Origin of the sequence: Kitasatospora sp. NPDC059146 (assembly GCF_042786665.1) — a bacterium.
Lineage (GTDB): Bacteria > Actinomycetota > Actinomycetes > Streptomycetales > Streptomycetaceae > Kitasatospora.
Genome location: NZ_JBHZCY010000016.1, coordinates 6666 through 63862, shown reverse-complemented (window position 1 = coordinate 63862; position 57197 = coordinate 6666). Strand labels below are relative to the sequence as shown.

The window sequence follows — 57197 nt, the reverse complement described above, 5'->3', positions numbered from 1 at the left end:
GCCAGGTCACCGCCTACAAGATCGGCAACACCGTCACGGTCAACGCGCCCGCCGGTGTTCAGGTCCAGGCCACCATGCCGACCGGAACTGCTCAGAAGATGGCCATCGGAACGGCCGCCTTCGGTTCGTCCTACGCCGGTACGCTCTCCGGTTGGGCGTCCCCGGGCGCCCTGCAGAGCGGCATCACCCTGCAGCTCCCGTTCGGCAGTGCGCCGGCCGCCCCGGCCGCCGTCGCCCCGAACGTGGCCGCCAAGTCCGTCCCGGCACCGGCGCCGACGGACAAGAAGGTCGTGCCGCAGGGCGTCGCCACCCCGGTCCCGGCCGGCCCGGGCGACGTCACCCGCAAGCCCGCCCAGTCCCTCGTCCCCGGCAGCGGCACCCCGGTGCCCGGCAAGGACGTCGTCCAGGGCGCGAAGACCCAGGGCAACGGTGCCCCGGCCGGTAACGGCCAGAACGGCTCCGGCAAGGCCTCTGGGGGGACGGCCTCGCACGGCACCACCACCACCGGACGCCCCGGCAACCGGTAATCCGTAGCACCCCGTGGCGGGGTCGGGCCGGTCGCCCGGCCCGGCCCCGCCACGGCTCCCGCTCCGGCCACCCAGGCCGGACAACCGACGCAAGAACAGGAGGGGGGACAGGAGATGCGCGTCACCCTGCTCACCGAGGGGACGTACCCGCACCAGCACGGCGGCGTGAGCGTCTGGTGCGACCAGCTCGTCCAGGGCATGCCGGACGTCGACTTCGACGTCATCGCCGTCACCGGAACCGGCCAGGAACCGCTGGCCTGGGAGCTGCCCGCCAACGTACGGTCGGTCACCACCGCACCGCTGTGGGGCCCGGCCTCCGAGGCCCGGGCGCCGCGCGGCAAGGAGATGCGCCGCTTCCTCAACGCGTACGAGCGCTTCCTGCACTCCATCCTCGACCCGGTCTACACCACCCACTTCGGCACCGAGCTGTACGGCTTCGCCGACCTCGCCCGGCGCGGGCTGCTCAGCCCGGCGCTGCGCAGCGAGCGCGCCCTGCGCACCCTCCAGCACGTGTGGACCCGCGACTACCTGCCCACCGCGGTCTCCCGGCCCACCCTGCACGACGCGTTGAACGCCACCGACCTCCTGGAGCACGCGCTGCGGCCGCTCTCGGTCGACCCGCCCACCGACGGCGTCGCCCACGCGGCCAGCGGCGGACTCGCCACCCTGCCCGGGCTGATCGCCGCCCAGCAGTACGGCGTACCGTTCCTGCTCACCGAGCACGGCATCTACCTGCGCGAGCGCTACCTCGGCTACCGCACCGGCCCGTACCGCTGGCCGGTCAAGGCCCTGCTGCTCGGCTTCTACCGGATGCTCGCCGAGGAGAGCTACCGGCAGGCCGCGCTGGTCACCCCCGGCAACCGGTACAACCGGCGCTGGGAGGAGCGCGGCGGCACCCCGTCCCACCACATCCGCACCGTCTACAACGGCGTGGACCCGGCCGCCTTCCCGCCCGCCGGACCGGAACCCGAGACGCCGACCCTCAGCTGGGCCGGCCGGGTCGACCCGATCAAGGACCTGGAGACGCTGATCCGGGCCTTCGCCATCGTCCACCAGGAGATCCCCGAGGCGCGGCTGCGGCTCTTCGGGGGCACCCCCAAGGGCGGCGAGGCGTACCGGGACGGCTGCATAGCCCTGGCCGCCGAGCTCGGCATCGCCGACTCGGTGGCCTTCGAGGGCCGCGTCGCCGACATCACCGACGCGTACGCGGCGGGCAACGTGGTGATGCTCTCCAGCATCAGCGAGGGCTTCCCGTTCACCCTGATCGAGGCCATGTCCTGCGGCCGCGCCACCGTCTCCACCGACGTCGGCGGCGTGCGCGAGGCGGTCGGCGACACCGGACTGGTCGTCCCGCCGCGCGAGCCCGAGCCGATGGCGGCCGCCGCGATCGAGCTGCTGCGCGACCCCGCGCGGCGCGCCCGGCTCGGCGAGGGCGCCCGACTGCGGGTCATCGAGCAGTTCACGCTCCGCCAGAACATCGACGGCTTCCGGGGCATCTACACCGAACTCCTGGGCACCGCCCGCTGGATGCCCGGCGGCATGGTCGCCGTCACCGACGCCGTCCCCAGCCCGGACTGGGACCAGCAGCTGGCCGCCGCCCGCCCCGAGCCCAGCGAGGTGGGCGCGTGAACGAGCGAACCGTCAGCAGGTGCGCGTTCCGCGAGGTGGGCGCATGAGCGGTCCCATTCGCCTGGTCCCCGACGAGGGCGGCGCGGAGCGGACGATGCAGCTGCGCACCCTGCCGTTGAAGCTCCGCCGCCCCGCCCCGTCGGCCGAGCCCGACCCCGCCGAGCAGCTCGGCCTCTCCGACGACCCGCTGGACGAACTGGCCGAGCGCCTGCGCGACGTCTGCGCCGACGCCGTCCACCCGTACGAGATCGCGGCCTTCCTGGAGTCCGACGGCCTCTCCGACGAGCAGGCCGCGCTGCTGTACGGCCGCCCCGACGCGTTCACCGTCGCCGAGGAGCTGTTCGAGAAGGTCGAGCGCCGCTACCCCGGCCCGAGCTCCGAGTTCGCCAACCCCTGGCGGGCCGATCCCTGGCGCTGCGTGGTGCGCGGCCTGGTGTTCGCCCTGCCCGGGCTCGGCTACCTGCTCGGTGCCAACCTGTTCGCGACCACCCGGATGCGCTTCGGCCTGCCCTCGGGCATGCTCGCGCTGTCCATCGCCACGCTGGTCAGCTGGGGCTTCAACCAGGCCCTGGCGCACCGCGCCTACCGCTGGCTGAGCCGGCTGCGCCGCCGGGACGCCGCGGTCTGCCTGGCCGTCGGCGCGCCGGTCGGCGCGCTGCTGGCCGCCGCGTCCGCGTACGTGGTCGGCGGTCCGCTCGGTGCCCTGTGGTTCGCCGCGGGCCAGTCCTGCTACCTGGCGGCCGCCACCGCGCTGCTGGTGCTCGGGCGGGAGAAGTTCCTGCTGCTCGCGCTCGCCCCGGCCTCGGTCGGCGCGGGCGTGGTGCTGGCGGTCGACGTCCCGGAGATGGTCCGGACGGTCGTGCTGCTCGCCTCGGTGGTGCTCGCGGTCGGCCTGGCCGTCCGGGAGCTGCTGGTCGCGGCCCGCGGCGGCGAACGGGACGGCGTGGAGCTGAGGCTGCCGATCCGCCAGGAGGTCCCGCACCTGCTGTTCGGCCTGGCCTGCGGTGCGCTGACGCTGATCGCCGGGCTCGGCGAGACCATCCACCAGGCCGTCCGGACCGCCGGCCCCGCGGTGCACGCCGCGGCCCAGGGCGCGCACGCCGTGCACGAGGTGCGGACCACCCCGACCGGCCCGGCCATGATCGCCCTGACGCTCAGCCTGGGCCTCGCCGAGTGGCTGCTGTTCCGCTACCGGGCGATGGCCGTGGCCGCGCTGCGCACCAGCCACACCACCGGGCAGTTCACCCGCCGCACCGGCGGGATCCTGCTCGGCTGCCTGTTCATCTACCTCACCACCGTGGCCGCGCTGGACGCCGCCGCGACCGTGCTGTGGCCGGGCGCCCCGTCGCTCGGCGTGCCGCAGCTCGGCGCGATGCTGCTCCTGGGCGGCTCGCTCTGGCTGGCGCTGCTGCTGAACGCCTTCGGGTTCAGCTGGAGCACCGCCCTCATCTGTCTGGCCGCCGCGATCGCCGAGAGCGTCGGGCTGCTGACCGGTGCGGACCCGATCGTCCTGCAGCTGATCGGCTGCGGGGCGGCCGCCCTCGTCCTCACCGCAACCGCCGGGCCCGCGCTCGGCCGCACCACCCAACACCGCTGATAATCCGCCTCTTCCGAGGCACCACCGGCCGGTCGTGCTCAGACGTCCGGCCGCTCCCGAAAACGAGAAAGCGAAAACGCATGAGCAGCGTCGCGGTTACCGGAGCCGAGGGCTTCATCGGCTCCCACCTCGTCGAGACCCTGGTCGCCGACGGGCACCACGTCCGCGCGATGGTCCAGTACAACTCCTTCTCCTCCTTCGGCTGGCTGGAGACCCTGGCGCCGGAGGTGCTGGACTCGGTCGAGATCGTCCTCGGCGACGTCCGGGACCCGGGCTCGGTCAACGGCCTGGTCAAGGGCACCGAGGCGGTCTACCACCTGGCCGCCCTGATCGCGATCCCGTACTCCTACAGCGCCCCCCACTCGTACGTGGACACCAACGTCACCGGCACCCTGAACGTCCTGGAGGCCGTGCGCCACCTGGAGATCCCGCGCCTGGTGCACACCTCCACCAGCGAGACCTACGGCACCGCGCAGACCGTGCCGATCACCGAGGACCACCCGATCAACACCCAGTCCCCGTACGCCGCCTCCAAGGCCGGCGGGGACCGGCTGGCCGACAGCTACCACGCCAGCTTCGAGACCCCGGTCGTCACCCTGCGCCCGTTCAACACCTTCGGCCCGCGGCAGTCGATGCGCGCCGTCATCCCGACCGTGATCGCCCAGGTCGCGGCCGGCCAGACCGAGATCACCCTCGGCGACCTGCGCCCGACCCGCGACTTCATGTTCGTCAAGGACACCGCCAACGCCTTCCGCACGGTGGGCACCGCGGCCGCCGAGACCGTGGTCGGCCGGACCTTCAACGCCGGTACCGGCGGCGAGATCTCGGTCGGCGACCTGGTCACCCTGGTCGGCAAGCTGATGGGCGTGGACCTGGTGGTGAAGGAGGACGAGCAGCGCATCCGTCCGACCAACTCCGAGGTCATGCGCCTGGTCGCGGACGCCACCCGGCTGCGCACGGCCACCGGCTGGGCGCCGCAGTTCACGCTGGAGCAGGGCCTGGAGCAGACCATCGAGTTCTTCCGCGACCCGGCCAACCTGGCCCGCTACAAGACCGACATCTACAACGTCTGACCGCCGTAACGATCATGCTCGTCCTGGTTACCAAGGTTCGTGGCCTGCACATCCTTTCCGTGGGGGAAACACCATGCACGCAGTGATCCTGGCCGGCGGTAAGGGCGTTCGACTCCGCCCCTACACCACCGCGCTTCCCAAGCCGCTCGTCCCGATCGGCGACCAGCACGCGATCCTGGAGATCGTGATGCGCCAGCTCGCCGCCTCGGGCTTCAAGACCGTCACCCTGGCCATCGGCCACCTCGGCCACATCATCCGCGCCTACGTCGGCAACGGGTCCCAGTGGGGCCTGCGGGTCGGCTACGCCGTCGAGGACAGCCCGCTCGGCACCATGGGCCCGCTGCTCACCATGCAGGACCGCCTGCCCGAGCACTTCCTGGTGATGAACGGCGACATCCTCACCGACCTGGACTTCGCCGGGGTGCTCAAGCACCACGAGACGTCCGGCGCCCCGCTGACCATCGCCACCTACGCCCGTCAGGTGAAGATCGACTTCGGTGTGCTGACCGCCGAGTCCGGCACCATCACCGGCTTCCAGGAGAAGCCCAGCATCGACTACCGGGTCTCGATGGGCGTGTACGGCGTCTCCCGCTCCGCACTCGCCAAGTACACCCCGGGCCTGCCGCTGGGCTTCGACGAGCTGGTGCTCGACCTGCTGGCCGCCGACACCCCGCCGGCCGCGTACGACTTCGGCGGCTACTGGCTGGACATCGGCCGCCCGGACGACTACGACCGGGCGAACGCCGAGTTCTCCTCGATCCGCCCGGTCCTGATGCCCTTCGAGTCGGCCGGCACCGTGCCGGGCGTCGCGGAACTGCCGGTCCCGGCCGCCCGCACCGCCCCGGACGACACGGCCGAGCAGCCCGCCGCCGCGGGCGCCGAGAGCGACGGACGGGCCGCGTGAGAATCCTGCTGCTCGGCGGCGACGGCTTCCTGGGCCGTCACGCCACCGACGTCCTGCGGTCACTGCCCGGTGCCACCGTGCTGACCGCGGGCCGGCGGCCCGCCCACGACCTCCGGCTGGACCTGGGCAGCGCCCAGGCCGGCCCGCTCGGCGAGGAACTGGCCGCGCTGGCCCCCGACGTGGTGGTCAACTTCGCCGGCGCGGTGGCCGGCAGCGCGGTCAAGCTCGCCGAGGTGAACGCCCGCGGACCGGCGGTGCTCTGCGAGGCGCTCGCCCTGGGCGCCCCGAAGGCCCGCCTGGTGCACGTCGGTTCGGCCGGCGAGTACGGCGTCTGCGCGGAGGGCGAGTCGCTCTCCGAGCAGGCCGACGCCCGTCCGGTGGGCGTGTACGGCGCGACCAAGCTGGCCGGCTCCCTCGCGGTGGCCGGCTCGCCGCTGGACGCGGTGGTGCTGCGGGTGTTCAACCCGGTCGGCCCGGGCGCCCCGGCGGGCTCGCTGCCCGGCCGGCTGGCGGCCGAACTGCGCCGGGCGGCGCCCGAGGGCGCCGACGCCGTGGTCACGGTCGGGGACCTCTCCGCCTACCGGGACTTCGTGGACGCCCGGGACATCGCCCGGGCGGTCGGCCTCGCCGTCACCGCCGAGGGCCCGCTGCCCCGGGTGCTCAACCTCGCCTCCGGCCGGGCCCAGCGGGTCCGGGCGATCGCCGAGGGCCTGGTCGCGGCGTCCGGCTTCACCGGCCGGATCGACGAGAGCGGGGCGGGTTCCGAGCGCTCGGCCGCGGTCTCCTGGCAGCAGGCCGACGTGTCGGCCGCCGCCCGGGAACTCGGCTGGCACCCGGAGACCGGGCTCGCCGACACCCTGCGCGACCTCTGGCTCAGCACCGCCGAGCCGACGCCGACCCCGGTGGTCGCATGACCTCCGGGACCACCCCCGACGGCCGCCTGCTGGTGCCGCTGTACGTCCACCCCGCGGTGGACCCGGCGGCCTGGCGGGCGGTCGCCGCCGCCGACCCCGCCCGGATCGCCGCCGTGGTGCTCAACCTCGCGGACGGTCCGGGCGAGGTCCCGGACCACGTCTTCGCCGATGCCGCCGAGGAACTCCGCGCCGCCGGGCTGCCGTTGGTCGGCTACGCCGACACCGACTACGGCCGCCGGCCGCACGCCGCCGTGGTCGCCGACATCCTGACGTACCGTCAGCGCCACGGCATCACCGGCGTGTACCTCGACCAGGTCGCCACCCACCCGGGCGCGCTGGCGCACTACCGCCGCCTCGCCACGGCGGCCCGGGCGGCCGGCTGCGGCACCGTGGTGTTCGGCCACGGCGAGCACCCGGACCCGGCGTACGCCGAGGTCGGCCTGGCCGACCTGCTGGTCACCTTCGAGGGCGACTGGGACGCGTACCGCGCCATGACCCTGCCGCTGTGGACCGGCCGCCACGCGGCCTCCCGCTTCTGCCACCTGGTCTACGACGTCCCCGCCGAGTCCGCCCGCGACGCCTCCGCACTGATCACCGCCCGGCGAGCCGGCGTCGGCTGCGCCGTACCGGGCGCCGGGGACAACCCCTGGCGTACCCTGCCGCACGGCCTGACCGCCGCTGAACTGACCTGACCCGATCCGGAGTTCGACTACCGTGAACCGCCGTACCCGGCTGCTGCCCGCCGCCATAGCCTTCGCCACCGTCACCGCGCTGCTGGTCAGTTCGTGCAGCAGCTCGGGCTCGGAGGACGACAACGACTCGGCCGACGGCACCCAGAGCGCCTCGCCCACGGCCACCGCGCCGAGCACCCCCGGCACCGCCGCACCCAGCACCCCCGGCACGCCCGGTGACCCCGGCACCACCTCGGCCCCGGGCACCCCGGGCGGCACCACCGCCCCGGGCACCCCGCCGGGCACCACCCCGCCCGGCACCACCACCCCGCCGGCGGCCGGCGCCCGCTGGCAGCCCACCCCGGGCCTGACCTGGCAGTGGCAGCTCGGCGGCGGCCCCGTGGACCAGTCGGTGGACGTGCCGGTCTACGACATCGACGGCTTCGAGAACGACGCCTCGGTGGTCGCCGCGCTGCACGCCAAGGGCCGCAAGGTGATCTGCTACATCAACGCCGGCTCCTGGGAGGACTTCCGCCCCGACTCCGCGGCCTTCGCCAAGGCCCTGCAGGGCTCGGACACCGGCTGGAAGGGCGAGAAGTGGTTCGACATCCGCAAGCTCGACCAGCTCCGGCCGCTGATGGCGGCCCGCTTCGACATGTGCAAGAGCAAGGGCTTCGACGCCATCGAGCCGGACACCATCGAGGCCTACAACCAGAACAGCGGCTTCCCGCTGACCCCGGACGACCAGATCAAGTACAACCGGATGCTGGCCCAGCTCGCCCACGAACGCGGCCTCGCCATCGGCCTCAAGAACGACCTGGACCAGATCTCCGCGCTGCTGCCGGACTTCGACTTCGCGGTCAACGAGGAGTGCTCGCAGTTCGACGAGTGCGACCGGGTCGCGCCCTTCGTCAAGGCGGGCAAGGCGGTCTTCCACGTCGAGTACAAGCTCGACACGGACCAGTTCTGCGCCAAGACCAAAGCCCTGGGGTTCAGTTCGATGCAGAAGAAGCTCGACCTCAACGCCTGGCGCAAGCCCTGCTGAGGCCGGAACTTCCCGTCGCGCGGGTGACCCTCACCGGGGCCACCCGCGCGAGGGTCACTTGACCGCCAGCCAGACGACGGCGCCCAGGACGACCAGGGCGACGACGGCGATCAGCGCGATCACGCCGGTGCGACTGCCGCCGGTCTTGCTGCTGCCGTAGGTGGAGACGGAGCCCGGTGCCGGACGCGCCGGGCTCTCGTCGACGAACGCCCGGAACATCTGGGTGTTACCGGCGGGGTCGTAGTCGTTGTCAGCCATGGCAGGGACTCTAACGAATCCGCCCACCTCAGGCACACCCCGGACCCCTCTCCAGGCGAACCCGCCACCCGCGCGTGCGACGGCGGTACGACCGGATCGTGAAATCCGTGTGACCGACGGAATGGCCCGCCGCACAGGCCTGGTTGACTGCGGGCATGACCGGAAACCAGAGCCGGGTCCGCCTCGGCACCTCCGACCTGTCCGTCCACCCGCTCTCCCTCGGCGGCAACGTCTTCGGCTGGACCGCCGACCAGCAGCAGTCCTTCGCCGTGCTCGACGCCTACGCCGCCGCGGGCGGCAACTTCGTCGACACCGCCGACGCCTACTCCGCCTGGGCACCCGGCAACACCGGCGGCGAGTCCGAGACGGTGATCGGCGACTGGCTGCGCAGCCGGGGCAACCGCGACGACATCGTGATCGCCACCAAGGTCGGCAGCCACCCCGAGGCGACCGGCCTGGCCGCGGCCACCATCAAGTCCTCCGTCGAGGGCTCGCTGCGCCGCCTGGGCGTCGACCACATCGACCTCTACTACACCCACCGGGACGACGACACCCCGGTCGAGGAGTTCGTGACGGCGCTGGACGAGCTGGTCCGCGCGGGCAAGGTCCGGGCGGTCGCCGCCTCCAACATCTCCGCCGAGCGGCTCGCCGAGGCGCTGTCCTTCGCCGAGCGCGAGGGCCTGGCCGGGTACGTCGCGGTCCAGCCCCACTACAACCTGGTGTCCCGGGGCACCTTCGAGGGCCCGCTGGCCGAGGTGGTCGCCGAGCACGGCCTCGCCACCGTGCCCTACTACGCGCTCGCCTCCGGCTTCCTCACCGGCAAGTACCGCCCGGGCGGCCCGGGCGTCGACAGCGCCCGCGCCGAGGGCGCCACCCGCTACCTCGCCGAGCCGCGCGGCCCCAAGGTCCTGGCGGCCCTCGACGAGGTCGCCGCCGACCACGGCGTCGAGCCCGCCACCGTCGCCCTCGCCTGGCTCGCCGCCCGCCCCACGGTCGCCGCCCCCATCGCCAGCGCCCGCACCGTCGACCAGCTCCCCCCGCTGCTCGCCGCCGCCGCCCTCACCCTCACCCCCGCCCAGACCGCCCTGCTCACCGACGCCTCCGCCTGAGCACGCGCCGGGCCCCCGACAGCGGCGTGCTGTCGGGGGCCCGGTGTGCTCCCCGGCTACGGCCGCCCGAAGTGGGTCGGGTAGTAGCCCGAGTTGAGCGTCGATATCCGAACGGTCTTGCCCGGCCGGGGTGCCTCGACGAACTTTCCGCCGCCCAGGTAGATCCCCACGTGGTGGATCCCCGAGGCCCGGCCGCTGTCCGACCAGAACACCAGGTCACCGCGGCGCAGTTGGCCCGCGCTGATCGGCGTGGTCGCCGCGTACTGGTCGTCGGCCACCCGGGGCAGGCCTATCCCGCTGCGCCGGAAGGCCTGCTGGACCAGCCCGGAGCAGTCGTAGCCGGACGGGCCGTCACCGCCCCAGACGTACGGCTTGCCCAGCTGGGCGAGCGCGTAGTCGACGGCCGCCTCGGTGGTCCCGGCGGTCGGGGTGGTGTCCGGGGACGGGCGGCTGCCCGACCCGCCGGAGCCCTGGTCCGATCCGCCGCCGGACTGGCCGGTGCGACTGGCGTAGACGTCGTAGTGGCTGGTCCAACGCCACTCGCCGCTGCCGTTCTTGAACCAGTACTTCGACCCGTCCCAGCCCTGGCGCGGGCCCCAGGAGGAGGCCGAGCCGTTCGAGACGGTCTTCGAGCCGGACGAACCGGAAGAGCCGGATGAACCGGATGAACCGGACTGGCCGGTGCGACTGGCGTAGACGTCGTAGTGGCTGGTCCAACGCCACTGACCGCTGCCGTTCTTGAACCAGTACTTCGACCCGTCCCAGCCCTGCTTGCCGGCCGCCGCCTGCGCGGAGCCCGCACCGGCCGTCAGGCCGACCACGCCGGCGCCCGCCAGCACGGTGGTGGCCAGGCAGGTACTTCGCACGGCCCGGTGTATTCGGCTGCCACCGCCGACCGCGGCGTCCCGGGCGGTGCGCGGCCGGGCCGCGCAGTTCGGGCAGCCGCAGCCCGTGATCGCGGGGATGCTGCCCAGGCGCTCCTCGAAGCCGATCAGACCGGGATCGGCGTCGGAGCCGGTGCCGGGTTCGGCGTACGCGCCGGTGGCTATCCTCATGCGGGTCGTCCTTCCTTCCGCCCGGCCCGGGCGGCCGGGGGCGGTACCGAGGCGGCCACTCCGGCCGGGGCGACGAAGGCGACCAGCAGCTGTTCCATCAGCGCGCTGCGGGCGGCCTCGTCCAGTTCGTGCGCGGTCGCGCGCTCCAGGCGCCGGACGGCCAGCGCCGCCGCCTCCACCGCGTCGTCGACCAGGACGGTCCGCAGGCCCGCGTCCAGGTCCGCCAGCCGGCGGCGGCGCATCGACTCGGCCACCTCGGGCGCGTAGTCCAGCGCCAGCGGCTGCACCGAGTAGACCTCCAGGCCCGCCGGGGCCGCCTCGGCGGCCAGCGCCCGGGTCAGCTCGTCGGCGAACCACTGCCCGTCGCGCAGCGCCGGGCCGGGCGCCGCGTTGCTGTCGCACGGCAGGGTGGAGGCGGTGCGGGTGAGCACCGCCTGGACCTGCTCGCGCAGGTAGCCCTCGTGGTCCTCGATCGCAAGCAGCGCCCGCGCGGTGTCCTTGACCCGCCAGACGATCAGCAGCCGGACCACGATCGGGGTGCCGGTGCGGTCGACGACCTTGACCGGCTCGCTGCGCCAGTGCCGCAGCCGCACGTCGACCCGGCGGCGGCGCAGCAGCGGGTTGACCCAGACCAGGCCGGTTCTGCGCACCGTGCCCCGGTAGCGGCCCCAGCGGCTCAGCACCCGGGTCTCGCCGCCCGCGTTGGCCAGCAGGCCGGCCAGGGCGAGCACCACCAGCAGCCCGGCGGCGCTGACCGCGGCGATGGCCGGGGCGTCGATCCCGGCCCGGCCGCTCGCCAGCGCGGCGGGGCTGCGCAGTTCGGGCAGCCCGTCCCAGTGCGGGAGGACGCCGGTGCGCAGCAGCACGTAGCCCACCGCGGCCAGGCCGAGCAGCACCACCAGCAGCGCGACCCAGCCGGGCAGGACGGCGGCGGTGTGCTCCCGCAGCGCCCGGTCCGCCCGCGGGGGGCGGCGCGAGGTGGTGACGGCGGAGGCATCGGCCGGGCCGAGCTCGGGGAGCTCGACGGTCTCCGGGGCGACGGCCTCCAGCGGGTCCCGCCGGTCGACGGGACCGGCCGGGGACGGCGCGGGGACGACCGCCAGCGGGGCCGTGGCCGGACCGCCGTCGACCGGGCCGGCCGGGCCGACCGGCTTGGATGCCTTGACGGTCGAGACCTTGGGCAGCGGGCTGGCGCCGGAGGCGGAACGTTCCGGCAGGGCCGGGGGGAACGCCTTGGGCAGGTGGTCGGGTCGCTGCGAAGAATCGCGGGTGACGTCCATGCACGGATCCTCTGGGTCTGGTGTGTCGCGCAACGGGCGGCCCGGATCTGACGGGCAGTGCCAGAGTCAGGCTAAGTTCATACGTCATCAAATGCGACATTTGAGCCGAGGTGTGTCGACAATTGCTGACGAATCGTCCAAAGCTGACCTGACGCGCAGGCACATGGTCGGGTGGTCGGGACGGTTCGGCGCAGGTCAGCGCCGTCGGGCACCGGATCCACGGGCGAACACCCGACGGGTGATCAGCCCGATTCCGGCGAGCACCAGCAGCACCCCGGCGAGCAGGCCGTGCCGGCCGGCCTCCCGGGGCCGGGCGGCCGCCGCCCCTTCGGCCGGGGGCGCCGGCAACGGCCGGGCAGCGGTGCCGCTCGCCCTGGATCCTTCCTGGTCAGCGGCCGACAGCGGCACGGCGGCGACCTCCGACGGGGACGCGGCCACCGGGGCCGGGCTGCCGCCGGGCGAGGCGGCCAGGGCTCTCGACGAGCCGACGCCCGGGGACGGCACCGCACTCCCGGACGGCGGGGCCGGGACGGCGGAACCGGCGGGAACGAACGGAACCGGCGGACGGGCCGAGGCGCCGGACCCGGTGGAGGCGCCGGGGGACGTCGGGGCGGCCGAGACCCCCGCCGGGACCGCAGGGACGGACGTCACCGACGGCGCCGGCACCGGGGGCACCGCCGGCGCCACCAGCACCGACGGCGCCACCGGCGGCACGACGATCGGCAGCAGCCCCACCGGGATCGGCGGGAACACCGGCACCTCGGTCGGACTCGGCGACCCGACGGCCGTCGGCGCCACCACCGCCGACGGCGCAGCCGAAGCCGAAGCCGACGGGCTCGCACTCACGCTCGCACTCGCCGCCACGGATGCCACCCCACCCGCCCCCGACGGAACCGCCCCTGACGGACCGACCACCGAAGGACTCACCGCCGAAGGGCCGACCACGGACGGACCGGCCGCGGACGGACTGACCGCCGGAGAACTGACGACCGGCGCACTGACCGCCGGAGGACTGACCGCCGGAGAGCTCGCCGCCGAAGGGCTCGCCACCCCCGCAGCCGCCACCCGCACCCGCACCGGATCCGCCGAAGTCCCGTTCCCCGCGCGGTCGGTGACCGTGACGGTCAGCCACTGTTCCCCGTCCGTCAGGTCCCGGCCGGCGGTGCAGCTCCAGCTCCCGTCCAGCGCCGCCGTGGCCCCGCAGAGCACCGTACGGTCGCCGCCCGCCGTCGGAGCGGCCGCGACCTGCACGTTCGCCCCCGCTTCGGCCCGTCCGGCGAGCTTGGGCCGGCTGACCCGCAGGACCTCCCCGGGAGCGGGCGCGGTGAGCACCGGCTTGTCCGGCGGCACGGTGTCCACGACCAGCGCGACCGGCTGTCCGGCCGTCCGGTTCCCGGCCGCGTCGACGGCGACGGGGGCGAGCTGGTGGCTGCCGTCGGCCAGGTTCTCGACCGGCAGACAGGACCACCCGCCGTCCGGGCGGACCGCGCTGCTGCACAGTTCGGCGGAGGCGGAGGCGGGGGTGGACGCGGGGGCGGACCGGTCGGTGACCGAGACGGTGCTGCCGGCCTCGCCGGTGCCGGTGAGTTGCAGCCCCGGGTCATTGGTGTAGGCGGGGAGGGTGAGCACCGGCGCGGTCGGCGGGGTGGTCTTCACGGTGACCTTGGCGGGCTCGCCGCGCAGCACCACGCCGCCGGTGGTGGTCTCCACCGGGGTCAGGGAGTGCGGCCCGGCGGCGAGCGCGCTGCCGGGGCGGCAGGACCAGTCGCCCTTGCGCTCGACCTTGGCCCGGCAGAGCACGGTGTCGCCGTCCCGGATCTCCATCGAGGCGCCGGCGACGGCGCCCTCACCGCTGATCCTGGGGCGGGCGTCGGCCAGCACGGTGCCGTCGACCGGCTCGGCGACCTCGGGCCGGGCGGCGCCGACGGTCAGCCTGATCCGCTGGTCGGAGACCTCCCCGGAGTCGGCGAAGCCGCCGGAGGGCACGAGTTGGCTGGTGTCGCGGCCGATCCGCAGCCGGGCCCAGGTGTCGCCGGAGGCGGCGCCGGCCGGCACGGTCCACTCCAGCGTCGCGGTGTCGGCGCCGGCCGGGATCTCGGTCTGCACCCGGTCGGCGGGGTCGAACCGGCCGCTGTGGTCGAAGTCGATCCAGCCGGCCAGGGTGGCGGGCTGGTCGCCCACCGCGACCGGGACGGTGACCCGGTAGTACCGGCCGATGGCGGCCTCGTCGGGGAAGCCGAGCGAGGGGTCGGCGCCCTGGTACTCGCCGCGGCCGGGCTGGAGTTTGGGCGGCGGCGGGCTGCCGGACGGGCCGGCGGGCAGGCTCGCGAAGGGGTTGCCGCGCCGGACCGCGTCGTGGTCGAGCTCGACCAGCGGCCGGTCGGCCGTGACGGCGGGGCGGCGGCGGTCGCGGTGGCCGGGGCCGGTGGCGTCGGCGCCCAGGAAGAGGTCGGAGAGCACGTGCGAGGCGTTGCCGTAGGCCTGCGGCGCGGTGCCGAGGTCCTCGTCCACGGTGACGGTGTAGGCCTGCCGCAGGACGGGCGGCGCGGTGGTGCTGCCGGCCCGGGGGGTGGAGCGCTGCTCGATCCGGAACACCGCGGTGCGGACCGGCCCGGTGAGTTCCAGGGTGCCCTCGGCGGCGGAGCCCGCGGCGGCGTCGGTGGAGCCGTCGGTGCCCGCGGGTGCCAGGGCGTTGCCGTCGACCGTCCAGCCGGGCCAGTCGGTGCGCCCGATCAGGCCGGGGGCGGCGGGGGATCCGCCGGTGAGGGTCAGTCGGGCCGCGGTGCTGGTGGTGCCGGAATTCCCGGTGGCGACGGCGGCGAGTCCGCTGAGGTGCAGCCGGGGATTGCGGACCGGCCGGGAGAAACCCAGCCGGAGGGTTCCGACGGTCCGCCAGGAACCGTCCGTCTGCGGACGGTCGGGGGTGAGGAGGAAGGTCTGGGCCGGGTCTCCGGCGTGCATTCCGTCCGCGTACCCGACGGAACGCCCCCCTCCGGAACGATCGGCCAATCGGCCCGCCTCGGCGGTGACCGCCGTTCCGGTTTCGGCCGTGAGGTCGAACTGGACGGAGAGTCCGGAGGGCAGTACCGCCCGGTGTTCGGCCGACCAGGAATCAGGGGCCTGCCGGGCCGCCGAGAGCGGGGCGTTCCAACCGTTCAGCGCCCCGGCCGTGAGAACGGCCAGGACGGCAGCTGTGCGGGGAAACTGTCGGCTCATCCGGCTCTCCTTCACGGTCGGCTGCCGGGGCGGCGGGCAGTCCGAGCACAAGATCCGACAAAACGGAATCACGATCCTGGACCGGTCATACTCCGACACCTGCGCTTTTGGCCGTGTCCCACCCGATTGGCGGCCATCCGGGCGGCAGGACGGGATGTACCCGAAACGACTGCATTTCATCCATTAGGCGGTAATGGATCCCGCCGAGAACGCCCGGACCCACCCGAATGGCGGAGAGAGGGTAATTCCGGCTGATCAGACGGACACCAGTGTCCGGTACCTGACCATTCATCGAGGAACTCTGTTCGAATTACCCACCCGCTCAGTAGAGTCGGGCACCGTGACTATGGACCCCGTACTCGTCAAGCGCAGTTTCGCCGCAGTGGAGCCCCACGGCCCGGTCGTCGCCGAATACTTCTACCAGCACCTGTTCGAGCACAATCCCGGCGTCCGCGGCCTCTTCGCCGAGCACCTGGGCGAGCAGCAGGACCGGCTGTTCGCCGCCCTCGGCGTGCTGGTCACCCACCTGGAGGACACCGACACCGTGGTCGGCCTGCTCCGCGACCTCGGCGCGCGGCACGCCCGGTACGGCGCGCTGGTGGAGCACTTCCCGGCGGTCGGCGCGAGCCTGCTCGCCACCCTCGCCCACTACGCCGGCGACGCGTGGACCCCGGAGGCCGAGGCCGCCTGGACCGCCGTCTACGGAGTGGTCAGCGACACCATGGGCGCGGCCCTCACCGAAGCCCGGTCGGTCTAGCCGGGAGCGGCGTGGTGGCCTTCGACCCCGCGGTCATCCGCGCCAGCTTCGCCGTCGTGGAACGCCGGGCCGACCACCTGACCACCTACTTCTACGCCCACCTGTTCAGCCACAACCCCGGCCTGCGTCCGCTCTTCCCGGCCCAGTTGCACGAGCAGCGGGACCGGCTGTTCGCCGCGCTCACCCGGATCGTGCGGCAACTGGACGACCCCGAGCGGCTCACCGCGTACCTGCGGGCGCTCGGGCGCGACCACCGGAAGTTCCAGGCCGCGCCCGAGCACTACCCGGCCGTCGGGGCCAGCCTGATCGCCGCGCTGCGGCAGTGCTCCGGCCACTCCTGGACACCGGAGACCGAGAAGGCCTGGTCCGAGGCCTACACCGTGATCGCCCGGATCATGTGCGGGGCCGCCGGGGAGCTCCCGGAGCACCACCCCGCCTGGTGGGAGGCCGAGGTGGCCCGCCGCCGCCGGGCCGCGCCCGACCTGGTCGTGCTCACCCTGGCCCCGATGCGCCCGTACCCCTTCACGGCCGGCCAGTACGTCACCCTCAGCAGCCCCCGCAGGCCCCGGGTCTGGCGGCCGTACTCGCTCGCCAACGCCCCGCGCCCGGACGGCAGCCTGGAACTGCACGTGCGGCGGGTGCCCGGCGGGCTGCTCAGCCCGGTCCTGGTGGAGGACGTGATGCCCGGCGAGCTGCTGCGGCTCGGACCGCCGCTGGGCGAGGCCGTGCTCGCCCCCGCCTCGGACCGGCCGCTGCTGCTGGTCGCCGCGGGCAGCGGCTGGGGGCAGACCAAGGCGCTGCTGGAGGAGCTCGCCGCCGGGCAGCCGGAGCGGGTGGCCACCGTGCTGCTGGCCGCCCGGTCGACGGCGGGGCAGTACGACCTGGACACCGTGCGGCGGATGCTCACCCGCCAGGCCCGGCTGCGGGTGCTGACCGCCGCCCCCGACCGGCCCGCCGGTCCGGGCGCGACCACCGCGCTGCTGCGGGAGACGCTGCTCGGGCAGGGCGACTTCACCGGCTGGGAGGTCCACCTCTCCGGGCCGCCGGAGCTGGTCGCCGAGCTCGCCGGACTGCTGCTCGCCCTGGGGGCCGCCCCGGAGCTGGTCCGGCACGACCCGGCGCCGGTGACCTTCAACCGGGCCCGGCCGCTGACCAGCTCGGACTGGTTCCTGGACCGCCGGGACGTGCCCTGGATCAACCGGACCGACCTGGAGTGACCAGCGCCCGCTCAGCGGCGGAAACCGTGCCCGGAAACGGAGAAGCCCCCGGCCGGTGGCCGGGGGCTTCTCGCTGGTGCGCTCAGCAGGATTCGAACCTGCAACCTCTTGATCCGTAGTCAAGTGCTCTATCCGTTGAGCTATGAGCGCAAGGAACGGGCGAACCCGATCTTGCGGAGTTTGGTGCGCTCAGCAGGATTCGAACCTGCAACCTCTTGATCCGTAGTCAAGTGCTCTATCCGTTGAGCTATGAGCGCTCGCCCTGGTGAACCATGCCCCCGGGGCGTTGCGTGGACAACATTACATGACCTGCGACGTAGGACGAAATCGATTGATCCGACCCCGGGACGGCCACCCGGGGCCCCGTCCCGGCCGGCCGGCGAACGGGCCCCGGACATGCGAAGAGCCCCGCCGACGTGATCGTCGACGGGGCTCCCCGGCTGGCGGAGGCTGAGGGATTTGAACCCTCGATCAGGAATAACCCCGAAACCGCATTAGCAGTGCGGCGCCATAGACCGGACTAGGCGAAGCCTCCCCACATGGACCGTACCCGCGCGAGCGGACCCGTTCCGTGTGTCAGTGATGATGCCACAACCGTGGGGCTCGGCACCAACCACCGCCAACGTTACTAGGCGGGTCACTCCCGCCGCAAAGAAGAATGAGATACTGCCGACTCCGGAGGAGCTGCCTTGAGCCGAGGAGACCTGTCGACGTGAGCAGCAGGCCGATCCGAGGCGCTGCTCGCCTCGACGCCATACTCGACGCCCTGCCCGAAGCGTTGTTGCTGGTGAACAGCAACGGCACCGTGGTGGACGCCAACAGCGCAGCGGTCCAGGCGCTGCAGGCGCCCGGCACCTCGCTGGTCGGCATGGGCGTGCTCGGCCTGCTGCCCGAGTTCGATCCCAGCCGGATCCCGGGCTCGATGCGCCCGGCCACCCGCGACGCCGACGCCCTGGACCGTCCGGTCCGGATGACCGCCCACCGCACCGACGGAACGACCTTCCCGGTCGAGGTCTCCGGCAACGACTTCGCCACCGACGGCGGCGACGGCTACGGACGCTCCCCCTACGAGCCCTACCGCGACGGCCCCCGCGCCTCCTCGTCCTCCGACCTGCTCCTGCTGCTGGTCCGCGACCTCTCCGGGCGGCTCGGCGTCGAGACCGAACTGCGCCGCCAGCACAAGCAGACCGAGATGATCCTGCGGGCCGCCGCCGAGGGCGTGCTCGGCGTGGACCTCGAAGGCCGCTGCGTCCTGGTCAACCCGGCCGCCGCGCACATCCTGGAGTACCGGGCGAGCGAGCTGGGCGGGCGCGAGCTGCACCCGCTGATCCAGCACTCCCGGGCCGACGGCACCCCGCTGGCGCTGGAGGAGTCCGCGCTGCTGGACACCCTGACCTCCGGGCGCAAGCACCGGGTGCGCGGCACCGTGCTGTGGCGCAAGGACGGCCGCCCGGTCACCGTCGACCTCACCACCGCCCCGGTCCGGGACGGCGACGAACTGGTGGGCGCGGTGATGACCTTCACCGACCGCAGCCGCGAACTCGCCCTGGTCGCCCGCAACGAGCACCTCACCGCCGTCCTGGAGAACGAGCTCGGCGGCGCGCTGAGCGCGCTGAACCAGCGGCTGGACCGCCTCGCCGCCGACCCCGCCGGGCAGCTCTGGCCCGAGGCCAACTGGACCCTGCGCCGGCTCGCCGACGAGTGCCGCCGGTTCGGCAAGCTGATCGACGGCGTACTGGAGCACCAGCGCTCCGAGGCCGGCGAGGGCGCACCGGCCGAGGGCCGGGACGGCAAGGACGCCAAGGAGACCAAGGACGGCAAGGACGGCAAGGGCGGGCGCCGGACCGCGAAGCAGGTCCCGGTCGGCCTGGACAAGGTGGTCCGCCGGGCCGTCGAGGAGGCCGGCGAGCTGGTCGGCCCCGGCCGGGTGCGCTTCTCGGTGCACGCCGCCGCGGTCGAGGTGATCGCCGACGAGCGGCGACTCGCCCAGGCGCTGGCCCACCTGGTCGCCGACGTCAGCGGCACCGGCCTCGCGCTGGACGCCCCCACCGCCCCCTCCCCCGGCCTGTCCGTCCCCGGCCTGTCCGTGCCCGGGCTGGGCGGCCCGCCCACCCCGCCGGCTCCCGCCGAACCGCCGACCGTCGTCCTGGCCGCCGCCCAGCGCGGCGAGGTCGCCCGGGTCGAGATCCGCGGCCCCGGCGTCGGCGGCAGCCCCGTCCACCTGCCGATAGCCCGCGCGGTGGTCGAGCGCCACGGCGGCGTGCTCCAGCCGCACGAGCTGCCCGGCAAGGCCGGCACCACCTACGTGGTCGAGCTGCCGCTGGACCCGGCCGCCGCGAAGGCCGCCGCCGAACGCGCCTCCGCCGAGGGCCGCTCGGACCGGCCCAAGGAGGGCGACAGCGCCGTCCTGCCCGAGCTGCCGGGCATTCCGCAGCTGCCCACCAGCGGCGACGCCGCCGGATCCACCCGGCCCGCCCCCGCCTCCGGCACCCCGACCCCCACCGGCACCCCGACCGGCCCCGGCCGCCCCGGCGACGCGCCGGTCACCCGGGAGGCCGCCGAGCCGGAGCAGGCACCCGCCGAGGAGGCCCCGGCCGAGCGCCGCGGCCGCCGCGGCCGGCCCGCCATCGAAGCCGGACCCTCCGGGAGCTCCGACCCGACCGCTCCCGCCGACCAGTGGCCGAACGCCCCCGCCCGGGTCGAGCGGGCCGTCCCCGAGCAGTGGAACGGCACCGGCAACGACCCCGCCTACGGCCGCCCCGGCCCGGCCGCCCCGGAGGCGGCGCAGAGCGACCCCTGGGGCAAGGACGACGGCCGCTCCGGCCCCGCCTACGCCGTACCCGTGGAGGGCGCGCGCCCCGCGCAGGGCCGGCCGGCCGGCCGTGAGCCGCTGGCGCTCGGCCCGGCGCCCGCCGACGCCACCCCCTCCTCCGCTCCTACGTCCGCGCCCACCTCCGCTCCCGTCGAACCGCCGCCGAACGGCGCCGCCGAGGACGGCGGCGAGGCCAAGCCGCGCAGACGCCGTGCCCTGCCCTCCGCCGAGGACTCCTCGGGCGGCTTCGCGCTCCCCGGCGTGGGCGACACCCCGGTCTACCCCGGCCTGGAACACGCCCTGCCGGCCGGTCCGGCACCCGCCCCGGCCGAACCCGCTGTGGCACCGACCGGGCGCCGCCGCCGGCTCTCCGTACCGCCCGGGCCCGGCGCCGACGCCCCGGCCGGAGCACCCGCTGCGCAGACCGGCGGCGCGCTGGAGCCGGCCCGGCCCGCGCTGCCCGCTGCCGAGGAGCCGGGCGGACCCCGCCCGGTCGGCAGCGGACTGGCCGAACTGGCGCCGCCGCGACCGTCCGCCGCCCCGGTGCCCGTCGCCCCGCAGCCGCCCGTACCGGCCGCGCCGCGCGCGCTGGCCGAACTGCCCGCCGCCCGGAGCGACCGCCCGGACGCCGAGCAGCCGCAGGCCGCGTCCGGTGAACTGGCCAACACCCGCCGGCTGCTGGTCTGGCCCGAGCCCGACCCGGCCACCGGCCAGGCGCTCCAGGCCCGCGGCTACCTGCCGGTGATCGTCCGCTCCCGCGAGGAGGTGGACGCCCAGGCGAACGCCTTCCCGGCGGCGCTCTTCGTCGACCCGCTGACCGGCCCGATCACCCGCACCGCGCTGCAGTCGCTGCGCACCGCGGCGCTCAACAGCCGCGTCCCGGTGCTGGTGACCGCGGGCCTCGGCCAGGCCACCCGGGACGCCGCGTACGGCGCCGACCCGGCCGTGCTGCTGCGCGCCCTGGCCCCGCGCGACGGCGAGCACCACGCCCCGCGGGTGCTGCTGGTCGAGGGCGACCCGGACATCGCCGCCGCCATGATCAGCAGCCTGGAGCGGCGCGGCATGCACGTCGAGCACGCGGTGGACGAGAACGACGCCGTCGCCCGGGCCAGCAGCGTGCAGCCCAACCTGGTGGTGATGGACCTGTTCCAGATCCGCCGCCGCCGGATCGGACTGCTGGACTGGCTGCGCGCCAACGACCGGCTGCACCGCACCCCGCTCGTGGTCTACACCTCGGTGGACCTCGACCCGCGCGAACTGCCCCGGCTGCGCACCGGCGAGACGGTGCTGTTCCTCGCCGAGCGCTCCACCAGCGAGGACGTCCAGTCCCGGATCGTCGACCTGCTCGGGCGGATCGGCGCGATGGGTGAGGCGGGCGTCGCCGCCGCGGGCTGAGCCCGGACGTGCCGGAGGGCCGGCCCCCGTTCGTACGGGGGCCGGCCCTCCGGTGTGTCCGCTACTCCTTGCCGAGCGTGGTGACGTCCAGCTCGTCGGCCGCGTAGCTGGCCCGGATCACCTTCTTGTCGAACTTGCCGACCGAGGTCTTCGGGACGGACTCGACGATCGCCCAGCGCTCCGGCAGCTGCCAGGAGGCGATCCGCTCGGCCAGGAAGGCCCGCAGGTCCCTGAGCCCGACGGCTGCGCCCGGGCGCAGCACCACGGTGGCCAGCGGGCGCTCGCCCCACTTCTCGTCCGGCACCGCGACCACGGCGGCCTCGGCCACCTCGGGGTGGCCCATCAGGGCGTTCTCCAGCTCGACGGAGGAGATCCACTCGCCGCCCGACTTGATGACGTCCTTGGCCCGGTCGGTGAGGGTCAGGTAGCCGTCGGCGGTGATGGTGCCCACGTCGCCGGTGCGCAGCCAGCCGTCCTCGGAGAACTTGTCCTCCGGGCGGACCGGGTCCTGCCCGGCGCCGCCGTAGTAGGCGGCGGCGATCCACGGGCCGCGGACCTCCAGTTCGCCGGCCGAGACGCCGTCGTGCGGCATCCGCTCGCCGCCCGGGCCGATCAGCCGGGCCTCGACCGAGGCCGGGAAGAGGCCCTGGGTGATCCGGTACGGCCACTCCTCCTCGGGGGTGAGGCCGCCCGGCGGCTGGGCGAAGGAGCCGAGCGGGGAGGTCTCGGTCATGCCCCAGGCGTGCAGCACCCGGATGCCGTGGCGGTCGTCGTAGGCCTTCATCAACGACGGCGGGCAGGCGCTGCCGCCGATGACGACCATGCGCAGGCTGGAGGTGTCGTAGTCGCCCGCGTCCAGCTCGTCCAGCAGGCCGCTCCAGATGGTCGGGACGGCGGCGCTGACGGTGGGACGGACGGCGGCGATCATCTCGGCCATCGGCTTGGGCTGGAGGAACCGGTCCGGCATCAGCAGGTTGGCGCCGGACATGAAGGCGGCGTGCGGGATGCCCCAGGCGTTCACGTGGAACATCGGGACCACCGGCAGGGCGGTGTCGCGCGGGGTGAAGGCGAAGTTGTCGCCGGTGTTGACCTGCATGCAGTGCAGGTAGATCGACCGGTGGCTGTAGAGCACGCCCTTCGGGTCCCCGGTGGTGCCGGAGGTGTAGCAGAGCACGGCGGCCCGGCGCTCGTCGATGTCCCGCTGCCACGGGAAGTCGGTGGGCCGGTCGGCGATCAGCTCCTCGTAGTCGTGCACGCCGCCGGCGAAGCCGGCCAGCACCGAGCGGTCGCCGGGGCCGGCCACCACGATGTGCTTGAGCGTGGGCGCGAGCTGCGGCAGCACGGCGGCGAGCAGCGGCAGGACGCTGCCGTTGACGACGATCACGCGGTCGGCGGCGTGGTCGATGATGAAGGACAGCTGCTGGGCGGGCAGCCGCAGGTTCAGGGTGTGCAGCACGGCGCCCATCGCCGGGACGGCGAGGTACGCCTCCAGGTGGAAGTCGTTGTTCCACATCAGCGTCGCGACCCGGTCGTCGCCCGTCACCCCGAGCTCGTCGCGCAGCGCGTGCGCCAGCTGCGCGGCGCGCGCGCCCACCTCGGCGTAGGTCCGGACGACCGGACCGGTCGCGTCCCAGGTGGTGACGGTGGAACGGGCGTGGACGGTGGACCCGTGCTCCAGGATCCGGGCGACGGTGAGCGGTACGTCCTGCATCGTGCTGAACACGGGTCCTCCTCGACCTGGCGGCACTGGCGGTGCCACGGCATTTCCTACTGGGCGGTAATGCGCGTGGACGTGCCCGATTGTGCCGTTCCGTCCGCCCGCTGTCAGCATCCGGAACCCGTTGCACGGATCACGGGACCGGCCGGACGTACCCGGTCAGCCGGCGGTCGGGCCGTCCACCCGGTCGCGGTCGACGGTGAGGGTCTCGCCGGCGTAGGTCTCCTGGACGTTGCCGTGGTACTGGTGGACGCGCTGGTGGGAGGCCCAGAGCTGCGGGCCGAGCGGGCCGGCGGAAGCGGTGTCGGCGTGGTCGTCCCAGTGGGCGTACCAGACGGCGTCCGGGAGCGGGCCGCTGCCGGCCCGGGCCGCGGCGGCCAGGTCGGCGACGCCGGAGTCGAGGCTGGAGTAGAAGCCGGAGCGGTAGCCCGCCGCGTGCAGGGCCTGGGTCCAGCCGAGGGTGAACTCGACCACGGCCCGGCCGCAGCCGGCGTCGCGCATCGGGTAGGCCTCGATGTCCAGGTAGACCGGGGCGCCCCGGCCGAAGCCGAGCGAGCGCATCGCGCGCACGGCCTCGCCGGCCTCGTCCCGGCCCTGCTGGGCGGCCTCGGCCGGGTCGATCCGCCGGGGCTTGCGGCTCGGATCGGCGCACGGCGCCTGGAGGCCGACGTGCACCGGCAGGAACCGCCAGCCCATCGAGCGCGCCTGGTGGATCCAGTCCGCGGTGAGCCGGGGCTGGGGGCAGCCGCGCTGGGAGCCGCTGACGTAGATGCCGACCGCCCCGTACGGGGAGGCGGCGCGCCAGGCCCGCAGGGCGTCGGTCGAGGGGGCGGTGCAGACGTCGAAGGCCGCGCCGCTCCAGTTGTCGCGGAACCGGGGCGGGCCGATCCGGTCGGGGAGCCGGACGGCCCGGATGCGCGGGAGGGCGGCGGCGGCCGGGACGGAGGCCTCGGCGCTCACGCCCGTCCCGCCGGTCGCCAGCAGGAGCACGAGGGAGGCGGCGAGGAAGGCCGCCGGGCGGAGACAGCGCACCCGGCCTTGATACTGACGGACCGTCGGACGAACGCGTCCGCCACGCCGCGCGGCCCGTTCGAGTCCACCCTTTCGGGCGCACCCGTCCGCATCCGTCCCGGTTTCCGTGAACGGGTTGTAACGAGCTTGCTGGTTGGTCACTCCTTACGGCAAACTCGTCAGCATGCCCACCTCCCATACCGGCGAAACCGTCGCCCCCACCTCGGCCGCCGCCGTCGCCGAGGCCCTTGCCACGCCGCCCGCCCCCACGGGCGAGCCCGCCGGCGAGCGGGGCAGCCGGCGACGAGGTGGGGAGCCCGGCTCCACGGCGCCCCCGGGGCTCCGCCCCGGCCGGTCCACCGGCCGGATCGGCAAGGCCCTGCGGCGCCCGGACAGGATCCCGGCGCCGCTTCTGTGTCTGGTCGCGATGTTCCTGGTGCAGACCGGCATCGCCCTGTCCAAGCCGCTGTTCGGCCCGCTCGGGGTCAGCGGCACCACCTTCCTGCGGCTGGGCTTCGCCGCGGTGATCCTGCTCGCCGTCACCCGGCCCCGGCTGCGCGACAAGCGCCCGCGCGACCTCGCCGCGGCCGCGCTGCTCGGCATGGCCTCCGCCGGGATGACCTTCCTGTTCGCCGGGGCGATCGACCGGCTGCCGATGGGCACCGCCGCGACCATCGAGTTCCTCGGCCCGCTCGCGGTCGCCCTGGTCTTCGCCCGGCGGGCCAGCCACCTGCTCTGGGCCCTGCTCGCGGCGGCCGGGGTCGTCCTGCTGACCCTGCTCGGCGAAGGGGAAGGCGGCAGCTCGCTCGACCCGGTCGGCCTGCTCTACGCCTTCGGCGCGGCCGGCTGCTACGCGCTGTACATCCTGTTCACCGACAAGGTCGGCGCCGCCTTCCAGGGCTTCCAGGGGCTGGCGGTGTCGATGACGGTCGGCGCCCTGTTCCTCGCGCCGTTCGGGCTCGGCGAGGCCTGGGACGGGCTGACCGCCCCCGGCGCCTCGCCGCTGGTGCTGCTCGCCTCGGCGGCCGGGGTGGCGCTGCTGCTGCCGGTGCTCCCGTACGCGCTGGAGATGACGGCGCTGCGGCGGATGCCCCAGCGGGTGTTCAGCGTGCTGGTCAGCCTGGAGCCGGCGGTCAGCGCACTGGTCGGGCTGGTGGTGCTCGGCCAGCTGCTGGGCGCCGCGCAGCTGGCCGGGATCGGCTGCGTGGTCGCGGCCAGCGTGGGGGCCACGCTGACCGGACGGCGCTGACCGGACGGGTCTGACGGGAGGGGGCTGGCGAGAGGCGGTTGGCGGGAGGGGGCCGACCGGAGGACGCCGACCGGGCGCGGCCGGCCCCTCACGGCAACGGCGCTACGGCCAGAGCAGGGTGCGGGACCACTCCGGGGTGCGGACCGGGCCGGTGCGGGTGTAGCGCAGCCGGACGTGCCGGCGCTGGGCGTCGCCCTGCCAGAACTCCACCTCGTGCGCCCACAGGGTGTAGACCGCGTGGCCGGGCGCGACGGCGTCCGGGGTCGCCTCCAGCCGGCGCCGGGCGACCGCCACCGCCTCGTCGTACTCGGTCAGCTCGGCCAGCGGCTCGCTCTGCCGGCCGACCAGCGCACCGACCCGGGCGGCGGGCGAGCGGGTGGCGAACTCCGCGGCGGCGACCAGGTCGGCGGCCCGCTCGACGCTGCCGCGCACCCGGACCTGGCGGCCCAGCTGCGGCCAGTAGACGTTCAGCGCGGCGGCCGGGTGGTGGGCGAGCTGGCGGCCCTTGGGGCTGTCGGCGGCCGCGGAGAAGTTCCAGCCGGTGCCGGCCGCGTCCACGTCGCGCAGCACCAGCACCCGGGCGTCCGGCATGCCGTCGGCGTCGACCGTGGCGAGGGTGAAGGCCTGCGGGTCCAGCACCCCGGCGTCCAGGGCGGTGGCGAGCCAGTCCACGAACAGCGGGCCGGGCTCGGCGGGGGCGGCCGCGGGGTCGAAGGAGGGCAGCGGGCGGGCCATCGGCGGGCGACCGAGCAGCAGTTCCGGGACGGACCTCGGCCCGGGCCGGCGCTCGTCCGGTGGTGCCGGGCACGGCTGCGACTGCGGCTCCGGTGCGGGCCTGGCCCCGTCCGGGCCGGTCAGGCCCTCGTCCTCCGCCGCCATCGCGCGCCTTCCTTCCGATTGCCGCGGTCGCCGCCCCGACCGGGCCGTCCGTTCCGGGCCCGGGCACGTGGAGCGCTGTCGGAGCGCAACCGTACCGCCGTGGACCGACGGCGCCGGGCGCGGGCCCTCGCTGGAGGGATCCGGGCCGCTCGCGGGGGGCGGGGCGCGTGCGGGCGGGGCGCAGGGGCCGGGCGCGCGGGCCGGGCGCGGGTGGCGGGCCGGTGGGGCCCCGGGCCCGGACGCACTCGTGGGCGGTGCCGATGGCGGCACCGCCCACGAGGCCGGCTTCGCGGCGACCCTTTCCGCTGGCCGGTCCATGCGTTCGTCCGGTCTCCCCGGTCCGCCCGGGGCGGGAAGCCCGCCCGGTGACCGTTCCGGACCCCACCGCGGATGCTCAGCTCACCCGCGGCCGTCCACCTCCGGCGCCCCCGCCGGCAGTGGCACCCGGGGCCGTCAGGGGAAGATCGGGGCGAAGATGACGTTGATGTTCTTGTTGCCCTGACCGGCCAGGACGTTGCCCGCGTTGTCCTTCACCGCGACGGTGTTGTTCTGGTTCGAGGCGCCGGCGCCGGTGGCCGTCTGCTGGTTGGAGACGTAGTTGCCGTCGAGGCCGCCGAAGATGTTGCCGGTGCCCGTGTTGGACACCACGCCGGCGTTGGAACCGGCCGCGGCGCCCGCGCCGTTGTCGGCGGCGGCGGCCCCGGCACCGGCCAGCAGCAGACCGGCCGCCAGCGGGGCGGCGAGCAGGAACCCGGACACCCGGCGGGTGTTGAAGCGAGCCATGTGAGCCTCCAAGAAGCCGTTAATCGTGCATTGGTCGAGCATGGTGCGGGGGTTCGCCGGCCAGACGAACACCTGCGGGCTGCGACGCCGGGAGAAAGACTTCCGCAACAAATCGACAAAGCACTAGCCGACGGAGCAGTTTTCGCCCGTTAGCGTGATATCCACCCGGGCCGCGCATAACGGGCGGAAGATCGGACAGTGCGCCGACACACCGCTACTGACCTGCGACTTCGCCCGTTCGGCGGCCTTTCCGCGGACGTCGGACGACGGCGCGTCAGTGCCGTACGAACCTCCGGGCGCACCACCCCCGGCGCGGGCCACCCTTGAACACGCCCCCGAAAGGTTCGCCCACCCTTCCAAGTCGACTTTCCAGCCATTCACAGACCATCGGAAAGTCGTACCGAGAATGCGGGCCGAAAGATGCGCATGAGGAGAAGATATCCGCGCCGAAAATCAGACCATCTTGCCCGGATTGAGGATGCCCAAGGGGTCGAAGACCGCCTTCACCTGCCGCTGCAGGTCCAGCCCGACCGGCCCCAGCTCACGGGCCAGCCAGTCCCGCTTCAACAGCCCCACCCCGTGCTCCCCGGTGATGGTGCCGCCCAGCTCCAGCCCGAGCGCCATGATCTCGTCGAAGGAGCGCTGGGCCCGCGCCGTCTGCTCCGGGTCCGCGGCGTCGAAGATCACGATCGGGTGGGTGTTGCCGTCCCCGGCGTGGCTGACCACCCCGATCGTCAGCGCGTGCCGCTCGGCGATCGCCGCGACGCCGTTGAGCATCTCGGCCAGCCGGGAGCGCGGCACCGCCACGTCGTCGATCATCGTGGTGCCCAGCCGGTCCAGCGCGGGCAGCGCCAGCCGCCGGGCCGCCAGCAGCAGGTCCGACTCCGCCTGGTCCTCGGCCGGAACCACCTCGGTCGCCCCGGCCTCCCGGCACAGCTCCGCGACCCGGGCCAGCCCGGCCTCCCGGTCCGGCCCGTCGAAGGCCACCAGCAGTAGCGCCCGGGTCGACTCCGGCAGCCCCATCTGCCCCAGCTCGTTGACGGCCCGGACGGAGACCGCGTCCATCAGCTCCATCAGCGACGGGGTCAGCCCGCGCTCCATCACCGCGCAGACCGCCGCCCCCGCCGCGTCCGCGCTGGGGAACTCCGCCGCCAGCGCCAGCTGCGGCTCCGGCGCGGGCCGCAGCGCCAGCACCGCCCGGACCACCACCCCGAGGGTGCCCTCCGAGCCGACGAACAGCCGGGTCAGGTCGTACCCGGCCACTCCCTTGGCCGTGCGGCGCCCGGTGGACAGCAGCCGGCCGTCCGCCAGCACCACGTCCAGCCCGAGCACGTACTCGCTGGTGACGCCGTACTTCACGCAGCAGAGCCCGCCCGCGCCGGTGCCGATGTTGCCGCCGATCGTGCAGGACTCCCAGCTGGACGGGTCCGGCGGGTAGCAGAGACCCAACTCCTCGACCGCGCGCGACAGTTCCGCGTTCACCACGCCCGGCTCGACCACCGCCACCCGGTTCACCGGGTCGATCTCCAGGATCCGGTTCAGCTTCACCAGCGACAGCACGACGCAGCCGTCGACGGCGTTCGCCGCCCCCGACAACCCGGTCCGGGCCCCCTGCGGCACCACCGGCACCCGCAGCTCGGTCGCGGTGCGCAGCACGTGCTGCACCTGCTCGACCGTCTCCGGGAAGACCACCACGGCGGGCGTCCCGGCGGCGCAGAAGCCCGCCATGTCGTGGCTGTAGGCGGCGGTCACGTCCGGATCCACCACCACCGCCTCCGCCGGGAGGCCCAGCGCCAGTCGGTCCGTCAGATCACTCATCGCCGCCTCCAGTCACCACCGCGCCGCCGCCACCTCCGCACTCTGCCCCGAGGCCCGGAGCCGGGCAAGTGGGCCTCGGCACCGGCCACCGGCCGCCGGCCCGTGTCCCGCCGACCGGCGGTGCCGGTCGGTCAGGCCCGGCGCAGCACCGGGGTGGCGAGGGCCGCCAGCCCGGCCGCCCCGGTGGCGAGGGCGCAGAGCAGGGCGGGCGGGACGGCCCCCGTCGCGTCCGCGGCCGTCCCGAGCAGCCCGGTGGACAGCACCAGGGCGAGGCTCTGCACCAGCGTCAACAGGGCCTGCACCCGGGAGAGATGGGAGTCCGGGGCACCGCCGAGCACCAGCGGCCCGAGGTGGCAGGCGAACAGTCCGGAGCCGAGGCCCACCACCGTGCTGCCGACCACCGCCGCCCCCGGACCGCCGGACAGCGCCAGCAGCACGGTGCCCGCCGAGGCCGTGCAGAGCCCGGCGGCCGCCCCGACCCCCGGCCGGGGCAGCCCGCCGCGCCAGGCGACCGCCGCCGCCACCGCGAGCACCCCCGCCGCCTGACCGGCGGTCACCAGTCCGGCGGTGCCCGCCGCCCAGCCGTGTGCCCGGGCGAGCAGCGGGCCGAGCAGCGAGACCACGGGCAGCAGCGCCCCCGCGGCGGCCCCGGTCAGCAGCAGCGCGGCCCGCAGCAGCGGATCCCCCAGGGCCAGCCGGACGCCCGCCCCCGCCTCCCGCAGCAGGCCCACCGGGGCGGCGGCGGGAGCCGGACCGGGCCCCTCCCGGTCCGGCCGGACCCGCAGCAGGACCAGCAGGACGACCGCGAAGCTCACCGCGTCCGCCGCCGCCGCGCCCGCGAGCCCGCCCCCGGCGACCAGCAGGCCGCCCAGCGGCGCCCCGAGCAGCACCGCGCACTGCCCGCCGGCCTGCCGCAGCGCGAGCGCCCGGGGCAGCCGGTCCGCGGGCACCAGCCGGCGCGGCATCGAGCCGCTCGCCGGGAGGTGGAACGCGTCGACCGCCCCGGTCGCCACGGCCGCCCCGACCAGCAGCCACAGCGGCGCGCCCCGGCCGCCGGCCACCGCGAGCGCCAGTGCGGCGGTCACCACCAGCATCACCGCGTCCCCGACGAGCATCACCCGGCGGGCGCCGAACCGGTCCGCCACCGCCCCACCCAGCAGGACCAGCACCGTACGGGGCACGGTGACCGCCGTCAGCACCAGCCCGGCCGCCCCGCCGCCGTACCCGGAGGCGGCCCAGCCGAGGGCGAAGGACAGCGCGGCGTCACCCAGCAGCCCGGCCTGGGCCCCGGCCAGCCAGAGCAGGTACGGCCGGGGCAGGGCGGTGCGCCGGGCCGTCCCGGCGGAGGTCGCGGTGGTCATGCCGGGTGACGCTAGGACCCTCGACCTGGTCGAGGGCAAGCGGCGGCCGCTACCTGCGGACCACCGGTTCCTGGAACTCGACGACCCAGCCGGACCGGTCGGCCGGGGTCTCCATGTAGCGCTCCCGGGCGTAGCCGGTCGAGCGGTAGCCGTTCTGGTCGATGTAGCGGGCCAGGGCCTGGAAGCTGCCCATCGCGTCGTCCATCGAGCCGCGGTGGACGATGGTCACCGCCTCCTCGATCGGCGCCAGGTCGACCACCTCGATGTCGTCCCGGCCGGCCCGCACGGACGGCGCGACCTGGAGGGCCACCCGGACGACCACCGAACCGTCGCCCTCCGGCCCGTCCTCGTACCGGGCGACGGACGGCCCGACCACCTCGATCCCGGCCTGCTCCACCCGTCGGCACAGCTCGTCGAAGAGCGGGCCGATCACCGGGGTGATGTCCTCCGGCGCGTAACTCGCCGCCACACCGCTCAGTTGGGCCACCCGCACGGACGGAACGGGCTTCACCACGACATCGTGCTCGAACATGTTCCCCTCACTCTCGATCGTCCGGAGCCTCGCCTCCACCCGGGCCAGCCGCTGCTCGTCCGCCGCGATCGCCTCGGCGAGCTGGGCCCGCCGCAACCGCAGCATCCCGCGCAGCTCGGCCGGGTCCGGGTGCTCGTCCAGCACGGCCCGCACCTGCTGCAGCGTGAAGCCGAGCTCCTTGAGCGCGATCACCCGGTTCAGCCGGGCGAGTTGGCCCGCCTCGTAGGAGCGGTACCCGGTGGCCGGGTCCACCCTGGCGGGTGTGAGCAGGCCGATCGCGTCGTAGTGGCGCAGCATCCGCACCGACACCCGGCCGTGGACGGCGAAGTCTCCGATGTTCAACATGGTGCTCCCACTCCACCGTCTCCCCCTGTGTCAGGGTCAACCCCCGGCCGCCGGCCCGGCCGCGACCCCGCGTCGGCCCACCGCCGGCCCGCCGCCGGCCCGCCCCGGAAAACACCGAGGGCGGGTGCCGAAACGATCTCGGCACCCGCCCTGAGCAGGTGTTTTCTCCTACCGGCGGAGAGCGTGGGATTCGAACCCACGGTGACGGGTCACGCCACGACAGTTTTCAAGACTGTTCCCTTAGGCCGCTCGGGCAGCTCTCCAGGCGGAGGTCAGCCTAACGGGTCCGACGGCCTTCGGCGCACACGATTCCGCGGGCCCGGGGGGTCACTGATCGCCGTCCCGCTGGCCGAGCGTGACCTTGGTGGTCATGGTCTGGCCGTTGCGGGTGTACTCGACGTCGACGGTCTCGCCCGGCTTGTGCGTCCAGATCCGGCTGACCAGGGCGGGACCGTTCTCGATCGGCGCGCCGCCGAGCTTGGTGATCACGTCGCCCGGCTTGAGGCCGGCCTTGTCGGCCGCGCCGCCGGGGGTGACGGCGGGCTGGCCCTGGACGTCCTTGGTCTGGATCTGCGCGCCGTCGCCCTTGTAGTCGTCGTTGCGCAGCACGTCGAGCTTGGCGTAGACCGGCTTGCCGGTCTTGATCAGGGTGTCCGCGACCCACTTGGCCTGGTTGATCGGGATGGCGAAGCCCAGGCCGATGCTGCCGGCCCGGCCGTTGGCGGAGGCGTTGGACTGGATCGCCGAGTTGATGCCGATCACCGCGCCGCTGGAGTCCAGCAGCGGGCCGCCGGAGTTGCCGGGGTTGATCGAGGCGTCGGTCTGCAGGGCGTTCATGTACGAGGCCTGCGAGCCGGTCTCGTCGCCGGAGGCGACCGGGCGGTCCTTGGCGCTGACGATGCCGCTGGTGACGGTGGACTCCAGGCCGTACGGCGCACCGATCGCGACGGTGGCGTCACCGACGTTGACCTTGTCGGAGTCGGCCAGCGGCAGCGGCGACAGCTTGCTCTTCGGCGGGTTGTCGATCTTGACCACGGCGACGTCGTAGCCCTCGGCGTGGCCCAGCACCGAGGCGGTGTAGGAGGTGCCGTCGGCGAACTTGACGGTCAGTTTGCCGCCGTTGAGGGCCGGCGCGACCACGTGGTTGTTGGTGAGGATGTGGCCCTCGGTGTCGAAGACGAAGCCGGTGCCGGTACCCGACTCGGTGCTGTTCTGCGCCTTGATGGTGACGACGCTGGGCAGCGCCTTCTGGGCGATGGCGGCGATCGACCCGGGGACGGGCTCGTTCTTCTGGGTGTTGCTGGCCTGGACGGTGGTGCTGCGGTGGTCGTCCGCCGAGCTGCTGCTGCCCGCGTGGTCGCTGGCGACCACACCGACCGCGCCGCCCGCGATGCCGGCGACCAGCGCGACGGCCGCGAGCAGGGCCACCAGGCCGCCGCGCTTCTTGCGCGGGCCGTGGCCGCCCGGGCCGCCGGGGTACTCGGCGGGGTACCCGAACGGACCGCCGGGGCCGCCGGGGTGGCCCGCGCCGGCGTCGTGGCCGCCGCCCCAGCCGCCGAGCGGCTGGCCGGCGCCGAAGGGGTGGTGACCGGGTGCGCCGGGCGCGACGGGCGCACCGGCGGCCGGGGCGCCGTACGGCTCCTGGGCGTTGGCGGCCGGGACGCCGTAGCCCTCGTGGGCGCCGGCGGCGGGCACGCCGTGGGTCGGGGTCGCGTACGGGTTGGTGCCCGGGGTGCCCGGCGGCAGGGCGGGCGCGGCCGGAGCGGCGGCGACCGGGGCCGGGGCGGGCGGCGCGGGCGGCAGGACCGGCGGCGGGGCGTCGATGTAGCCGGTGGCCGGGTCGACGGCGGGCTCCTCGACGGCGGGCGCGGCCGGCGCGGCCGGGGCCTCCGGCGCGGGCACCTTGGTGAAGGCGACGGTCGGCTGGTGCCCGCCCTCCGCCGGGGCGGCCTCGGCCGCCGCGCTCGCGGCGGCCGGCTCCGGGACCCGGCCGAACGCCATGGTCGGCTGGTGCCCGCTGTCGGCCGGGGCGGCGTCGGCCGACCCGTCCACCGGCCCGGCCACCGGGTTGTCCACCGGTTCGTCCTTCGGCTCGGGAACCCGGCTGAAGGCCATGGTCGGCTTGTGGCCGCCCTGAGCGGTGCCGTCGGGAACGGCACCCGCCGCCTCCGGGGCCCCCGCGGGCTGCTCCCCCTGCGGCCCGATGGGCCCAACCTCGCGCTCGGTGCTCACGGACGACCTCCATAGCTGACAGAACCAAGGACCATAGTTTTTCGCACCGGCGATTCGATTGCCGTAAGGACCCCTCTGAATAACTCATAAGAATCCTTAGCCGCCACCGACAACCGGGGCTCCCCACCCCCGCCCGGCGTCCCGCGATGCGGACCGCGCACCCCGTGGCCTTTGGCGTTCGTACCCGTGCCGGTTAGCCTGTCGCTCCAAACTGACACGCGGGAGCTTGGACCGACCAGGCTGAGAGTGCGCATGTCGACCGTACGCCAGGCCAGTGACCGGCGGACCGTCGAGGGGGCGCTGACCGCCGGAACCTGTCCGGGTAATGCCGGCGTAGGGAGTATCGGCCATGCCGCCTGCTTCGCCATCCTCTTCTCCGGGCGCGCCCGCGTCCAAGGATTTCCCGCCGGACCCGGCCGGCGCCGGCGCCGCGCTGCTGGACCACCGCGTCGAGGCACCGCTGGTCCTGGACACCGAGCCGCCGCGCACCCTGCGCTTCCGGGACCACTTCGCGCTGTGGATGAACCTCGGCGTCAGCCTGATCGGCTTCTCCACCGCCGCGACCGTGCTCGGCGAGAAGGGCAGCGAGCTGTCGCTGGCCGCCGCGGTGACGGCGATCGTGACCGGTACGGCGGTCGGCACCGCGATGCTCGGCGTCGCCGCGCTGATCGGGGCCCGCACCGGCGCCCCGGCGATGGCCAACCTGCGCGGCCTGTTCGGCACCCGGCTGTCCTACCTGCCGACCGTGCTGAACATCGTCCAGTGCGTCGGCTGGGGCGTGTTCGAGCTGCTGACCATCGCGGCGGGCGCCCAGACCGTCGCCCACACCAGCGACTACCGCTGGCTGTTCGTGCTGCTCGCGGGCGCGCTGACCACCGCGCTGACGATCTGGCCGCTGGGCTCGATCGCGGTGCTGCGCCGCTTCGTGGCCGGGGCGGTCGCGGTCGCGATGGTGTACTTCACCGTCCAGCTGGGCCGCCAGGGCGTGCCGGACCCGGGCGCGGGCAACTGGCACGGCTTCCTGGGCGCCACCGACGCGATGATCGCGGTGTCGATCTCCTTCGTCCCGATGGCCGCCGACTACACCCGGCACTCGCGCAGCCCGAAGTCGGCCTTCTGGGGCAGCTTCTCCGGCTACACCGTCGCCCAGGTCTGGTGCTACGTGCTGGGCCTGATGGCGCTGCTCCAGTCCGACGGCGACCCGAGCCGGATCTTCGACTCCTTCCTCGGTGTCTGGGCCGGCTGGCTGTTCCTCCTGGTGCTGGTGCTGCGCGAGACCGACCAGTCCTTCGCCAACGTCTACTCGACCGCGATGTCGCTGCAGAACCTGCTGCCGCGGGTGGACCGCCGGGTGCTGAGCGGCGGGATCGGCGTGCTGACCACCGTGCTGGCGCTGCGCATCGACCGGTTCACCGACACCTACAGCAACTTCCTCGGCCTGATCGGCTCGGTCTTCGTACCGCTGCTGGCGGTGCTGGCGGTGGACTACTTCTTCGGCGCCGGCCGGCACGGCTGGGACCTCTCCGAGCGGGCACCGTCCCGCTGGCTGATGCTGCTGCCGTGGGTGCTGGGCTTCGCCGTCTACCAGCTGATCGCGCCGACCGCGGTGGGCGACGGATGGGTGGACTTCTGGACCTCGGCCCAGCGGACCCTGCACTTCACCCCGCAGGAGTGGACCTCGGCCTCGCTGTTCGCCTTCCTGGTGCCGGCGCTGGTCACCTGGGGCCTCACCCCGTTGACCCGCCGCACCGCCCGGGCCTGACGCACCGGGGGCGGAGCCGGCCCCGCAGGTTGGGACCGGCTTCGCCCCGGGTTCACCCGCGCCCCCTATCGTTGGGGCCGTGACCAGCCCAGAACTGCCCTCGGCGGCGGCGCGCACCACGCCCTCCGTCCAGGTGATCGCCCACCGCGGCTCCTCCCACGCCCTGCCCGAGCACACCCTCGCGGCGTACCGGCGCGCGCTCGACGAGGGCGCGGACGCCGTCGAGTGCGACGTGCGGGTGACGGCCGACGGCCACCTGGTCTGCGTGCACGACCGCCGGATCGGCCGGGTCTCGAACGGCCGCGGCACCGTCTCCGCGATGACGCTGGCCGAGCTGGAGGCGTACGACTTCGGCGCCTGGAAGACCGGCCGGCCCAGCACCGACCCCGAGCTGCGCGGCGTGCTGCGGCTGGAGCGGCTGCTCGAACTGGTGGTGGACTGCGGCCGCCCGGTGGACCTGGCGATCGAGACCAAGCACCCGGTGCGGTTCCGCGGCCGGGTCGAGGCCGAGCTGCTGCGCACCCTGGAGCGGTACAAGATCGGCACCGCGCCGGACGGCGAGCGCCCGTCCGCCCGGATCATGAGCTTCTCCTCGATCGCGCTGAACCGGGTGGCCGCCGCCGCGCCCGACTACCGGCGGGTGTTCCTGATCGAACGGATGCTGCCGCTGCTGGGCCGCCTGCGCCCCGGGCAGCCGCTGCCGGGCGGGGCCCGGATCGCCGGCCCCGGCATCGAGCTGATCAAGGCCAAGCCGCAGCTGGTGCCCCGGCTGCGCGAGCTGGGCCACGAGGTGCACGTGTGGACGGTGGACGAGCCGGCCGACGTCGAGCTCTGCCTGGAGCTCGGGGTCTCCGCGATCATCACCAACAGGCCCGCCGAGGTGCTGGCCCAGCTCGGCCGCTGAGCCGGGGCCGGGCGCCCCGGGTACCCGGGGAAACCTGATCACCCTGGTCGGCAGTCAAACCTTCCGCGCACGGTATTGCCGGAATTCTTGCGATCGGGCGACGGAGGGTGAGCACGGAATGACCTCTTGTCGACCCTGAGTCGCGCCGCCGGAAAAGGGCCCGCAGGATCCTCCGACAGTCGTTTCCGACGCATTACCAAGGGGCATCCATCCCTCGGCATACGCTGAAGGAGGTCCGGGGGTGGCGTTGATGGTGGCGCGTGAAGTGCCGACTTCATCGACCATGGCAGTGCCGCACGGCCCAGCGAGTGTCGGGGTCGCACGGCGCCGACTGCGTCGAGATCTGGGTGACCGGCAGATACCGGAACCGGTCATCGATGATGCTGTTCTGATCCTTTCCGAACTGTTGAGCAACGCCTGTCGGTACGCCCGTCCGCTCGGCCCGCTGCCCGCCCTGGGCCGCGGCGCCCGGGCGGAGGTGGTGGACCAGGTGCTGGTCGGCGTCCCCTCCGGGACGCACCCGGCACCGGGCGGCCGGGAGCCCGAGGACGACACGGCCGAGCCGGCCGGCGGTGTGCTGGTCCGCTGGCAGATGCACGCCGACGGCGTGCTCACCCTGGAGGTCACCGACGGCGGCGCGGCCACCCGGCCGCTGCCCGCCAGCCCCTCGCTGACCTCGCGCGGCGGCCGCGGCCTGGCCATCGTCGACCAGCTGGCCAGCGACTGGGGCGTCCGGGACGCGCCCGGCGAGGTCACGGTCTGGGCGGCGCTGCCCGCCCGCGCCCGGCACGCCCGGCGCACCGGGGGCGGCACCGCCCGCAGCGCGTAGCCGTCCGAGCGGCACCCGTCCGACCGGTACCAGGGCGTACGGCACCCGTCCGACCGGCGCCCGCCCCGGCGCGTTCCCGCGCGCCGGGGGAACCTCAGTAGGCTTCCCGTGAAACAGGACCACCGTCCCCGGGAGAGCCGCAGCATGGGCAAGAAGGCCGCCAAGAAGGCGCCGCAGCGCCAGTCCACCACCGCCGTCACGGGTGAGATCCCCGTGGTCGGGGCCCGCGAGGACTGCCCCTGCGGCTCGGGCCGCCGCTACAAGGCGTGCCACGGCCGGGAGGCCTCGCACGCCGTGCAGGAGCTGGTGCACCGCCCGTTCGAGGGCCTGCCGGGCGAGGCCGACTGGGTGGCGCTGCGCGAGCTGGTGCCCGCCGCCACGGTGCCGCTGACGCTGGCCGCCGGAGTGACCGCGAGCGCCGGGGGCGACGTCCCGTCGGTGACCCTGGCGACGGTGCTGCCGCTGGCCTGGCCGGCCCTGCGCCGCCCCGACGGCTCGATCCTGCTCGGCCTGCAGACCCAGTCCTCCTCGGGCGACCTCAGCCGCGACCTCGCGGACGCCCTGGAGCTGGCCCTGGCCACCGAGCCCGGCAGCCCCGTCCCGGCCCGCCGGACCGGCCCGGGCGGCCGCCGCCTCCAGGACCTGCTGGACGCCTCCGCCGCGTTCACGCCCACCGTGCACACCGGCTTCGAGTTCTGGCTGGAGGACGCCGAGACCGCCACCGGCGAGGTCGCCGCCTCGCTGGAGCGCGCCAACGCCTCCGCCATCCCGACCGAGAAGCTCGCGAGCGTCGACGCCGCCTACTGGTGCGGCACCCCGGACAAGAACCACCTGCGCTGGGTGATGACCGTGCCCGAGGAGCGGCTGCTGGACGCGCTGGCCCGGCTGAACGCCGCCGGCGAGGCCTCGCTCGGCGCGGACACCCGCCTGGTGGGCTCGTTCCGCGCGCACGGCCTGACCGTCCCGGTGTGGGACCTCCCGCTCGCCATGACCGCCGCCGACTGCGAGAAGCCGGCCGCCGAGTTCGGCGAGCGGCTCGCCGCCGTCCTCGCCGACCCGACCGAGCTGACCGCCGAGGAGCGGCGCGCCCGCGCGAACCTGGTGAACCGTCAGGTCACCCTGAACTAAAGCGCGCAGGATCCGGGTGATACGCGTCACATTGTCGCCGGGAAGCCGCAATTTCCGGGCCTGGAGGGCGTCTTGGAAATTGGCGCGGGCGCGGATCCTTGTTACTGTCTAAAGAGTCCGGCCGCTGGTGCATCCCCCGTCGCCAGCGGCCGGATCTTTTCTTTTTCCGGAACGCCCCGCACCACCGGGCCCGGAGTCCGGCCCGACCCGGCGATCCGTCAGTACGTCGAGCGCCCGCTGTCCAGCCGGACCGTCGCCTCCACCAACTCCCCCAGCAGCGGCCCGACCTGCGGCAACCGGACCCCACCGGCCGCGGCCGGCCGCGGCGCCAGCACCCAGCGCACCCTCCCGGCCCCGCCGCCGGGCGGCAGCGGCAGGAAGCCGCCCGGCCCGTGGTAGCGCAACGATCCTGGCACCGAAGGGAGTTGGGCGAGCATCTCGCCCAGGGCGTCGAGCGAGTACGGGGCCACCAGCAGGGCGTAGCGGCCCGGCATCGCGAGCACCGGGCCGAGCGGCAGCCGCAGCGCGCCCAGGTGGACCAGCGCCCTGGCACCGGCCGCCGCGGGCAGGCTGACCGCCGAGACCGCGGAGCCGGTGGCGGCCAGCACCGGCGCGTCCGGGGTCTGCCGCTCCCACCACCAGCGCACCATCCGGGGGTCCGTGGTGGCGGCCAGCAGGGACGGGTCGTGCGGATGGGCGCCGGGCGCCGGGCAGTCCGGCTCCCCGCAGGAACAGCGGCCGCCGCACAGCACGGTGCCGGGCACCACCGGCCAGCGGTGTTCGACGGCGGCCGTGAGGGCCGCGGCCAGCCGGGCGGACGACTCCTGCGGCTCCCGGGACTCCTGCGACCGGCTCCTCGGGCTCTTCGGGTTCTCACGCATGGCGCTCGTTCCTTTCCCTGACCGCTCGGTTCGCTCCGCCCCACCGACATCCGTCGGGACCCGCCGCAGGGGCCCGCGGCGGCACGGCCCCGGAAAGGCGCGGAACGGGGCGGGCGGCACGGCGGACGGCGCGGCTACGACGTGGAGCACGGTGTGGAGCACGACATGAGAAGGGCCGCGCACTGGAACAGCCCCTGGAACGAGAATCCCGTATGCGACCGGATGGACGCCGCCCGGGCGCGCTTGGTTCCACCGTACGAGTGAGAGACTTCCGGCCAGCCCGGATCGCGGGCGGCGCGGACATACGATCCGGACGGCCGCCCGGTCCGTCCCCTCGGTTCTGCCCGCTCCCGGCTCGCTCCATGCCTCCGGCTCCGACCGGCGCGCCGCGCCCGGTGCGCGCCCTCCGACCGGGTCGCGCGGACGTGGAACCGGCCACCGCATCGTCCTGGATCTGGACATGCCCCGAATGGCCTGTGTAGAAGTGGTGGCATTGCTGTCGATCAATGACGAGTAGTAGCGAATCGAGGCGAAACGCGTCCTTTGGCCGTGCTCGCTCCACATTGGCCGTACCTGGGGGTTTCGCATGGCACGTAGCACCGCGTCAGGAGTGGCGGCATGACCAAGTCCCACGCGTCGGCCGCCCAGCCGTCGACGCCGCCCGCAGAGCCGGGTGAGACCGGCTGTGCGGGCGGGCTCACCGTCCTCGACCCGCCGCCGGACCTGCCCGGCCCCACCGACGCTCCGGACGGCGGCGCCGACGGCCCCGCGGCACCGTCCAGCACGGTGCAGGACCGTTTGGCCGGACGCCTGTCCGATATCACCAGCCTGTACGAGCACACCGAGCGGCTCGCCCGCGCCCGCGGCACCACCGCCACCCTGGACGCCGTGCTCGCCTCCGGCGCCGCCCTGCTCGGCGCCGACCGCGGCGTCCTGGTCACCCTGCTGCCGGGCGGCGGCACCGGCCAGCCCGTCGGCCTCGGCCTGGACCGGGCCAGCCTCGGCGCCCTGGAGACCGTCCCGACCGAACAGAGCCTGCTCGCCCGGCTGCTGAGCGAGCACGACCGCCCCGAACAGCTGCACTCCGCCGACCTCGCCGACGACCCGGCCGTCGGCGCCCGGCTGCGCGAACTCGCCGTCCACCTCGGCCTCGGCGGCGCCTACGGCCTCCCGCTCGCCACCGTCGAGGACGGCCCGCTCGCCGCCGCCGTCTGGTTCTACGACCGGCCCGCCCAGCCCACCGACTGCCAGCGCGAACTCGCCCGCCACTACTGCGAGATCGCCGCCCCGCTGCTCGCCAAGCAGCTGGAGGCGGAACGCACCCTGCGCACCACCGAGGCGCTGCGCCGCGGCCTGCTGCCGGACCACCTCCCGCAGATCCCCGGACTGCGACTGGCCGCCCGGCTCGTCCCGGCCGGCCTGGACCGCTCCAGCGGCAGCGACTGGTACGACGCCATCCCGCTGCCGGACGGCACCGTCGGCCTCACCGTCGGCTCGGTCTCCGGCGACGGCCCCGGCGCGGGCCCCGGCTCCGCCCCCGGCGCGGCCGCCGCGATGGGCCGGATCCGGGCCGCGCTGCGGGCGTACGCGGTACTGGAGGGCGAGGACCCGGTCTCCGTCCTCGGCGACCTGGAACTGCTGCTCAAGACCACCGAGCCGACCCGCACCGCCACCGCCGTCTACGCCTGGGTCGAACCCGAGGACCGCCGGATCACCCTGGCCGGGGCCGGGCACTGCCCGCCCGTCCTGGTCGGCCGGCACGGCGCCGAGTTCGTGGAGACCTCGCTCTCCGCCCCGCTCGGCATGCTGGCCTGCTGGGAGGCCCCCGGGGTCGAGCTCACCGCCGGGCGCGGCGACACCCTGCTGCTCTACACCGAGGGCCTGGCCCGCCGCTGCGGCCCGACCCTGCACGCCGGCCAGGCCAACCTGCGCCGGGCCGCCGCCGACGCCCCGCGCGACGTGCGGATCGACCCGGAGCGGCTCTGCGCCCATCTGCTGGCCGTCTGCCCCGCCCCGGACGCCTCCCCGGCCACCGACGACCTGATGCTGCTGGCCGCGCGCTTCGAGTAGGGCCCGTCGCCGCCCCGCAGGCGGGAGTCCGAAGACGGGCCCTGCCCATACGAACCCCGGACGGGCGGGCGGCCGGGCGTCCGTACCATGGACGCACGGCCGCCCGCGCGTGTCGCGACCCGACACCTCCCCCGAGGGCGGCGGTACCACCCCCAAGGAGGCGTTGCACGTGACCGAGGACCGGACCCCCGCAGTGGCCGAGAACCCCGAGGCCGAGGGCGGCGAGGAGCCGCCGCCGTTCAAGGGCCGCAAGAACGGCCTCTACGGCGAGATCTCGGACGAGCTGTCCGCCTCGATGAGGACCGGTTGGGCCGACACCGAGCTGCACGGCCTCACCCCGGTCGCCCAGGCCCCGTACGCCGCCGCGCGCCGTGCCGCGCTGTCCGCCGCCCACCCGGGCGTGCGCCTGGTCGTCCCGGCCGGCAACCTGCGGGTGCGCTCCAACGACACCGACTACAACTTCCGCGCCGCCAGCGAGTACGTGCACCTCACCGGCGACCGGACCGAGGACGCGGTGCTGGTCGGCGAGCCGACCGGCGACGCCGGCCACGAGTTCACCCTCTACCTGCTGCCCCGCTCGGACCGCGAGAACGGCGAGTTCTGGCTGGACGGCTACGGCGAGCTGTGGGTCGGCCGCCGGCACAGCCTGACCGAGCAGGAGCAGCTGCTCGGCCTGCCCGCCCGCGACGTCCGCAAGGCCGCCGAGGAGCTGGCCGGGCGCGCCAAGGACTCCGCCGTGCCGACCCGGATCGTCCGCGGCTACGACGCCGGCCTGGAGGCCGCGCTCGCCGAGGTGCTGGACGCCGACAAGGACGCCGACCTCAAGGAGTTCCTGAGCGGCCTGCGCCTGGTCAAGGACGAGTGGGAGATCGGCGAGCTGCGCGCCGCCTGCGACGCCACCGTCAACGGCTTCACCGACGTGGTCCGCGAGCTCGGGCAGGCCGTCGCCACCTCCGAGCGCTGGATCGAGGGCACCTTCTGGCGCCGCGCCCGGGTCGAGGGCAACGACGTCGGCTACGGCACCATCGCCGCGGCCGGCCCGCACGCCACCACCCTGCACTGGGTCCGCAACGACGGCGACGTCCGCCCCGGCGAGCTGCTGCTGCTGGACGCCGGCGTGGAGACCCACACCCTCTACACCGCCGACGTCACCCGCACCCTGCCGATCAGCGGCTCCTTCACCGCGCTGCAGCGGAAGATCTACGACGCGGTGTACGACGCCCAGGAGGCCGGCATCGCCGCGGTCCGCCCGGGTGCCCGCTTCCGCGACTTCCACGACGCCTCACAGCGCGTCCTCGCCGAGCGGCTGCTCGCCTGGGGCCTGCTGGACGCCTCGGTGTACGACGTCGAGAAGGTCCTGGAGCTCGGCCTGCAGCGCCGCTGGACCCTGCACGGCACCGGCCACATGCTCGGCCTGGACGTCCACGACTGCGCCCACTCGCGCCGCGAGGAGCACGTCGACGCCCTGCTGGTGCCCGGCATGGTGCTCACCGTCGAGCCCGGCCTGTACTTCCAGCAGGACGACCTGACCGTGCCCGAGGAGTACCGCGGCATCGGCGTCCGGATCGAGGACGACATCCTGGTCACCGCCGACGGCAACGAGAACCTCTCGGCCGGGCTGCCGCGGCGCGGCGACGAGGTCGAGGCCTGGATGGCCTCGCTGGCCTGAGCCTGAGCCCGAACCCGAGGCCGCGCCGGGGCCCGGCCTTCCCACCCGCGGGGAGGCCGGGCCCTGCGCGCTACTGGACGATCCTGAGCGCGATGTCCTGGTGCCCGAGCACGGTCAGGTCGCCGCTGCCGCGGTACGGCACCAGGGCCTGCGCCCTCAGCGGCATGTCCCCGGTCCCGTCCTTGGGCCCGATCGTCAGCCGGTAGGTCAGCCGCCTGCTCTGCCCCGGGCCCAGCGAGAAGACGTCCTGGTCCTGCGCCACCGCGTAGGACGTGTCGCTCCCCCGGGACATCGCCCGGACCGACCAGCCGCCGTCCGTCTGCACCTCCAGCTTGCCGTCGTTGGGCAGCTGCTGGCCGGGCGCGGTCGGCGTGCCCCCGTAGCGGTCGGTGAAGAGCAGCGGCTGGACCTGGTCGTAGGTGCCCTGTCCGGTGTTCCGGAAGGTCACCGAGAAGGTGGCGACCGCGCTGCCGATCCGCATCTGCTGGCCGGAGGAGAGGCCGTCGATGCTGACCGCGAGGTCGTTCGGGCCGGGCTCCGCCGCCGCCGGGGCCTGGTGGCCGCTCGGGTCCAGGCTGTTGACGACGGCCGTCAGCCCGGGCTGGTAGTCGGACCTGAGCCCCTGCGCCGAGACGAAGACCTGGTCCTTGGGCAGGGCCCACAGCTGGGTCGTGAAGGAGTCGCTGCCGCAGGTGACCTGCCACTGCGACCTGACCGCGGGACTGCCCGCCACGGTGACCGCGCTCTTCGTCGGCCCCGCGCTGTTCATCTCGCCCGCCGTCGGCGGGTGGGGGTTGCCCCAGACCGGGCAACTGCCCTGGTGCGCCCAGCCGGCCGGGGCGTCCAGGTCGGCCGTCGTCGGCCAGGCACCGCCCTGGAGTTCGCCCGCCGAGTTGTAGACCGTGACCTGGACGCCGTACGGCGCGCACACCGCCGACGACCAGTTCCGCTGCGGATCGGTCGGCGCGCCCGGGCTCAGCAGGCAGACCGCCTGGTCCGAGAGCGGCACGGCCTTCCAGCCGGCCGGCACCTTCAACTTGACGCCGCGGAAGGTGTACGGCGTGCCCGGCCCGGTCGGCACGCCCGAGCCGGACGAGGACGGGACGAGGTCGGAGAGCGGCCGGTCCGCGGCGGGACCGCCGGTGGTGGGGGCGGTGCCGGCCGGGGTGGGCGAGGCGTCCTGGGTGGGCGTCGCGTCCGGGCCGGGGGTCGGGGGCGCGGTGATGCTCGCGGCCGGGGGCGGGGGGACGTCCTGCTTGGCGACCGGGTCGCCGTGGAAGGCGAGCAGGCCGATCCCCAGGGAGGCGGCCAGGGCGAGGACCGGCACGGCGGTCAGGTACACCGGGCGGAGCCTGCGGACCCGGCCCCGCGGGGGCGCGGCCGGGCGCAGGCCGTGGACGGTGATCAGGGACGCCCGGGCGTCCATCGCCTCGCGGAGCAGCCGTTCGGTCGCGGTTTCGGCCGGCCCACCGCCGTCACCGCCGCCCGGGCGGGGGAACTTGTCGGTCATCGAACCTTCTCCAGGTGCTTCTCCAGGGCGTCCAGGGCCCGGCTGGCAGTGGACTTCACGGCGCCCCGGGAGAGCCCCAGGGTCTCGGCCATCTGCGCCTCCGACATGTCGGACCAGTAGCGCAGCACCAGCACCTCACGCTGGCGGGGGGTCAACTCCTGCAAGGCGACGAGCACCCGTCGGTGCTCGTCGTTGAGCACCGCGTGGTCCTCGGCGGAGGGGGCGTCCGCCTCGTGCGGGGGCACGTACTCCCGGGCGGTCCGGCGGCGGCGCAGCATCGAGCGGGCGCCGTTGACCACCGAGGTCCGCAGGTATCCGAGCGCGTTGTCGAGGTCGTCCAGGTGCTCGCCGTGACGCTGGTAGAGCTGGGTGAAGGCCTCCTGCACGACGTCCTCGGCCAGGTCCTGGTGGTCGACCAGCAGGACCGCCATCCGGACCAGGCCCAGCCGGTGGGCGTGGTACAGGTCGGTCAGCGTGGGCCGGTCCTCCGCGGGACCGCGGCCGCCGCGCACCAGCCGGAAGCCGGAGCGGCGCTGCGCCGGCTGCTGCTGCTCGACGGTGAGCACGGAGTCCGGCGCACCGGCCTCCTGCGCACCGAACAGCGTGACGACCGCGCCCCGGACTCCGCGGGCCGCGCGGACGGAGAAGCCGCGCCCCCACCGTGGCGCGGCGATCGGGCCGATGGCCATGGACATGTGCGGTTCTGCTTTCCCCCGGGACGGTGGGCGGCGTGCTCGCCGGACCGTCAGGCACCTGATCAAGATCGTGATCGGGGAGATCCTCGCAGCCGCGTCCGACCCGGATCCCTCCGCCCCCGTAGTGATGGACGTGCGGCGCGGGTGGAGGTTGCAGGGGGATTCACGGGAAGTTCGCGGCAAGTTCCGGGCGGGCCGCGACGACTACACTCACCGGCAGTTCCGGCACCCGTGAGCAGGGGGTTCGCATGGCCGAGCAGTACGTCGAGGAGCCGGTCGACGCGGCCGCGCCCGCCCGGCCGCGGCCGGTGGCCGTCACCATCGGCCGCCGCCCGGAGCCCGTGCACGACCTCGCGGTGTACGCCTTCGAGGGCATGGCACCGTTCGAACTCGGCGTGGTGGTCGAGGTGTTCGGGCTGGCCCGGCCCGAGCTGGGCGGGCTGCTGGCCGCGCCCTGGTACGGGCTGAAGGTGTGCGCGGACCGGCCGGGCACGCCCCTGGACGCGGTGGGCGGCTTCGCGCTGACCGCCCGGCACGGCCTGGACGAACTCGCCGCGGCCGACACCGTCATCGTCCCCGGCGTGCGCAACGCCTTCGGCGGCGAAGTCTCCCCCGGCCTGGTCGAGGCGCTGCGGACGGCGCACGAGCGCGGCGCCCGGATCGTCTCGATCTGCTCGGGCGCCTTCGCGCTGGCCGCCGCCGGACTGCTGGACGGCAAGGAGGCGACCACCCACTGGCGGTACGCCGACCTCCTCCAGCAGCGCTACCCGCGGGTGCGGGTCAACCCGGACGTGCTGTACGTCGACCACGGCGACGTGTTGACCAGCGCGGGCAGCGCCGCCGGGATCGACCTGTGCCTGCACCTGGTGCGCCGGGACCACGGCGCCAAGGTGGCCAACAGCGTGGCCCGCCGCTTCGTGGTGGCGCCGCACCGGGACGGCGGGCAGGCGCAGTTCATCGAGGCCGCGGTCCGTCCGGTCGAGGAGGACGAGGACGGGGTCGCCCGCAGCATGCAGTGGGCGCTGGACCACCTGGCCGAGCCGCTCACCGTCTCGGTGCTGGCCCGGGCCGCCCGGATGTCGGACCGCTCGTACCTGCGGCACTTCACCGCCCGCAACGGCACCAGCCCGATGCGCTGGGTCGTCACCCAGCGCATCGCGGCCAGTCTGACGCTGCTGGAGTCGCCGGAGGGCTCGGTGGAGGAGGTCGCCGTGGCCGTCGGCTTCGAGAGCGCCGCGACCTTCCGCCACCACTTCGGCCGGGTGATGCGCACCTCACCGACCGCCTACCGGCGCTCCTTCGGGCGCGGGATCGCGTAGCGGACGCCTGCGCCGCTACGCCTTCTCGTGCCGGTCGGCGTTGGCGACGACGGCGTCGTGCAGCCACTGCGCCAGCCCGGGGGCCAGCTCCTCGTAGGTGGCGGTCCAGCGCTGGTCCTCGACGTAGAGGCAGGCCAGGCCGCGGTGGATGGTGTACGTGCAGTCGTAGAAGTTCCGGCAGATGTGCTGCCGGTGCTCCTCGGCGAGGTCCATGGCCGCGGTGCCGTCGGCGGGGTCGCCGGCGGTGACGGCCGCGACCAGGCGGGCGTTGAGCCCGGCCATCTCCTCCTGGATCCGCTGCCAGTCGGCCTTGGTGTAGGCGCCGGTGCGCCGCTGGGACTCGGCCCAGGCCTCGGTCTTCCCCCAGCGCTGCTCGGCCTCCTGCTCCCACTCCTCGCGGTAGCCCTCGCCGAAGATCTCGAACTTCTCCTCCGGGCTCAGCTGAATGCCCATCCTGCGTGCCTCCATGGCGTGTTCGACGGCGGTGGCGAGTTCCTGGAGGTGGCCGATCCGGTCGGTCAGCAGCCGGTGCTGACGCCGGAGGTGCTCGGTCGGGCTGACCGAGTCGTCGTCCAGGATCGCCGTGATCTCCTCCAGGGCGAATCCGAGCTCGCGGTAGAACAGGATCTGCTGCAGCCGGTCGAGGTCGGCGTCCACGTACCGGCGGTAGCCGGCCCGGGTGCGTCCCGCGGGGGACAGCAGTCCGATCTCGTCGTAGTGGTGCAGGGTGCGGACGGTCACCTTGGCGATCTTCGCCACGGCGCCGACCGCGTAGCCCTCGTCCCCGTTCATCCGGAGCTCCTCCCTGGTGGTGACCACCACCCTCCGCTCTCACGTCGCGTGAGGGTCAAGCCGTGTTCCGGGAGGCCTCAGGCGTCGACCAGCTCCCGCTCGCGCCGCCGGGCGGAGCGCCGGCGGCCCTCCCCGCCGCCCTGGGCCGGTGGCCGCGGCCGGCGGGACTGCTGGGTGGGCCAGAGCAGCACGTACGCGGCGGAGACCACCACGAAGGCGAGCCGGACGAAGCCGCGGGCCGCGTCGGACGGCAGGAACAGTGTGCCGCCGTACAGCGCCGCCAGCGCGATCCAGCTCCACCACGGGACCAGCCGCTTCTGGCCGACCGCGTCCCAGAGCAGGGTGCCGAGCAGGATCGAGGCCGTGTAGTACGTGTAGACGCTCGGGTCGAGCAGGATCCGGGCGTCCGCCCCGAGCAGCACCACGGCCGGCCAGCGCCCGCGCCAGACGGCCACGCAGCCGAGGCCGATGCCCAGCGCGAACTGGGTCGGACGGTCCCACCAGGGGGTGGCCGGGTCGGTGACCCCGAACCAGCGCAGCGCGGAGGCGGGCTGGTTCGGGATGGTGAACTTGGCCGCCGCCATGGTGTCCAGGTTGCCCAGGTAGAACGGCAGCCAGGCGACCGCGACCAGCAGGCAGAACCAGAGCACGGTGCGCAGCCAGGCGGGCCGGGGCAGGGCCAGGATCAGCGGGGCGAAGGCAAGCGCCCAGGGCTTGGAATCGACCGCCAGGGCCAGGAACACCGCGACCTGGACGGGCTTGCCGCGGGCCAGGGCGTGCGCGGCGAGGGTGGTGAAGAACAGCGCGAGGACGTCGTCCAGGTGCGCGAAGCGGACGGACACCTCGACCCACATCGGGATGAACGCCAGCCCGGCGATCAGCAGCCGCTGCTGGAGCCGGCGGTGGTTGGTGCCGGTGCCGAGGTAGTACAGGGCGGCGGTGCGGCCGACCAGCACCAGCATCACCAGGCCGAGCCCGGCACTCGCCGCCTCGGCGATCAGCTGGCCGACGTGCGGCGAGAACGGGGCGGTGAGCCGGGCGGCGGCCAGGCTGACCGGGCCGATCTGCAGCTCGGGGTGGTGGGCGTAGAGCGAGAGGCCGCCGTCGGGCTGGCCGCTGAACAGCAGCTGTTCGCCCTGGCGCAGGTAGTGCCAGGAGAAGCCGCCGCTGGGCTCCACCAGGAAGAACCAGAGCACCGTCCACGCTGTCAGCAGCACGTGGTGCCGGCGGAGCGGTAGACCCGCGATCCGACCGGTCGTGGCTTCGTAGTCGGTGGTGGCCCGTGCCGTGCGATCTCCCCGCACCTGTACCTCTCCCCGCCGTTCCGCCCCCTCCGGCCGGACATCCTATGTGACGGAGGGGAACCGCCCGTGCCGCCCCTCGCCCCACCCCCAAGGGGGGCGGCGGGCCCCCCCCCCCCCGGGGCGCTCGGCCGTGCCCACCCACACCCCCACCCCCACCCCCCCCCCCCCCGACACTGCCGCCGGCCCCGGCCCCGGCGGGACCCTGGGGTGGTGCGGACAGCTCCGCACCGGACCCCACCAGGGAGAGGAGCCGGGCGATGGTTACCGAGGTGGCCGCCTTCCGCGGCGTCGGCAAGAGCTACGGGCGGGTGCGCGCCGTGGACGGCCTGGACCTCGTGCTGCGGCCGGGCGAGACCGTCGCCCTGCTCGGCCCGAACGGCGCCGGGAAGTCCACCAGCCTGGACCTGCTGCTCGGCCTGCGCGAACCCGACCAGGGCAGCGTCACGCTGTTCGGCGCCACCCCGCGGGCGGCGATCGCGGACGGCCGGGTCGGCGCGATGCTGCAGAGCGGCGGGCTGATGACCGACGTCAAGGTCCGCGAGATCGTCGAGCTCGCCTGCAAGGTGCACCCGCGCGGCCGGCCGGTCACGGAGGTGCTGGCCGACGCCGGGATCGAGGAGATCGCCGAACGCCGGGTCGACAAGCTGTCCGGCGGCCAGGAGCAGCGGGTCCGCTTCGCCCTGGCGATCGCCGGCGACAGCGACCTGATCGTGCTGGACGAGCCCACCACCGGCATGGACGTCAGCGTCCGGCAGGCGTTCTGGGCGAGCATGCGCGCGCAGGCCGACGCCGGGCGCACGGTGCTGTTCGCCACCCACTACCTGGAGGAGGCCGACTCGATCGCCGACCGCGTCCTGGTGCTGCACCGGGGCCGGCTGATCGCCGACGGCAGCTCCGCCGAGATCAAGGCGCGCGCCGGGGCCCGCCGGATCGCCTTCGAACTCCACGACGCCGACCTCCCCGCGGACGTCCGCTTCGACGAGGCCGTGCTGCGCTCCCTGCCGGGCGTGCAGGCGCTGGACGTCACCGCCCGCGTCCCGGGGGTGCGGACGGTGCGGATCCGGACCGCGGACGCCGACGCCGGCGTCGCCGGGATCTACCGGGCGGGCCTGTACCCGCGCGGCCTGGAGGTCGCCGGGGTCGGCCTGGAGCAGGCCTTCCTGACCATCACGGGCGAGCTGGACCGCCGGGCCGACGCCGAGAAGGAGAGCGTGCGATGACCACCCTGATCAAGCTGGAGATCCTGCGGACCCTCCGCAACCGGCGCTACCTGTTCTTCACGGTGCTCTACCCGGCGCTGATGTACGTCTTCTTCATCAACGCCTACGGCTCCGGCAACCAGGCCGGCGGCCTGCCCGTGAAGACCTACTTCATGGTCTCGATGGCCACCTTCGGCGCGGTCGGCGCGGTGCTCACCGGCAACGCGCAGCGGATCTCGCTGGAGCGCAAGAGCGGCTGGACGCGCCAGCTGCGGCTGACCGCGCTGCCCGGCCGGGCGTACACCGTCGGCAAGATCACGGCGACCGCGGTGACCACGCTGCCGGCGATCCTGGTGGTCTTCGCGGTCGGGGCCGTCCAGGGCGTCCAGCTGAGCGCGCCGCAGTGGATCGGGCTGGCGGCCGCGCTCTGGCTGGGCAGCTTCGTCTTCGCCGCGCTGGGGGTGGCGCTGGGCTACGCGGCGGCACCGGACGCGGTGCAGCCGATCGTGATGATCACCTACATGGCGATGGCGCTGCTCGGCGGCACCTGGTTCCCGGTGAGCGGCTCGCTGGAGGGCCTCGCCCGTTTCAACCCGGTGTTCCTGTACAACAAGCTGGCCACCTTCACCCAGCCCGGGCACTCCCTGGACCTGGCCGCGGTCGCCGGACTGGCCGCCTTCTTCGCGGTGTTCGTGGCCGGCGCAGCGGTGCTGTACCGGCGTGACGCCCGCCGGGCATGATGACCACCATGACCGACGAGCACCGGACCGACCGCCCCGACGAACCGGGGGAGGCCGGTCCGGTGCGCGCCTCCTTCATGAACGTCCCGGGCGCCCCGGTGGAGACCCGGCGGCAGATGACCGTCAAGGTCGCCTGGATGCTGCTGTGGATGACCTACCTGGCCTACCCGGCGAGCGGCCTGCTGAACGGCGGGCACAGCGGGGCCGAGCAGGTCTTCGGCTGGGCCTGCCTGGCGGTCTTCGTGGCCGCCTACGTCCTGCTGGTGATCTTCCGCTCGCAGGCGGGGATGAAGCCGCGGGCCTGCCAGGTGGTCGTCGGGACGATGATCGTGCTCGCGGTGGCCTCCGCCGCGGTGCTCGGCGGCGCGTTCCTGACCATGTTCATCTACGCCTCGGTGTGCCTCGCGGTGATCACCCCGGTGAAGCACGCGCTGCGCGCCCTGGTCGCGATGGCCCTGCTCACCGCGGGGACCGGCCTGGCGATCCACGCCGACAACGACAGCACCACCACCTTCGCCCTCAGCGCCTTCCTCTCCGGCGTCGCGATGACCGGCCTGCAGCGGCTGGTCACCACCATGAAGGAACTGCGCGAGGCCCGGGCCGCGGTCGCCCACCTGGCCGCCTCCGAGGAGCGGCTGCGGCTCGCCCGCGACCTGCACGACCTGCTCGGGCACTCGCTCTCGCTGATCACCCTCAAGAGCGAGCTGGCCGGCCGCTTCATGGACGCGGGCAAGGACGAGGCGGCGCGGGCGCAGGTCGCCGAGATCGAGCAGGTCGCCCGGCAGTCGCTGATCGACGTGCGGGAGGCCGTGACCGGCTTCCGCCGCCCCACCCTGCCGGTCGAACTCGCCGCCGCCCGTACGGCGCTGGCCGCCGCGCAGGTCCGGCTGGAGGCCGCGCCGGAGCTGGTGGACGCCTGGCCGTCGCTGGCCAACGAGGAGGCGGGCGCGCTGGCCTGGGCGCTGCGCGAGGCGGTCACCAACATCGTCCGGCACGGCGAGGGGGCCACCGTCTGCACGGTGACGGCGGACGAGAGCTGGGACGGCGGCGGCGAGCGGTACGCCGTCCTGGAGATCACCGACAACGGTCCCGGCCCGGGCAAGTCCCAACCGGGGAACGGGCTCTCCGGACTGGAGGAGCGCCTCGCCCTGGTCGGCGGCCGGCTGGAGACCGGCCCGGGGGAGCGCGGCAAGGGCTTCCGGATCCGGGCCTCGGTCCCCCTGCGCCCGGTCCCCGCCCCGTCCCCCGGGGCCTCCACGGCCTCCTAGGAAGCGTCCAGGGCGCGGCGGTAGCGCAGGCCCGGGTGCCCGCCGAGCCGGCACTGCCCGGTGACCGTGAATCCGCTGCCGGTCAGGACGGCCCGGGAGGCCGGGTTGTCGAGGGTGGTGGCGGCGGTCAGCGCGTGCAGGCCGTAGGCGTCGGCGGCGAGTCGGCAGACCAGCGCGACGGCGGCCTTGGCGAGGCCCTGCCCGGCGGCGGACTCGGCGACGCGGTAGCCGAGTTCGGCGCTGCCGTCCACGAGGTCCACCAGGTTGATCCGGCCGACCAGCGCGCCGTCCGGGCCGAGGACGAGGTGGAACCGGCCGGTGCCCTCGGCCTGTTCGGCGAGCAGGGCGGCGTGGCGCTCGGCGAACCCGGCCGCGGTGAAGTAGGCGTCCCCGCGGTCGGGCACGGTCCGGGCGAACCAGGCGCGGTTGGCGAGCTCGAAGGCGAGGACGGCGGCGGCGTGGTCGGGGCGCAGGGGTTCCAGGGTCAGCATCCGGTCAGTCTGCTGCGCAGGGCTTCGGTGAGCCATCCGAATACCTCCCGCAGGCCCTCCGGCACCGGCCAGCCGTTGATGACGGCCAGCAACTGCCAGTAGCGCTCGGCGCGCGGGTCGTCGGCCGTGGTGAGGCGGGCCAGCAGCCACGAGCGGAGGGCGGGGTCGTCGGGGCGGCGGAAGGTCTCGGCGTACGCGGCGGTGAGGGTGTCCAGGACGGGGTCGGCGGCCGGGGAGGAGGGCGTGATGCCCTCGGCCAGGGCCGCGCCGACCACCGTCCGTACCGTCCCGGTCAGCGCCGCGTGCAGCCCGCCCCGGTCGCCGTCCGCCCGTTCGACGGCCTGGTGCTCGGCCATCCGCCGCACCGCCGCCCGGAAGTCCGGGTCCTGGACGAGTTCGCCCAGCTCGACCCAGGCCTCGACCTGCTCCGGCCGCGGTTCGTCCGGCAGTTCGGGCATCGCCGAGCGCAGCATGGCGACGAACTCGGGGTTGGCGTCCAGGTCGCCGAAGGTCTCGTCGATGAAGTCGTGGACGAGCCGGCGGCGTTCGGCGTCGGACAGTCGGGCGAGCTTGTGCATGAGTGTCATCTCCTCGGGGGTGGAAGAGCGTTGGGCGACGGCGAGCAGGACGGCCCGGCGCAGCCGCAGGGTGCGGATCTGCACCTCCAGGGCCTCCGCGTGCGCCGAGACGACCTCGTGCAGCGGGGCCTGGCGCTCCAGCACCCGGCGGATCGCGGGCAGGTCGAGCCCGAGTTCGCGCAGGGTGCGGACGAGGTCCAGCCGGGCGAGGCCGTGGAGGTCGTAGCGGCGGTAGCCGGCGGTGGTGCGGTCGGTGGGCGGGACCAGGCCGGTGTCGGCGTAGAACCGGATGGCCTTGACGGTGAGTCCGGTGCGCCGGGAGAGGTCGCCGATCGAGTAGAGCGTTTCGCTGCCGTCCATGGGCACCACTGTGGGGTCTCCCCCTGCCGGAGACTCAAGCCCCTTTCCCTCTAAGGTCGTGGCCATGGGTACTGCAGAGAACGGCCCCTCGATCCGCGTGCTGCTCGCCGAGGACCAGGGGATGGTCCGGGAGGCGCTGGCGGCGCTGCTCGGGCTGGAGGGGGACATCGACGTCGTGGCGCAGGTCGGCCGCGGGGACGAGGTGGTGGCGGCGGTGCTGGCGAACGAGGTGCAGGTCGCCGTGCTGGACATCGAGATGCCGGGGATGACGGGCATCGAGGCGGCCGCCGAGCTGCGCAGCCGGGCGCCGGGGACGCGGGTGGTCATCGCGACGACCTTCGGCCGCCCCGGCTACCTGCGCCGGGCGATGGAGTCGGGGGCGGACGCCTTCCTGGTGAAGGACGCGCCGGCGTCCGAGCTGGCCGAGGCGATCCGCCGGGTGCTGCGCGGCGAGCGGGTGATCGACCCGGCGCTGGCGGCGGCCGCGCTGGCCGAGGGCGCCAATCCGCTGACCGCGCGCGAGCGGGACGTGCTGGGCGCGGCCGCGGACGGCGCGGTGAACGCGGACATCGCCAGGCGGCTGCACCTGTCGGAGGGGACGGTCCGCAACTACCTCTCGATGGCGATCCAGAAGACCGAGGCGCGCAACCGCACCGAGGCGGTCCGGATCGCCCGGGAGAAGGGCTGGCTGTAACCGCCTCTCGGGGCAGGTCAGTTGAGCCGGTGGCGGGCCGCCCGGGCCTCCTGGCGGACCTTGGCGGCGGTGTCCGGGTCGAAGGCGTCCAGGATCCGCGCGTAGTCGTCCATCTCCGCCGAGCCGCCGAGGAAGTCGCCCATCCGCACCAGGAGTTCGGCCCGTTCCAGGCGGAGCTGGGCCGGGTGCCGGGGGAGCAGCAGGGCGAGTTCGGTGGCCCACAGCTGGGTGCGGGCCTGTTCGGGCCGGTCGGCGGCCCAGGCCCGGATGTTGCCGAGCACCCGCAGCACGATGTCCAGCGGCTGGGCGGGGGTGAGCAGCGCGGGGGTGAAGTCGTGCCCGGAGGCGGCGACCAGGCGCTCGACGTCGGCGGGGTCGAGCAGCCGCCCGCCGTGGAAGGGGTCGGCGAGGACGTACTCCTCGCCGCCGGCCGGGCCGCCGACCGCGACGATGAAGTGGCCGGGCAGGGCGATGCCGTGCACGGTGAGCCCGGCCCGGCGGCCGACGGCCGTCCACACCAGCGAGAGCATGATCGGCAGTCCGCGCCGGCGCCGCAGGACGTCGGGCAGCAGCGAGGACTCCAGCCGGCGGTAGTCGGACTGGCGCCCGTGGAAGCGTTCCCGGCCGCCGAGCACGGCGGCGAGCAGTGCGGCGGTCTCCTCCGGCCCGGACGGCGAGCGTTCGGCGACGGCGAGCCGGACGGCGGCCGCGTGCCGGTCGAGGGCGGCCTCGCAGGCGGCCAGCAGGGTGTCGACGCCGGGCGGTTCGCCCGGATCGCCCGGGTCGAGGACCGGGTCGTGCTCGGCGGCGGCGAGCAGGCAGAGCAGCACCGGGTCGGGCTGCTCGGAGCGGGCGGCGGTCCGGAAGCGGTCTCTGCTGTGCTCGGTCACGGTGACGGCGACGGCCTTCGTACGACGGACGGACAAGCGGACATACCAGGAGGGAACGGTCGGGCGCCTACTCCTGGGGGAGGAGCGCGTAGTGGTAAGTGTGACTGGTCGTGAAGCCGAGTCCGTCATAGAGCGCCCCCGCACCGTCGTTCTCCGCCTCGACCTGCAGGTACGCGCCGCTCGCCCCCTCCTCCGCCGCGCGGGCGGCGAGCACCGCCATCACCGCGGTCGCCAGTCCGGCCCGCCGGGCGTACGGCTGGACCTCGATGGCGCCGAAGCAGGCCCACGGGCCGTCGATGACGCAGCGTCCGATCGCCAGCGGCGGCTGCCCGGGGGCGCCGGGGACGGTGGCGAACCAGACCGAGGGGCCGCCGTGCAGCACCCGGCGGGCCGCCTCGCGCGCCGCCGGGTCCTCGCTCAGCTTCCCGTACAGGGACATCCAGTCCTCGCCCGCGGTCCGCGCGAGCCGCACGCGCCCGTGCCCGGTGCCGGTCCGGGCGAGCGCGGCCAGCGGGGCGGTGCGCACCTGGGTGGGGGAGCGCGGCGGGCCGAGCAGCGGCCTGAGGTCGTCGGCCGTCCCGGGGGTGATCACCTCGACCAGGGCGGGCAGTCCGCGCGCCGCGTACCAGGCCCGGACGGCGGCCAGGGCCGCGGGCAGCGGCGTCCCCGGATCGCCGAGCGCCTGGACGGAGTTGGCGCGCTGGGTGAACCCGGCCGCGGCGCGCAGCGTCCACTCGCCGAGCGCCTCCTGCTCGACGCCCGGCCAGCCGCGCCCGGCGGTCCGCTGGAGTTCGACCGGCGTGGCGGCGGGCAGCTCCGCGCGCCGCGCGGGGAAGAGCGGCACGACCTTGCCCGCGACCAGCAGCTTCTCCGGGAAGGTCACCGGACCGCCCGACCGGGGCTCGACCGTGAGCCCGTGATCGTCCCACGATGTGAGCACGCCGATCACATCGCGGAACACCGGACGGTCGTCCACGAACTCCGAGAGGCGCCGCACGGACACGCGAAGACCCACGTCAGAGCGATCTATCCGGACTTCCGGACGCCGTTCCAGCTGGTCTCGGGTCATGATCCGGCCACCTCCTGTGCATTTGCCTGCTCCGACCCGCGATACTAGGGGCGGGCATCGACGACGCCGCGCTCACACCGCGCACGGCAGCAGAACAGAACGGGCCGACAGGCCCTTCCGAGGAGGAACGACAGCGTGACCTACGTCATCGCGCAGCCTTGTGTCGACGTGAAGGACAAGGCGTGCATCGAAGAGTGCCCGGTTGACTGCATCTACGAGGGCCAGCGCTCCCTCTACATCCACCCGGATGAGTGTGTCGACTGCGGCGCGTGCGAGCCGGTCTGCCCGGTCGAGGCGATCTTCTACGAGGACGACACTCCGGAGGAGTGGAAGGACTACTACAAGGCGAACGTCGAGTTCTTCGACGACCTGGGTTCGCCCGGCGGCGCCTCCAAGCTCGGCCTGATCGAGCGGGACCACCCGTTCATCGCCGCGCTGCCGCCGCAGAACGCCGACCACTGACGATCGGTGGCTACTGAGCTGTGAACACCAACAGCACGCGCGCGCCGTTCCCGGGTCACCCGGGGGCGGCGCGCCGCGTTTCCGACCGGCTCCCGGTGTTCCCCTGGGACAAGCTGGAGCCCTACAAGGCCACCGCCGTCGCCCACCCCGGTGGCCTCTGCGACTTCTCCGTCGGCACCCCGGTGGACCCGGTCCCCGAGCTGATCCAGAAGGCGCTGGCGGCCCACACCGACACGCCGGGGTACCCGACCGTCTGGGGCCCGCTGGAGCTGCGCGAGGCGATCGCCGGCTGGCTGAACCGCCGCTGCGGCGCCGGGATCGGCCCGCGGGCCGTCCTGCCGACCGTCGGCTCCAAGGAGCTGGTGGCCTCGCTGCCGACCCAGCTCGGCCTCGGCCCGGGCGACCAGGTCGCCTACCCGCGACTGGCCTACCCGACCTACGAGGTGGGCGCCCGGCTGTGCGGCGCCGAGCCGGTCGAGTACGACTCGGTGGACGAGCTGGACGGCTCCCGGGTGCGCCTGCTCTGGGTGAACTCGCCGTCCAACCCGACCGGCCGGGTGCTCGGCGCGGACGAGCTGCGCCGCGCCGTCGAGTGGGCCCGGGAGCACCGGGTGCTGCTGGTCAGCGACGAGTGCTACTTCGAGCTGGGCTGGGAGGCCGAACCGGTCTCCGTCCTGCACCCGGACGTCTGCGGGGACCCCGGGGACGGAACACAGCACGAGGGCCTGCTGGCCGTCCACTCGCTCTCCAAGCGCTCCAACCTGGCCGGCTACCGCGCGTCCTTCGTGGCGGGCGACCCGGTGGTGGTCGAGGAGCTGCTGGGGCTGCGCAAGCACGGCGGCATGATCGTGCCGGCGCCCGTCCAGGCGGCGACGATCGCGGCGCTCGCCGACGACGCGCACGTGGCCGAGCAGCGGGAGCGGTACGCGGCCCGGCGCTCGGCGCTGCGGGCGGCGCTGGAGGCGTACGGCTTCCGGGTCGAGCACTCCGAGGCGAGCCTGTACCTGTGGGCGACCCAGGACCGCCCGTGCTGGGAGACCGTGGCCGAACTGGCCGGGCTGGGCATCCTGGTGGCGCCCGGTGACTTCTACGGGCCGTCCGGCGCCGGCTTCGTCCGGGTCGCGTTCACCGCGACCGACGAGCGGGTCGCCGCGGCCGTGGAGCGGCTGGCCGCGGCGCGCTGACGGCGGGTACGAC

At 74.6% G+C, this 57197-nt stretch carries 46 protein-coding genes, 4 tRNA genes, 1 pseudogene and 1 riboswitch (1 of these 52 only partly in view); of the genes and pseudogenes, 26 read left to right on the top strand and 25 right to left on the bottom strand.

Translation table 11 applies throughout. The features are described from left to right. From ACFXPX_RS10060 to ACFXPX_RS10025, 8 genes and pseudogenes are all read left to right on the top strand, one after another. On the top strand, window positions 1–527 hold the final stretch of the coding sequence (locus ACFXPX_RS10060; RefSeq protein WP_380640454.1) for a hypothetical protein. The gene continues 1846 nt to the left of window position 1, outside the view; 527 of the gene's 2373 nt are visible here — the last part of the coding sequence; the start codon falls outside the window, past its left edge; the stop codon is at window positions 525–527. A gap of 114 nt (window positions 528–641) precedes the next feature. Further along, on the top strand, window positions 642–2156 hold the full coding sequence (pelF, locus tag ACFXPX_RS10055) for a GT4 family glycosyltransferase PelF (protein WP_375882602.1): 1515 nt from the start codon (window positions 642–644) through the stop codon (window positions 2154–2156). Between the two features lie 43 nt (window positions 2157–2199). Continuing rightward, window positions 2200–3753: a hypothetical protein gene (locus ACFXPX_RS10050; protein WP_380640452.1), complete on the top strand. Its 1554-nt coding sequence runs from the start codon at window positions 2200–2202 to the stop codon at window positions 3751–3753. An 80-nt stretch (window positions 3754–3833) separates the two neighbouring features. Further along, a complete protein-coding gene (locus tag ACFXPX_RS10045) occupies window positions 3834–4826 on the top strand; it encodes an SDR family NAD(P)-dependent oxidoreductase (protein ID WP_375882606.1) in 993 nt (330 codons plus the stop codon). Between the two features lie 73 nt (window positions 4827–4899). Further along, window positions 4900–5601: pseudogene (locus ACFXPX_RS10040) on the top strand (NDP-sugar synthase); the annotation flags it as partial. A 125-nt stretch (window positions 5602–5726) separates the two neighbouring features. Next, entirely contained in the window at window positions 5727–6644 is a 918-nt protein-coding gene (locus ACFXPX_RS10035) for an NAD-dependent epimerase/dehydratase family protein (RefSeq protein WP_380523414.1), read from the top strand. Then, window positions 6641–7336, top strand: a complete 696-nt coding sequence (locus ACFXPX_RS10030; RefSeq protein ID WP_375882610.1) for a spherulation-specific family 4 protein — start codon at window positions 6641–6643, stop codon at window positions 7334–7336. The genes ACFXPX_RS10035 and ACFXPX_RS10030 overlap by 4 nt, the downstream gene beginning before the upstream one ends. A 22-nt stretch (window positions 7337–7358) precedes the next feature. Further along, window positions 7359–8360, top strand: a complete 1002-nt coding sequence (locus ACFXPX_RS10025) for an endo alpha-1,4 polygalactosaminidase (protein WP_380523413.1) — start codon at window positions 7359–7361, stop codon at window positions 8358–8360. A gap of 54 nt (window positions 8361–8414) precedes the next feature. Here the strand turns inward: ACFXPX_RS10025 and ACFXPX_RS10020 are convergent, their stop codons facing one another. Then, window positions 8415–8618, bottom strand: a complete 204-nt coding sequence (locus tag ACFXPX_RS10020; protein WP_375882615.1) for a hypothetical protein — start codon at window positions 8616–8618, stop codon at window positions 8415–8417. A 155-nt stretch (window positions 8619–8773) separates the two neighbouring features. Here ACFXPX_RS10020 and ACFXPX_RS10015 point away from each other — a divergent pair, with 155 nt between their 5' ends. Next, window positions 8774–9727 carry an aldo/keto reductase gene (locus ACFXPX_RS10015; protein WP_380523412.1) on the top strand — a complete coding sequence of 318 codons (954 nt, stop codon included), beginning with the start codon at window positions 8774–8776 and terminating at the stop codon, window positions 9725–9727. 56 nt (window positions 9728–9783) lie between these two features. On the opposite strand, the gene ACFXPX_RS10010 is transcribed toward ACFXPX_RS10015, so the two are convergent. The 3 genes from ACFXPX_RS10010 to ACFXPX_RS10000 form a co-directional block, all read right to left on the bottom strand. Then, window positions 9784–10782: a C40 family peptidase gene (locus ACFXPX_RS10010; RefSeq protein WP_380523411.1), complete on the bottom strand. Its 999-nt coding sequence runs from the start codon at window positions 10780–10782 to the stop codon at window positions 9784–9786. Beyond that, window positions 10779–12062, bottom strand: coding sequence for an SPFH domain-containing protein (locus ACFXPX_RS10005; protein WP_380523410.1), 1284 nt, complete (start codon window positions 12060–12062; stop codon window positions 10779–10781). Before ACFXPX_RS10005 ends, ACFXPX_RS10010 begins: the two co-directional genes overlap by 4 nt. Before the next feature lie 195 nt (window positions 12063–12257). Beyond that, complete coding sequence (locus ACFXPX_RS10000; protein ID WP_380640450.1) at window positions 12258–15278, bottom strand: Ig-like domain-containing protein; 3021 nt, start codon at window positions 15276–15278, stop codon at window positions 12258–12260. Window positions 15279–15624: 346 nt separating this feature from the next. Between ACFXPX_RS10000 and ACFXPX_RS09995 the strand changes: the two genes are divergently transcribed. Together ACFXPX_RS09995 and ACFXPX_RS09990 are read left to right on the top strand one after the other, a co-directional pair. Next, complete coding sequence (locus ACFXPX_RS09995) at window positions 15625–16035, top strand: globin domain-containing protein (protein ID WP_380523450.1); 411 nt, start codon at window positions 15625–15627, stop codon at window positions 16033–16035. Between the two features lie 14 nt (window positions 16036–16049). Beyond that, window positions 16050–17252, top strand: a complete 1203-nt coding sequence (locus ACFXPX_RS09990; RefSeq protein WP_380640448.1) for a globin domain-containing protein — start codon at window positions 16050–16052, stop codon at window positions 17250–17252. 74 nt (window positions 17253–17326) lie between these two features. On the opposite strand, the gene ACFXPX_RS09985 is transcribed toward ACFXPX_RS09990, so the two are convergent. From ACFXPX_RS09985 to ACFXPX_RS09975, 3 genes are all read right to left on the bottom strand, one after another. Further along, a tRNA-Arg gene (locus ACFXPX_RS09985) sits at window positions 17327–17402 on the bottom strand. Window positions 17403–17433: 31 nt separating this feature from the next. Beyond that, window positions 17434–17509 (bottom strand) — tRNA-Arg (locus tag ACFXPX_RS09980). A 184-nt stretch (window positions 17510–17693) separates the two neighbouring features. Beyond that, window positions 17694–17787: transfer RNA gene (locus ACFXPX_RS09975), tRNA-Ser, on the bottom strand. 177 nt (window positions 17788–17964) lie between these two features. On the opposite strand from ACFXPX_RS09975, the gene ACFXPX_RS09970 reads away from it, so the two are divergent. Further along, the gene (locus ACFXPX_RS09970; RefSeq protein WP_380523406.1) at window positions 17965–21459 is read left to right on the top strand and encodes a PAS domain-containing protein; all 3495 of its coding nucleotides are present in this window, start codon (window positions 17965–17967) and stop codon (window positions 21457–21459) included. Between the two features lie 61 nt (window positions 21460–21520). Here ACFXPX_RS09970 and ACFXPX_RS09965 read toward each other — a convergent pair whose 3' ends face one another. After that, complete coding sequence (locus ACFXPX_RS09965; RefSeq protein ID WP_380523405.1) at window positions 21521–23182, bottom strand: long-chain fatty acid--CoA ligase; 1662 nt, start codon at window positions 23180–23182, stop codon at window positions 21521–21523. 153 nt (window positions 23183–23335) lie between these two features. Further along, window positions 23336–24208, bottom strand: coding sequence for a DUF1906 domain-containing protein (locus ACFXPX_RS09960; RefSeq protein ID WP_380523404.1), 873 nt, complete (start codon window positions 24206–24208; stop codon window positions 23336–23338). Window positions 24209–24371: 163 nt separating this feature from the next. Here ACFXPX_RS09960 and ACFXPX_RS09955 point away from each other — a divergent pair, with 163 nt between their 5' ends. Next, the gene (locus tag ACFXPX_RS09955; protein ID WP_380523403.1) at window positions 24372–25436 is read left to right on the top strand and encodes a DMT family transporter; all 1065 of its coding nucleotides are present in this window, start codon (window positions 24372–24374) and stop codon (window positions 25434–25436) included. 102 nt (window positions 25437–25538) lie between these two features. Here ACFXPX_RS09955 and ACFXPX_RS09950 read toward each other — a convergent pair whose 3' ends face one another. From ACFXPX_RS09950 to ACFXPX_RS09920, 7 genes are all read right to left on the bottom strand, one after another. Continuing rightward, the gene (locus ACFXPX_RS09950) at window positions 25539–26315 is read right to left on the bottom strand and encodes a pyridoxal 5'-phosphate synthase (RefSeq protein ID WP_380640446.1); all 777 of its coding nucleotides are present in this window, start codon (window positions 26313–26315) and stop codon (window positions 25539–25541) included. Window positions 26316–26768: 453 nt separating this feature from the next. Beyond that, on the bottom strand, window positions 26769–27098 hold the full coding sequence (locus ACFXPX_RS09945) for a hypothetical protein (RefSeq protein ID WP_375882638.1): 330 nt from the start codon (window positions 27096–27098) through the stop codon (window positions 26769–26771). A 453-nt stretch (window positions 27099–27551) separates the two neighbouring features. Beyond that, on the bottom strand, window positions 27552–28916 hold the full coding sequence (locus ACFXPX_RS09940) for an FAD-binding oxidoreductase (protein WP_380523402.1): 1365 nt from the start codon (window positions 28914–28916) through the stop codon (window positions 27552–27554). 131 nt (window positions 28917–29047) lie between these two features. Continuing rightward, complete coding sequence (locus ACFXPX_RS09935) at window positions 29048–30277, bottom strand: MFS transporter (RefSeq protein WP_380640444.1); 1230 nt, start codon at window positions 30275–30277, stop codon at window positions 29048–29050. Between the two features lie 49 nt (window positions 30278–30326). Continuing rightward, window positions 30327–31154: a MerR family transcriptional regulator gene (locus tag ACFXPX_RS09930; protein WP_380640442.1), complete on the bottom strand. Its 828-nt coding sequence runs from the start codon at window positions 31152–31154 to the stop codon at window positions 30327–30329. 175 nt (window positions 31155–31329) lie between these two features. Next, window positions 31330–31417, bottom strand: a tRNA-Ser gene (locus tag ACFXPX_RS09925). Between the two features lie 64 nt (window positions 31418–31481). Then, window positions 31482–33386 (bottom strand): S1C family serine protease, encoded by a 1905-nt coding sequence (locus ACFXPX_RS09920; RefSeq protein WP_380640440.1) that lies wholly within the window; start codon window positions 33384–33386, stop codon window positions 31482–31484. A 208-nt stretch (window positions 33387–33594) separates the two neighbouring features. Beyond that, a riboswitch (TPP riboswitch) is annotated at window positions 33595–33743 on the top strand. Between ACFXPX_RS09920 and ACFXPX_RS09915 the strand changes: the two genes are divergently transcribed. The 4 genes from ACFXPX_RS09915 (at window position 33736) to ACFXPX_RS09900 (ending at window position 38009) form a co-directional block, all read left to right on the top strand. Further along, window positions 33736–35148: a purine-cytosine permease family protein gene (locus ACFXPX_RS09915; protein ID WP_380523399.1), complete on the top strand. Its 1413-nt coding sequence runs from the start codon at window positions 33736–33738 to the stop codon at window positions 35146–35148. (Overlaps the previous riboswitch by 8 nt.) A gap of 79 nt (window positions 35149–35227) precedes the next feature. Then, on the top strand, window positions 35228–36052 hold the full coding sequence (locus tag ACFXPX_RS09910; RefSeq protein ID WP_375882651.1) for a glycerophosphodiester phosphodiesterase: 825 nt from the start codon (window positions 35228–35230) through the stop codon (window positions 36050–36052). A gap of 241 nt (window positions 36053–36293) precedes the next feature. Then, on the top strand, window positions 36294–36881 hold the full coding sequence (locus tag ACFXPX_RS09905; protein ID WP_375882653.1) for an ATP-binding protein: 588 nt from the start codon (window positions 36294–36296) through the stop codon (window positions 36879–36881). A gap of 144 nt (window positions 36882–37025) precedes the next feature. Next, on the top strand, window positions 37026–38009 hold the full coding sequence (locus ACFXPX_RS09900; protein WP_380640438.1) for a DUF5926 family protein: 984 nt from the start codon (window positions 37026–37028) through the stop codon (window positions 38007–38009). 218 nt (window positions 38010–38227) lie between these two features. On the opposite strand, the gene ACFXPX_RS09895 is transcribed toward ACFXPX_RS09900, so the two are convergent. Next, on the bottom strand, window positions 38228–38890 hold the full coding sequence (locus ACFXPX_RS09895) for a bifunctional DNA primase/polymerase (protein ID WP_375882657.1): 663 nt from the start codon (window positions 38888–38890) through the stop codon (window positions 38228–38230). Between the two features lie 618 nt (window positions 38891–39508). Between ACFXPX_RS09895 and ACFXPX_RS09890 the strand changes: the two genes are divergently transcribed. Together ACFXPX_RS09890 and ACFXPX_RS09885 are read left to right on the top strand one after the other, a co-directional pair. Further along, window positions 39509–40960: a PP2C family protein-serine/threonine phosphatase gene (locus ACFXPX_RS09890; protein ID WP_380591313.1), complete on the top strand. Its 1452-nt coding sequence runs from the start codon at window positions 39509–39511 to the stop codon at window positions 40958–40960. Window positions 40961–41129: 169 nt separating this feature from the next. Next, window positions 41130–42629, top strand: a complete 1500-nt coding sequence (locus tag ACFXPX_RS09885; RefSeq protein WP_380523395.1) for an aminopeptidase P family protein — start codon at window positions 41130–41132, stop codon at window positions 42627–42629. Between the two features lie 70 nt (window positions 42630–42699). On the opposite strand, the gene ACFXPX_RS09880 is transcribed toward ACFXPX_RS09885, so the two are convergent. Together ACFXPX_RS09880 and ACFXPX_RS09875 are read right to left on the bottom strand one after the other, a co-directional pair. Further along, window positions 42700–44139, bottom strand: coding sequence for a hypothetical protein (locus ACFXPX_RS09880; RefSeq protein WP_380640436.1), 1440 nt, complete (start codon window positions 44137–44139; stop codon window positions 42700–42702). Continuing rightward, entirely contained in the window at window positions 44136–44834 is a 699-nt protein-coding gene (locus ACFXPX_RS09875) for an RNA polymerase sigma factor (RefSeq protein WP_380595230.1), read from the bottom strand. Before ACFXPX_RS09875 ends, ACFXPX_RS09880 begins: the two co-directional genes overlap by 4 nt. Window positions 44835–45082: 248 nt before the next feature. Here ACFXPX_RS09875 and ACFXPX_RS09870 point away from each other — a divergent pair, with 248 nt between their 5' ends. Beyond that, window positions 45083–46153 (top strand): helix-turn-helix domain-containing protein, encoded by a 1071-nt coding sequence (locus ACFXPX_RS09870; RefSeq protein WP_380640434.1) that lies wholly within the window; start codon window positions 45083–45085, stop codon window positions 46151–46153. A 15-nt stretch (window positions 46154–46168) separates the two neighbouring features. On the opposite strand, the gene ACFXPX_RS09865 is transcribed toward ACFXPX_RS09870, so the two are convergent. Next, complete coding sequence (locus tag ACFXPX_RS09865; protein WP_375882672.1) at window positions 46169–46945, bottom strand: MerR family transcriptional regulator; 777 nt, start codon at window positions 46943–46945, stop codon at window positions 46169–46171. A gap of 77 nt (window positions 46946–47022) precedes the next feature. Continuing rightward, on the bottom strand, window positions 47023–48162 hold the full coding sequence (locus ACFXPX_RS09860; RefSeq protein WP_375882674.1) for a hypothetical protein: 1140 nt from the start codon (window positions 48160–48162) through the stop codon (window positions 47023–47025). Window positions 48163–48506: 344 nt separating this feature from the next. Here ACFXPX_RS09860 and ACFXPX_RS09855 point away from each other — a divergent pair, with 344 nt between their 5' ends. The 3 genes from ACFXPX_RS09855 to ACFXPX_RS09845 are packed head-to-tail and all read left to right on the top strand — an operon-like array spanning window position 48507 to window position 51456. Continuing rightward, complete coding sequence (locus ACFXPX_RS09855; protein WP_375884744.1) at window positions 48507–49469, top strand: ABC transporter ATP-binding protein; 963 nt, start codon at window positions 48507–48509, stop codon at window positions 49467–49469. Next, window positions 49466–50188, top strand: coding sequence for an ABC transporter permease (locus ACFXPX_RS09850; protein WP_375884746.1), 723 nt, complete (start codon window positions 49466–49468; stop codon window positions 50186–50188). Before ACFXPX_RS09855 ends, ACFXPX_RS09850 begins: the two co-directional genes overlap by 4 nt. A gap of 8 nt (window positions 50189–50196) precedes the next feature. Next, entirely contained in the window at window positions 50197–51456 is a 1260-nt protein-coding gene (locus tag ACFXPX_RS09845) for a sensor histidine kinase (protein ID WP_380640432.1), read from the top strand. Here ACFXPX_RS09845 and ACFXPX_RS09840 read toward each other — a convergent pair. Continuing rightward, entirely contained in the window at window positions 51453–51947 is a 495-nt protein-coding gene (locus ACFXPX_RS09840; RefSeq protein ID WP_375884751.1) for a GNAT family N-acetyltransferase, read from the bottom strand. The genes ACFXPX_RS09845 and ACFXPX_RS09840 overlap by 4 nt on opposite strands. After that, window positions 51941–52885 carry a MerR family transcriptional regulator gene (locus ACFXPX_RS09835; RefSeq protein ID WP_375884753.1) on the bottom strand — a complete coding sequence of 315 codons (945 nt, stop codon included), beginning with the start codon at window positions 52883–52885 and terminating at the stop codon, window positions 51941–51943. The genes ACFXPX_RS09840 and ACFXPX_RS09835 overlap by 7 nt, the downstream gene beginning before the upstream one ends. Window positions 52886–52949: 64 nt before the next feature. Here ACFXPX_RS09835 and ACFXPX_RS09830 point away from each other — a divergent pair, with 64 nt between their 5' ends. Next, complete coding sequence (locus tag ACFXPX_RS09830) at window positions 52950–53579, top strand: response regulator (protein ID WP_375884756.1); 630 nt, start codon at window positions 52950–52952, stop codon at window positions 53577–53579. 17 nt (window positions 53580–53596) lie between these two features. Here the strand turns inward: ACFXPX_RS09830 and ACFXPX_RS09825 are convergent, their stop codons facing one another. Together ACFXPX_RS09825 and ACFXPX_RS09820 are read right to left on the bottom strand one after the other, a co-directional pair. Further along, complete coding sequence (locus tag ACFXPX_RS09825) at window positions 53597–54505, bottom strand: transglutaminase family protein (protein WP_375884759.1); 909 nt, start codon at window positions 54503–54505, stop codon at window positions 53597–53599. Window positions 54506–54536: 31 nt separating this feature from the next. Continuing rightward, window positions 54537–55538, bottom strand: coding sequence for a GNAT family N-acetyltransferase (locus ACFXPX_RS09820; RefSeq protein WP_380640430.1), 1002 nt, complete (start codon window positions 55536–55538; stop codon window positions 54537–54539). 135 nt (window positions 55539–55673) lie between these two features. Between ACFXPX_RS09820 and fdxA the strand changes: the two genes are divergently transcribed. Both fdxA and dapC read left to right on the top strand, forming a co-directional pair. Then, window positions 55674–56000 carry a ferredoxin gene (gene fdxA, locus ACFXPX_RS09815; RefSeq protein ID WP_030287402.1) on the top strand — a complete coding sequence of 109 codons (327 nt, stop codon included), beginning with the start codon at window positions 55674–55676 and terminating at the stop codon, window positions 55998–56000. Between the two features lie 20 nt (window positions 56001–56020). Beyond that, window positions 56021–57184 carry a succinyldiaminopimelate transaminase gene (gene dapC, locus ACFXPX_RS09810; protein ID WP_375884764.1) on the top strand — a complete coding sequence of 388 codons (1164 nt, stop codon included), beginning with the start codon at window positions 56021–56023 and terminating at the stop codon, window positions 57182–57184. The last annotated feature ends 13 nt before the right edge of the window (window positions 57185–57197 follow it).

Coding starts and splice junctions, on each gene's coding strand:
- ACFXPX_RS09835 (WP_375884753.1), bottom strand. CDS start 52,885: ATGGACGGCAGCGAAACGCTCTACTCGATCGGCGACCTCTCCCGGCGC.
- ACFXPX_RS09865 (WP_375882672.1), bottom strand. CDS start 46,945: ATGAACGGGGACGAGGGCTACGCGGTCGGCGCCGTGGCGAAGATCGCC.
- ACFXPX_RS10020 (WP_375882615.1), bottom strand. CDS start 8,618: ATGGCTGACAACGACTACGACCCCGCCGGTAACACCCAGATGTTCCGG.
- ACFXPX_RS10005 (WP_380523410.1), bottom strand. CDS start 12,062: ATGGACGTCACCCGCGATTCTTCGCAGCGACCCGACCACCTGCCCAAG.
- ACFXPX_RS09895 (WP_375882657.1), bottom strand. CDS start 38,890: ATGCGTGAGAACCCGAAGAGCCCGAGGAGCCGGTCGCAGGAGTCCCGG.
- ACFXPX_RS09930 (WP_380640442.1), bottom strand. CDS start 31,154: ATGTTGAACATCGGAGACTTCGCCGTCCACGGCCGGGTGTCGGTGCGG.
- ACFXPX_RS09950 (WP_380640446.1), bottom strand. CDS start 26,315: ATGGCGGCGGAGGACGAGGGCCTGACCGGCCCGGACGGGGCCAGGCCC.
- ACFXPX_RS09880 (WP_380640436.1), bottom strand. CDS start 44,139: ATGACCGACAAGTTCCCCCGCCCGGGCGGCGGTGACGGCGGTGGGCCG.
- ACFXPX_RS09840 (WP_375884751.1), bottom strand. CDS start 51,947: ATGCTGACCCTGGAACCCCTGCGCCCCGACCACGCCGCCGCCGTCCTC.
- ACFXPX_RS09870 (WP_380640434.1), top strand. CDS start 45,083: ATGGCCGAGCAGTACGTCGAGGAGCCGGTCGACGCGGCCGCGCCCGCC.
- ACFXPX_RS09955 (WP_380523403.1), top strand. CDS start 24,372: ATGCCCACCTCCCATACCGGCGAAACCGTCGCCCCCACCTCGGCCGCC.
- ACFXPX_RS09945 (WP_375882638.1), bottom strand. CDS start 27,098: ATGGCTCGCTTCAACACCCGCCGGGTGTCCGGGTTCCTGCTCGCCGCC.
- ACFXPX_RS09830 (WP_375884756.1), top strand. CDS start 52,950: ATGGGTACTGCAGAGAACGGCCCCTCGATCCGCGTGCTGCTCGCCGAG.
- ACFXPX_RS09855 (WP_375884744.1), top strand. CDS start 48,507: ATGGTTACCGAGGTGGCCGCCTTCCGCGGCGTCGGCAAGAGCTACGGG.
- ACFXPX_RS09915 (WP_380523399.1), top strand. CDS start 33,736: ATGCCGCCTGCTTCGCCATCCTCTTCTCCGGGCGCGCCCGCGTCCAAG.
- ACFXPX_RS09820 (WP_380640430.1), bottom strand. CDS start 55,538: ATGACCCGAGACCAGCTGGAACGGCGTCCGGAAGTCCGGATAGATCGC.
- ACFXPX_RS09995 (WP_380523450.1), top strand. CDS start 15,625: ATGGACCCCGTACTCGTCAAGCGCAGTTTCGCCGCAGTGGAGCCCCAC.
- pelF (WP_375882602.1), top strand. CDS start 642: ATGCGCGTCACCCTGCTCACCGAGGGGACGTACCCGCACCAGCACGGC.
- ACFXPX_RS09900 (WP_380640438.1), top strand. CDS start 37,026: ATGGGCAAGAAGGCCGCCAAGAAGGCGCCGCAGCGCCAGTCCACCACC.
- ACFXPX_RS10050 (WP_380640452.1), top strand. CDS start 2,200: ATGAGCGGTCCCATTCGCCTGGTCCCCGACGAGGGCGGCGCGGAGCGG.
- ACFXPX_RS10000 (WP_380640450.1), bottom strand. CDS start 15,278: ATGAGCCGACAGTTTCCCCGCACAGCTGCCGTCCTGGCCGTTCTCACG.
- ACFXPX_RS09940 (WP_380523402.1), bottom strand. CDS start 28,916: ATGAGTGATCTGACGGACCGACTGGCGCTGGGCCTCCCGGCGGAGGCG.
- ACFXPX_RS10015 (WP_380523412.1), top strand. CDS start 8,774: ATGACCGGAAACCAGAGCCGGGTCCGCCTCGGCACCTCCGACCTGTCC.
- ACFXPX_RS09890 (WP_380591313.1), top strand. CDS start 39,509: ATGACCAAGTCCCACGCGTCGGCCGCCCAGCCGTCGACGCCGCCCGCA.
- ACFXPX_RS09845 (WP_380640432.1), top strand. CDS start 50,197: ATGACCGACGAGCACCGGACCGACCGCCCCGACGAACCGGGGGAGGCC.
- ACFXPX_RS09875 (WP_380595230.1), bottom strand. CDS start 44,834: ATGTCCATGGCCATCGGCCCGATCGCCGCGCCACGGTGGGGGCGCGGC.
- ACFXPX_RS10030 (WP_375882610.1), top strand. CDS start 6,641: ATGACCTCCGGGACCACCCCCGACGGCCGCCTGCTGGTGCCGCTGTAC.
- ACFXPX_RS09850 (WP_375884746.1), top strand. CDS start 49,466: ATGACCACCCTGATCAAGCTGGAGATCCTGCGGACCCTCCGCAACCGG.
- ACFXPX_RS09935 (WP_380640444.1), bottom strand. CDS start 30,277: ATGACCACCGCGACCTCCGCCGGGACGGCCCGGCGCACCGCCCTGCCC.
- ACFXPX_RS10045 (WP_375882606.1), top strand. CDS start 3,834: ATGAGCAGCGTCGCGGTTACCGGAGCCGAGGGCTTCATCGGCTCCCAC.
- ACFXPX_RS10010 (WP_380523411.1), bottom strand. CDS start 10,782: ATGAGGATAGCCACCGGCGCGTACGCCGAACCCGGCACCGGCTCCGAC.